Raw genomic sequence first — 55,691 nt, forward strand, 5'->3', positions numbered from 1 at the left:
AAGGCGAGGGCCTGATGGAGATCGACGGCGAAAAACGCGTCGTGCGGCGCAATGACGTCATCTTCATCGCCCCCGGTACCTGGCATGGCATTGCGAATACCGGGCTTGGGCAACTCACCTTCATCGTCGTCACCACCCCGGTCAGCGATGATTGACCCATGAACCTGCCGCATCCGAATTCTTCCCCGCATCCATCGGCCGGAGCCCGTCGCATGACCTATCCGTTTGAAATGCCTGCCAGTGACGGACTCGACCGGATTTCGATGCTGCTCGGCGGGTCATGGCAGCAGGGCGAGGGCGCGGCGCAGGAGGTCTTCGACAAGTTCCGCCTGACGCCCTTTGCGCTTTTGCCGGCCAGCGGGCCCGATCAGATCACCGAGATGATCGGCCTGGCCGAGCACAGCTTTCGTGCCGACCGGCTGACGCCCCATGACCGGGGCCGCATTCTCGACGCGGTCGCGGCGCTGCTCGAGATGCGGCGCGACGAATTCCAGGATGTCATGCAGCTCGAGACCGGCTATACCGATGCCGATTGCCGCACCGAGATCCAGCGCACCGTCGAGACCCTGCGCCTTTCCGCCGAAGAGGCGCGGCGGCTGTCGGGCGAGGTAATCCCGGTCGCCGGTGCCGCCGGGCAGGGCAACCGACTGGCCTTCACGCTGCGCGTGCCCCTGGGCGTGGTGCTTGCCGTCACGCCCTTCAATGCGCCGCTCAACACCGTGACCCACAAGATCGCCCCGGCACTTGGCGCGGGCAATACGGTGGTGCTGAAACCGGCAAGCCAGACCCCGCGCACGGCCTGCATGCTGGCGCAGGCCTTCCTGGATGCCGGCTTGCCTCCGGGCTATCTGCAGGTCTTCCACGGGGGCGCCGCGGCGGTCGAACAGGCCCTCGCCGATGATCGCGTGCGCTATATCGCCTTTACCGGCTCGACCGAGGTCGGGCGCCTGATCCAGGCCCGGGCCGGTCTGCGCCGCACCCAGATGGAACTTGGCTCGATCGCCTTCACCCTGCTTGCCGGGGATGCCGATCTGGACGACGCCCTGAGCAAGGTCGCGGCGGCGGGTTATCGCAAGGCCGGTCAGGTCTGTACCTCGGTCCAGATCCTGCTGGTCGATGCCGCAATCGCCGATCAGGTCGAAAGCCGTCTTGCCGGCATCGTCGCGGAGCTGACCCATGGCGACCCCGCCATGCCGGGCTGCAGCACCGGTCCCCTGATTTCCCTGGGCGATGCCCTGCGCGTCGAAAGCTGGATCGCCGAGGCCATTTCGGGCGGCGCGCGGCTTCTCGCCGGCGGCCGGCGCGATGGCGCCGTGATTGCGCCCACGCTTCTTGCCGATGTCACGCCCGCGATGAATGTCGGCTGCCGCGAGATCTTCGGCCCCGTCGTCTGCATCGAGCGTTTCACCGATTTCGATGCCGCGCTCGAACGGGTGAACGCGACGCCCTATGGGCTGGCCACGGGCATCTTTACCCGCAATCTCGACCTCGCCTTCGCCGCCCTGCGCCGCCTGCAGGTTGGCGGGGTCCATGTCAACCAGACCTCTTCGGCGCGGCTCGACATGATGCCCTATGGCGGCTCGAAGGAGAGCGGATTCGGTCGCGAAGGGCCGCGTCACGCCATGATGGAAATGACCGAGGAACGGGTGGTCAGCTTTACCCTTTAGGGCCCTATTCCGGCACTTCGGGCCCGATCCAGGTCACGCCGCGCCAGTGGCCCTTCCGAACCTCGTCTCGGATCAGGGCAAGCAATTCATCATGCACGGCCTGAACGGGCGGGGATATGGTCTCGGGGCGCGGCGCGTAAAGGAAATTGATGCGCGTCATGGAAACCTTGTCGAAGGGCAGGCAACGCCATTGCGATGACAGCGCCGGCCCATGCACGTTCACCGCGGCCATCGGCTTCACCGTCGCCCCCATGCCGCGCAGCAGGCTTTGCATCAGAATGCTGAGCGAATCGATTTCGGCCATCGGGGCACAGGTCAGGTTCAGGCGTTCGAATTCCAGATCGACCCGGCGACGCAAGCCATGCTGCGGGCTGGGCAGGATCAGCGGCACTTCCAGCAGGTCGCGGATCGTGACCGCGCTCTGGCTGGCCGGGAACAGGTTGCGCTCGACCGGATAGACCAGGAAAAGCTCCTCGCGCAGGAATTCGGTCGCGTCCCAGTTCGGCACGGCCGAAGGGGTGAAGAGCACGGTCAGGTCCAGGTCCCCGGCCATGGCCAGCGCCCGCAAGTTGCCGCTGAGCCCCTCGACGAGGTTCAGGACGATGCCCGGAAAGCGCCGGTTCAGCCTTTCGACCAGTTGCACTCCGATCTGCGCGCTGGTCGTGGGCGGCAGACCCAGCGTGACCCGGCCCGAGATCTGTGTCTCGGCCTCGCGGGTCAGCAGCAGGGCCTGTTCGATCTGACGCAGGATGAACTTCGCGTGGCGGTGCAGGGTCAGCCCCTTGGGCGTGGGCGTGACACCCCGGCTCGAGCGCAGGAATAGGGGCGCGCCAACCTCGTATTCGAGCCGCGAGATCTGCTGGCTCAGGGCGGGTTGGGCGATGTTGAGCTGGCGCGAAGCCTGCGAGAAACCACCACAATCCACGATCGCCACGAAATATTTCAGCTGCTTGACGTCCATCCCTGTCCCCTGCCCCCTCTCCGTTTTCGGCTAGGAGAGGCCAGCGGGCAAGTCTTTATTCCGGCGAGGGAAAGTTACGCTCACAGCCAGAGCACTTTCTTGCGATAGGGCATGTCGCACAGCAGCGCCTGGGCCGGGCCCTCATGGAAAACCTGGCCGTTCTCCAGCGCAAAGACCCGATCTGCCAAGGCCAGGACAAGGTCGAGATTGTGCTCGACGATGACGATCGGCACGTCCTGGCGCAACCGGTCGAAGACGCGGAACAGGTCCTCGACCACCGCAGGGGCGAGCCCCTCGAACGGTTCGTCGAGCAGCAGCAGGCTGACATTGCCGGAAAGCGCGCGGGCCACGGCCAGCATCTGCTGCTCGCCCCCCGAAAGGTAATCTGCATGGGAATTGATCCGCTCGGCGAGGCGAGGGAAGAAATCGAAGATCTTCTCTTCGCTCCAGACCGTGCCGGTTTCGCCATCCGTCGCCCGACCGAGCCGGCCAAGGGCAAGATTGTCGCGCACCGTCATCCCGGCGAAGACCCCGCGGCCCTGGGGCACATAACCCACCCCTGCTCGCGCCATTTCCCATGCGGATATCCCCGTGACATCCTGCCCGCGCAAAGACAGCCGTCCCTCGGTCGGTTTCACGATCCCGGCGATGGTCTTGAGAAAGGTCGACTTGCCCGCCCCGTTGCGGCCCAGCAGCGCCACGATCTCGCCCTGACGCGCCTCGATCGAGGCGCCGTTCAGGATATGGCTTTTGCCGTAGAAGGTATGCAGCCCCTCGGCCCGCAGGACGATTTTGCCAGCGGCATCGCGGTTCTGGCTGCGCCCGGTCACGGCGGGCGTGCCGGTTCCGGTATAGATTTCCTGCACCTTGGCATTGGCGCGGATCTCGGCGGGGCTGCCATTGATGAGCACCTCGCCCTCGTTCATCACCGTGACCTCCTGGCAGAAGGACAGGACACGGTCGATGTCATGTTCGACGATCAGCACGGGGATATGGCGCGCCATGGCGACGATCAGCCGCCCGACCCGCTCGCGCTCGGCCGCGGCAAGCCCGGCGAGAGGCTCGTCGAGCAGGATGACGCGGGGTTTCGAGGCCAGCGCGATGCCCAGATCGACCAGCCGCTGCCCGCCATAGGACAGATCGCCCGCCCGAACATCTTCGATGCCTTCAAGACCCAGGAAGCGGATCAGGGCGGCGGTATCCTGTTCGACCTCGGCCAGGCTGCGGGCATTGCGCCACAGCCCGTAGCGCGCCGGATGCTTGGCCTGTCCCGAAAGTCGCAGGTTCTCGCCAATGCTGAGCCCGTCGAACAGCGAGGTGATCTGGAAGGATCTTGACAACCCGGCATGGCAGATCTGCTGCGGCGCAAGGCCCTGGATCTCACGTCCCATCAGGCGCACCGTGCCGCTCTTGGGCCGGAAGCGGCCCGAGATCAGGTTGAACAAGGTGGTCTTGCCCGCGCCGTTCGGCCCGATCAGGACATGGATCTCGCCGGGTCTGACCTTGAGCGAGGCCCCCTGCACCGCCTTGATGCCGCCAAAATTGATCGAGACATCCTTGACCGCAAGGATCTCGCCTATGGAGGGGGTGGGGCGCAGGGTCTCGGGCAGGTCGAGCCCTTCGTGAATGCGTCGGCGACTCATCGCGGCGCTTTCCTCTGGCAAGGGACGCCATATGCGCCAAAGCTTTCCGCCAAGGCCCACCAGCCCGCCCGGCAGATACATCACGAAGCCCACGAAGATGAGCCCGAACCAGAACATCCAGTCCGGCGTCGCGATCGAGATCATTTCGCGGAACAACAGGAAGAACAGGACACCGACGATGGGTCCAAGGATATGGGCATGCATTCCGCCGATCACGACCATGGCCATCAGCTCGCCAGACATCTCGATCGAACTGCTCTCGGCCGTGACGATGTAATGCAGAAAACCCGACAGCGCCCCGCCGAGCCCCGTCACCGCTGCCGAGACGACATAGGCAATCAGCTTGTAGCGTTGGACGTTGTACCCCTGGAACTCGGCCCGCAGGGTATTTTCGCGGATGGCCTGCAGCACCGTGCCGAAGGGCGAATGCACCAGGCGCAGCATGACGTAAAGCACGCCAAAACCGCTCAGCGCGACCACGGCGTAATAGACCGCGTTATCGGCAAGGTCCAGCGGCCCTATCCCGCCGCGGCTAAAGCCGCCCAACCCGTCCTCGCCCCCGGTCAGGGCGGTCCAGCGAAAGGCCACGGTGAAGGTCAGTGCCGTGAAGGCCAATGTCAGAAGCGAGAAATAGACCCCCCGGCGCCGCAGGATCAGCGCCCCAACCACCAGCGAGAGCAAGGCCGTGACAAGGATCGAGCCGAGCAGCGGCAGGATGAAGTGGCCGGGCAGGAAAGTCTTCTGGATCAGCGCCGCGGCATAGGCCCCGATCCCGAACCAGGCGGCATGGCCGAAGCTCACAAGGCCGGTATAGCCCATCAGCAGGTTCAGCCCCAGCACCGCGATGCCAAGCGCGACGACCATTGTCGCGGCCGTCATCGTCAGCCCGATCAGCGGCAGGACGAAGGGCAAGAGCACCAGCCCGATACCGGCGATCAGCAGGGTCTTCCAATTCGATGACATTCAGGATCACCCTTCGAATTTCGCCATCCGCTCGCCCAGCAACCCGCGTGGACGCGTAAGCAGGACGACGAACATCAGGATATACATCGAGGCCTCCGAGGCCGCGGGCAGGTATTGGACCGTGACCGAGCGCACGACCCCGACCAGGATCGCGGCCAGCACCACCCCCCAGAACGAACCAAGCCCGCCAATCGTCACGACGATGAATGCGATGGTCAGGATCTCGGCCCCCATGGCGGGATGCACCGTGGTGATCGGGGCGAAAAGCGCGCCGCCCACCGCGGCCAGTCCGACCCCGATCATCACGACCGCCGTCATGTAGGGCTGCAGCCTGATCCCCAGGGCCGCAACCATGTCGGGATTCTGGATCCCTGCCCGCACCACGCGGCCAAAGGAACTGCGGTTGAGCAGAAGCCAGATCAGCGTCAGAAGCGCCAGCACCACCCCCAGCATGATCAGCCGATACTTGGAGAAGAGCAGCGGCCCCAGCACGACGCCGCCACGCAGATCCGAGGGCATGGTCTGGGACAAAGGTGCAGCCCCCCAGATCATGCGGATCGCCTGCTCGGCCACCATGGCAAGGCCGAAGGTGACGAGCAGGCTCAGGATCGGGTCCTCGCGGTAGAAGCGGCGCAGGATGAAACGCTCGAACAGGATGCCCAGAAGCGCGACCAGAATGGGCGAGGCAATGACCGCCGGCAGAAAGCCAAGATGCGGGCTCAGCGTCACCGCCAGATAGGCACCCAGCGCGTAAAACCCGCCATGCGCGAGGTTCACGATGCCGCCGACCGAGAAGATCAGCGAAAGGCCAAGCGCGATCAACAGATAGTAGCCGGCGAGAACCAGCCCGTTCACCACCTGCTCGAACAGAAAGAAGATCTCCATACTTGCCCCTGCGGTTTCGGCCCGCCCCGCTTGTGCGAGGCGGGAAAGGTCATGGCTGGCTCAAAGCTTGCAAGCGCCCGAATCCGCGGGATAGATCGTTGTCAGATCCTCCCCGTCGGGAGGAACGGCCGCACCCAGTTGCAGCATGTCATAGACCGAATTGTAGCTGCCCTCGTCCTTGACCGAGAAGGAATAGGCCTCCTGCACAAGCTGGTGGTCGAACTTGCGGAAATAGGCCGGGCGGTGCTTCAGGATGTCGAATTTCGCCTCGCTCTCGAGATAGTCGATCAGCTTTTCATTGTCGGTGCCGCCGACTTCCTTGATCGACTGCTCGAGGATCTTCGCGGTGATATATTCGATCCAGGCGTGGTTCTCGGGGATCTGGTCGTTGAAGGCAGCCTTGTAGTCGGCCACGAATTTCTTCGTGCCTTCGGTGTCGATCGTGTCGAACCAGACCGTCGGCCAGACGCCACCGAAACTGCCCATTCCGGCCGCCCAGGCATCGGCGGTGTTCAGGTTGAAGCCGACGGTCGGATAGGCCAGACCGAATTCGGCATATTGCTTCAGGAAGTTCGTGACCTGGTTGCCGCCCAGGTTCAGGCAGACGATGTCGGGATTCGCCTGCCGGATCTTGAGGATATTGGCCGAGAAATCCGTGGCGTCTGTCGGCACCAGCTCCTCGCCCACCAGATCGGCCTTGTTGTCGGCGAAGAAGGCCTTGGCCGCTTTCAGCAGATCATGGCCAAAGACATAGTCCGAGGTGATGGTGAAGAACTTCTTGCCCTCGACCATGCCGTCCTGCTTGAGCGCCGTGCCGACCGCATTGACCATCACCGCGTTCGGAATATCGGTGCAGAACATGTAGCGGCTGCAGCGATCGGCCCTGAGCACGTCAGAGCGCGGCCCGGTCGCAATGAAGAGCTTCTTGTTGCGGGCCGCGACCTCGGAGATCGCCAGGGCCGAGGCCGAGGAAATCTCGCCCACCAGGACATCGACCTTGTCGCGTTCGATCATGCGTTGCGCCTTGGTGGCGGCGGTTTCGGGATTGATCGAATCTTCGGCGATCACGGTGATCTGGCGGCCATTGATCCCGCCCGAGGCATTGATCTGATCGACCCCCAGCTTGAAGCCATTGATCGCATATTGCCCCAATGTGCCCAGAAAGCCGGTCAGGGGCACGAGATGGCCGATGACGATCGGCGCCTCCTGCGCGCGCAAGAGCGATGGCAGCGCCACCGTGCCCAGCATCGCGGTGCCGACCCCCGCACCGGCCCTGAGAATGTCGCGTCTTGTGCTCAGGTTCTTTCCGCAGTCGCTCATGATCGCTTCCTCCCCGAAGCTGCCCTGTGGCCAGGGCGGTTGTTGCCGGCGCTTTGCCGCGCCTCCTCCGGCGGGCAGGGCCAGACCCTTGGTAAGCGGCGGCGCTCAGGCCGCCCGGTAGCTTGTCTCGCGCATGATCGGCTGGGCTGAAAAACGGTCGAGCCAGGCGGCAAGTCCCGCACGCCTCGCGCGCCAATCATGTCCGGGATGGCGAAAATCCAGGTATTCCAGCGCAGCCGCCATGCCGATCGCACCGATATGGGGGGCACCCAATTGGCGCTCGCGGCTTTCGGCATGATCGAGCGCCGCGTCTATTCTTGCGAATTGCGCCGCGATCCAGTCCGTCCAGCGCAAGTGCTGGGGGCGCTGGACCAATTCGTAGCGCAGCAGCACAGCGGCCTCCATCACGCCATCGGCAAGGGCCTCAAGCGTCAGGATGTCCCAGACATCCGCAGTTTCCGCGACATAGAGGCTCGGCCCCTCGCCGCGTCGGTCGAGATAGCGGCAGATCACCCGGCTGTCGTAAAGCGCGCCTTCCGGCGTCAGCATCACCGGGATCTTGGCCAGGGGGTTGCGCGCGCCCAGATCGTCATTGCGTGCGGCCGGATCGACCGGCACTTGTTCCAGCCGCAATTTCACCCCGCGTTCCAGCGCCGCCATGCGCACCTTGCGCGCAAAGGGCGAGGCCGGGGTTTGCAGCAGCACCAGCATGTCAGACCAGCCCGCCATTCGGCTGGACGATCTGCCCGGAGATCCAGCTGGCCTTGTCAGACGCCAGAAAGGCGATCGTTGCCGCGACCTCTTCGGGGCGGCCGACGCGGTTGAAGGGCGACATCGCGGCCGAGCGCGCCACCGCCGCCTCGTCCTTTCCGGCGCGGAACAGGTCGGTGTCGATCGGGCCGGGCGCAACGCCATTCACCCGCACGCCCCGCGGCGCCAATTCGCGCGCGGCCGAACGCAACAGCGACTCGACCGCCGCCTTCGAGGCGGAATAGGGCCCGAGCCCCGGCGCGGCATGTCGCACCAGCGAGGTGGTCAGGGCGATGATAGAGCCGTCATCCGCGACATGCCTTGCCGCTGCCTGCAGGACGTTGAAGGCGCCGATGATGTTCGTCTCGACCAGATCGCGCATCCGTTCGGGGGGAAAGCTGGCCAAGGGGCCTGGCGGTACATTGATGCCCGCGCTGGCCACGACGCAGGAAATGGGGCCGAGCGTCGCCTGCGCCTCCTGAAAGGCCAGTTCGACCGAAGCCGCATCGCGCAGATCCGCGCGAATGCCGCCGGATTCGGCGCTGCTGGCATAGGTGAAAGCCACGTTCCAGCCATCAGCCCTGAGCGCGTCGACACTTGCCGCGCCAATGCCGCGCGACCCTCCGAAAACCAGCGCTGTCTTTTCTGTCATCGGCTGCCTCCCCTGCCCGGCCCCGCCGTCATTCCCGCGACGAGTCACCAGGGCCCTGATAAGCCTTGAGCCTAGCCAGCAGATGCGGCAGCACGCCAATAGGGTTTCACGCCCCCGCCATAACGAGAACGTATAGCGGGCGATTTCCGCGGTATCTTCGCCGGGGCAATCGTTTTTCCCGATGCGCCCATGCCGAAAGCGAATTGGCCCGTCCGCCCGGCCCGTTGCTAGGCTTGCCCCCTGCATCCGGAGGAGAATCCCATGAAAAACGTCATCATCTCGGCGCTGGCGCTTGGAGTCCTTGGCGCGGCGGCCTCGGCCCAGGATCAGGCCCAGGATCAGCCGCTGACGATCGCCGTCTTCACCAAGAACAACACCAATCCCGCTTACGAGGCCGCCCGGCTTGCCGCCGATCAGGTTGCGCAGGAAGCCGGAGCGACCACCGTCCATTATGTTCCCGAAAAGCCCGACGACATCGACCAGCAGCGTGCGTTGATCGACAAGATGCTGGCCGGGGATCATCCCGACCTCGTGCTGTTCGTTCCGGTCCATGACACCAAGATGGAGCCGGATCTGCACCGGATCACCTCGGCCGGGCTGCCGGTCGTGACCTTCGTCAACCGCATCAAGGGCGACGTCATCGCCCATGTCGGATCTGACGATGTTGCGGTGGGCAAGGCGGCGGCGGACAGGCTGTTTGCGGAAATCGGCGACAAGGGCAAGATCCTTGCCGTGGCGGGCACCCCTGCCGCCGTCACCTCGCGCCAGCGCGTCGAGGGGCTGGAAGCGGCCCTAGCCGAGCATCCCGAGATCGAATTGCTCGAGACGCTGGCCGGAATGTATCAAAGAGAGCCCGCGCATGATGAAACGCTTGCCGCGCTTGCAAGGCACCCCGAGGTCGACGCGATCTGGACGGCCAATGATGTCATGGCCTATGGCGTCATCCAGGCATTGAAGGAAAGCGGCCGCAGCGCCGAGGTTTCCGGGACGAACGGCCTCGACGAAGCGATCGCGATGATAAAGGCAGGCGAGATGGTCGCCTCGGTCGATTTCAGTTCTTTCAAGATGGCCTGCATCGCCGCGCGCGCCGGCCTTCTTGCACTGGACGAAAAGCCCGTGCCCGCGGATATCAAGATCCCCGTTTCCGTGATCACCGCCGAAAACGCTGCCGAGTTCGACATTCCGCTGGCCCAACGCAAATGCCCGAGCTGGCAGGAGATCGTCGGGGATTGACGCCTGGAGACGGCCCTTTCGTGGCAGGACACGAAAGGGTTTTCCCCATTCCCCGGAAAGCGAGCCGCATTGTCCCCCAAGGCCATGACAAGCCGGAAACGGGCGGCTGCCGAACTTGTCGGCATCCGGCGCCGTGCGAGTTTTTGGACAGCTGTATTAAAATCTGGACAGGTGTTTATCGTCGTTGTACCTTCTCCCGAGGGGGAGAGACACGATGAAAAAATCAGCCTTGGCTCAGACAACGACAAACCTTGTCGTGACGGCGGCGGAAAAGCTTTTTTCCGAGCGTGGCTTCGCGGCAGTGTCGATGCGCGAAATCGCGCGTGAGGCCGGGGTCGTCGTCTCGAGCGTGATTTATCACTATCCCGACAAGATCGCCTTGCTGGCCGCGATCTATGATCGCCACACGCGCCCGATAAACGCGCGCCGTCGTGAACTGCTGGGAGAGGCGCGCCGGATTCCCGCCCGCGAGGATCGGCTCCGCGCAGAGTTGCGCGCCTATCTGCTGCCGGCGTTTTCCTCCTCCGAAGATGCGACCTCGGGCGGGGCAAGCTTCACCCGGCTGCGCGCCATCCTGTCGGCGGAAGGCGATCCGCAGGTCCGCGAGGTGATCGCCGGGGCATTCGACGAGACGACTCGGGAGTTCATCGCGGCCTTTGCCGAATGCCTCCCGGGCGCCTCGCAGGAAGACATTGTCTGGCGGGCGCATTTCCTGCTGGGCTCGCTTTACTACACCCTTATCAACCCGGATCGCATCGACCGCCTTTCCGACGGTCGGGCATCGGGACGGGATCACGAAACCGCCATTCGCATGATCGTGGAAACGGCTCATGCGGGGTTGATGGCGCTTTCTCCGACACGGGAGCGACCGGAGAAAGTCACCTGAACGCATAGAGGAATACGGGAGGAGAACATGAGAACGAAATTTTTGGCAACCGCGGCCGTTCTGGCCTGCGGAATGGGAACGGCTGTCCATGCGCAAGAGCGTGTGTCGATCGCAACGGGCGGCACATCTGGCCTGTTCTACATCATCGGGGCAGGGATCGCCGATCAGATCAACGCCCATATGCCCGACACGACGGCCCGGGCCGAAGTGACCGGGGCTTCGGTCGAAAACATCCGCCGCGTCGCCGCTGACCAGATGACATTCGGCCTGTCATCGGCCTCGACCCTGTTCGACGCGACCAAGGGCGAAGGCCCGTTCAAGGATGGCGTCCAGAACGTTTCCGGGATGGCCTATCTTTACCCGGCAGTTCTGCAGGTTGCGACCGTGAAAAGCACCGGGATCGATGATTTCGGCGATCTTGCGGGCAAGCGGATCAATCTCGGACCGCCGGGCTCGAACTCGGCGGTGCTCGGTCAGCGCATCATGGAGGCCCATGGCGTGTTCGACCCGAACAAGGTGCAGTTCCTGTCCTATAGCGAGGGCGTGGCGGCCCTGACCAACGGGACGATCGATGCAACGGTCGTTCTGGCCGGTGCGCCGACCGCCGCCCTGATCGACCTGGACGCTCAGAAGGACATGGTGCTGCTGAGCCTCGACAAGGAGGCGGCCGAAAGCCTGACCAGGGAATATCCTTACTATCAGACCTACGAGATCGCGCCCGGCACCTATTCCGACATTTCCGAGCCCGTCACCGCGATCAACGATCCGGCGACGCTCTTTACCAAGGCGGATGCAGATCCGGCGAAGATCCAGGGGCTCATGTCGGCGATCTTCGACCACCTGGACGAACTGGCCCAGGTTCACCCGCAGGCAAAGGCCATCACGCTTGAGGCGGCCCCCGAGATGGCGGTCCCGCTGCATCCGGGCGCGCAAGCCTATTTCGCTTCGAAATAGGCCGGGTCAGCGACATGCCGGGAATTACTCAGCTGCGATTGCGCCTGCAAAGACATGGCGCAATCAGCCTGCCCGAAGCCACGATCGTCTCGCTTTGCTTCGCCGCGCTCGCCGTGGCAGTGACGGCGCTGGTGATCTGGGGCGCGTATTTTGGCCTGATCACCGCCCTCATCCTGCGCTCGGGCTTCTTCTCACTTGCCGCCGCGGCCGGGCTGATGGCGGCAGGCTTGCAGATCGGGCGCTGGCCCGTCCGCATCCTGTTCTACCTTCTTGCCGCATTGGCGCTTGTTCCGGGATGGCACCTTCAGGCCTCATATGCCGACATCATCATGCGCGGCGCGATGGCGGTTCCCGCGGACCTGTGGGTGTTCTGCGGCCTTCTGGCGGGTCTGCTCGTTCTGGTGCAGCGTACGGTCGGCTGGGCCCTGGTCATCCTGATGATTGCGGCCCTCGGTTATGCCTGGTTTGGCGATCTCATCCCCGGCCAATATGGCCACGGGGGCTATGACTTGCGCCGCCTGACATCGACGCTGATGCTCTCGACCGAGGGTATTTACGGCGTGCCGATGGGCGTTGCGGTCGAATACATCTTCCTGTTCGCCTTGCTGGGCGGGCTGCTGATGAAGATCGGCACGGGCGAGGTCTTCGTCGACCTCGCGCGCGGCCTGACCGGCCGGATGCAGGGCGGCCCCGGCCTTTCGGCTGCGCTGTCCTCGGCAATGCTGGGCACGATCAACGGCAGTGCCGTCGCCAATGTCGTGACGACCGGAACCTTTACCATCCCGCTGATGAAGCGGGTCGGATACTCGCCCAACCTCGCCGGGGCGATCGAGGCGGCAGCCTCTTCCGCGGGTCAGATCCTGCCCCCGGTCATGGGCGCCGCTGCCTTCCTGATGGCCGAGATCATCGGCGTACCCTATGCGACCGTGGCGCTCGCGGCGCTCATCCCGGGCCTGCTATATGTGCTCGCGCTGATGGTGGCGGTCTGGCTCGAGGCCGGCAGGCTCGGCCTGAAGCGGGACAGCGAGGCGGGACTGGGTCTGCTCAAGGTCACGCTGCTGCAACGGGGATACCTGCTCTTCCCGCTTGCGATCCTGATCGCGACCATGGCCGCGGGCCAAAGCCCGACCAGGTCCGCCGTCATCGCGCTTCTGGCCGCGCTTGTCATCTCGCCCTGGCGCAAGGCGACACGCGTCGGTCCATTGGCACTGGTCGAAGTCTGTGTCGAAACCCTGCGGGCCACGATGCCAATCATCGCCGCAGTCGGGGCGGCCGGCGTGGTCATCGGCGTCCTGAACCTGAGCGGTCTCGGGCTCATGCTGTCCGGGCTGATCGTCGATCTTGGCGGCCACAGCATCTTCTGGCTGCTGCTTCTGACGGCGCTCGTATCCTTCGTGCTGGGCATGGGCTTGCCGACTTCGGCTGCCTACCTGCTGCTGGCCGTGCTGGTGGCACCCGCGATGACGCGGCTCGGCATCGAGCCGATCGTGGCGCATATGTTCATCTTCTACTACGGGCTCGTTTCGGCCATCACGCCGCCCGTGGCACTGGCGGCCTATGCCGCGGCCTCGATTTCCGGAGGCGATGCTAACCGCACCGCGTTCGAGGCCGACCGCCTGGGCTTCGTCAAGCTTCTCGTCCCGTTCCTTTTCGTCAGCATGCCCGGCCTGCTGATGATCGGCAGCGGCGCTCAGATCGCGGCATCTGCCCTGCTTGCCGTGCTGGGAACGGTGGGCCTGACGATCGCCTTCGCGGGATGGTTCCTGCGCCCGATGACCGCGCTGGAGAGGATCATCCTCGCCATTTGCTCACTTTTGCTGCTTTGGCCCAGCCCCGTGCTGAGCGTGGATCTGCTCAGCCTTCAAATGCGTGGCCTGGGGCTTCTCGGTCTTGCCGTGATCGCCCTTCGGCTCGTGACGTCACGCGCATCCCTTGGCAGCACTGACAGGAAAACAATCTGATGTTGGACCAGAATCTTCCGTTTCATCCCAATCCCTCCAAGCCCACCATCACGCTGCCCAGGGGGGCCTGCGACGCGCATTGTCACGTCTTCGGCCCTGCCGCCCGCTTTCCCTTTGCGACCGAGCGGACCTATACTCCGGTCGATGCGGCATGGGAGACGCTGCAGGATCTGCACCGCCTGCTGGGACTCGAGCGCACCGTGCTGGTCCAGGCCAGCTGCCATGGCAAGGACAATTCCGCGATGCTGGACGCGATCGCGCGCAGCGATGGCAGCTGCCGCGGCGTTGCTATGGTCGATCGCGGCATCACCGATGCCGAACTGGACAAGCTGCATGAGGGCGGCGTGCGCGGTATCCGCTTCAATTTCGTGACCCATCTGGGACAGGATGCCGATCTTGACGCCGTGCGCGGGCTTGCGGCTCGGATCGCACCGCTTGGCTGGCACGCCGTCCTGCATTTCGACGCGGACAGGCTGGACAGGCTGGCCCCGGTTCTGCGCGAATTGCCCATTCCCATGGTCATTGACCATATGGGACGCCTGGACGCCTCGCGCGGGATCGAGCAGCCGGGTTTCGATCTCCTGACCGAACTGATGCAGGATGATCGCTTCGTCGTGAAAGTCTGCGGCGCCGAGCGGATCACCAGGACGGGGCCGCCCTATGCGGATGCGGTCGTGATTGCCCAGGCCCTGGTCCGCGCCTTTCCGGATCGCGTTCTGTGGGGGACGGATTGGCCCCATCCCAATATTCGCAAGGACATGCCGGACGACGGCAAGCTTGTCGATCTTCTGGGCGAGATCGCGCCCGAAGCGCATCTGCTGGAAAAGCTCTTGGTCGAGAACCCGACGCGACTTTACTGGGCGCCGTGATCCTGCCCAATGCCGTGATGCCGGGATTCGAGATCTCGGTGAGGTGATGGTGGGCTGATCATCCCGATGGGCGCGGGTTCCGGAAACACCCCAGCCGGCAGCGCCCAAGCCGTCGGCCAGGCGCAGCCCGCGTTCTGGCCGTCGCAAGCCCCGCGCCGTCTCATCCCGCGGCCTGGACGAAATCATGGCTGAGGGGGGCGGAATTGCCTCAAGCGGGCAATCGACAAGGGCAATGCAAAGATCACCCCGGTTGGCCCAGCTCACTGGCGCGGCACCTGCACAGGGCCGCGCGTCAGGCGATCTGGAAGCCGTACCGCAGCGGGTCGTCGCTGTCCACGAGGATGGTGTTATGACCGATGATCCGCGCCCAGCCGCTGATGCCGGGCAGGATGCCGGGATAAGGACCGACCATGACCTCGCGTTCGACCTTGCCCTCGAAGACGGTTCCGATCAGGCTCTTGTTGCGGAAATTCGCGCCCAAGGCCAGCCGGCCCTTGCCATGCAGCTGCGCCATCCGGGCCGAGGTGCCGGTCCCTCCGGGCGAACGGTCTATGGCCTTGTCACCATAGAACACCGCATCACGCCCGTCGCAATCCGCGCCATCCGGCCCGTCGCACCAGACGACGTGATGCACGCCCCGGATGCGATCATCCTGCGGATGGACCGGATCGCAGATCCCCGCCAGCGCGGCCCGCAGGGCGCGGCTGTGACCGACGATCTCGGCCGCGCCCATGCCTTCGAGGCCCGGCCAGTTGGGCTGCGGCTCGACCACGGCATAGAAATTGCCGCCATAGGCGATGTCGACGACCATCCCACCCATACCGGGAACGTCCACGCGAACATCCGCTTCGTGCAGGTAGCTCGCGACATTGAAGAGCCGCACCGAAGTGACGCGGTCGCCTTCAAGTTCATAGGTGACGTCCACCCGTCCGGCCGGCGTCTCGATGGCAAGGCGGCCGGGCTCGCGCGGCGTGACCAGCCCTTCCTCGATGGCGACGGTGGCGAGCCCGATCGTGCCCGCCCCGCACATTGGCAGGCAGCCCGAAACCTCGATGAACAGCGCCGCGATGTCGCAATCCTCGCGGAACGGGGGATAAAGGATCACACCCGACATGATGTCATGGCCGCGGGGCTCGAACATGAGCGCCTGGCGCACCCAGTCATGTTCGCGCAGGAAAAGGTCGCGCCGCTCGAAGATCGGCAGATGCGGCAGGACCGGCCCGCCGCCCGCGACGACCCGGACCGGGTTGCCGCAGGCATGGGCGTCGATGCAGAAGAAGCGCTTACGCATGCTAGCGGACCCGCGCTTCCAGCGCCCCGCGCGACATGCGGTCGAGCAGCAGCGCGACGGCGACGATGGCGAGCCCGGCGCGCAGGCCCAGACCCATCTCCATCCGGGTCAGGCCGCGCGTTACCTCGGCCCCAAGGCCCCCTGCCCCGACCAGCCCCGCCAGCACCACCATCGCGAGCGAAAGCAGGATGCACTGGTTCAGCCCGACCAGCAGCGTCGGACGGGCGGCGGGAAGCTCGATCTTGAACAGGATCGTGCCGGGTTTGGCACCGATCGCCTCGCCGAGTTCCTTGAGATCGGCGGGCACGCCGCGGAAGGCCAGCGTGGTCAGCCGCAGCATGGGCGGCACGCCATAGACGATGGTCGCGATGATCGCGGGCACCCGTCCCAGGCTGAAGATCATCACCGCCGGGATCAGGTAGACCCAGGGCGGCACCGTCTGCATCACGTCGAGGACCGGGCGCAGCGCGGCCTCGACCGCGGGGCGCCGGGCGGCGAGGATGCCCAGCGGAAAGGCGATGACGACGGCGATCAGCACGGCGACGACGACCAGCGCGATGGTCTCCATCGAGGCCTTCCACAGCCCCATCCCCCAGCAGAAGCCAAGGCAGCAGGCGGCGAGAACCGCGACCCGCGCCCCAGCCGTCAGGAAGGCAAGGACGACCACCACCGGGATCAGGACAAAGGCTGGCGGCAGCAGAAGCGCGGCCTCGATGCCACCCAGCACCGCCTCGATGACCCGCGCAATGGCGGCGAAAAGCGGGTGGAAATTGCTGTTCAGCCAATCGACCAGCGGCGCGAGCAGCGCGCCCGGAGAGAATTGCGTCATTTGCGGTCTCCTGCGAAGCTTTGGGTCACCCGGTCTAGCAGCATGGTCAGGATCACGATGGCGATCGAGGCATTGATCGAGGTCGCGATGTCCAGCGTCCGGATCGCGCCATAGATCGTCTCGCCCAGGCCCCCCGAGCCGACGATGCCCGCGATGACCACCATGCCGAAGGCCATCATCAGGCTCTGGTTGATGCCGGCCATGATCGAGGGCAGCGCAAAGGGCAGCCGGATCTTCACGAACATCTGCAAGGGCGTCACGCCAGAGGCATCGCCCAGCTCAAGGAACTCGTTCGGGGTGTGGCGGATGCCCAGCGAAGTCAGGCGGATCGCCGGCGGGATCGCCACGATGACTGTCGCGACCAGTGCCGTCGCCGGGCCGAAACCCAGAAGCGCGATCGAGGGCAAGAGGTAGATATAGGGTGGCATGGTCTGGATCAGGTCGAGCACCGGGACCAGCGCCCGGTCCAGGCGCGGCATCAGCCCGGCCAGCACCCCGACCGGCAGGCCGATTGCCAGCGCGATGACGCTGGCGGCAGCGACCAGCGCCAGGGTCTCCATGGTTTCGGGCCAAAGCGACATCGCCCAGCAGCCGATCAGCGCAAGGGCGGTGACGGCGGCGGCCAGGGCACCGAGCCTGCGCCAGGCGACCAGGGCAGCGAGCGCCGCGACGACGTAGAAGGGCGGCAGCATCAGCAGCCAGAGCAGACCGTCAAAGAGCCCCTCGAGCAGGGCGCGCGCACCGTCGAACAGGAAGGCCGCATGGTCCGACAGCCAGAACAGCGCGTCGTCGACCGTGGTGTCGAAGGCAGAGATGAAATCCTCCATTCCCGCCCCCTCAGGCCGCCGCCTGGCGTTCGGGTTCGCCCCGCATGCCCAGAAGCAGGTTGCGGATCGTCACGATGCCCAAGAGCTTGCCACCCTCGACCACTGCGACGGCGTCGCTGCCGGAACTGGTGACCTGCCCGATCAGCGCGTCGATATCGGAATCGGGTGCGCAGCGCGGCAGGGTCTCGACCGGGCCGCGCCACTCGGCTGCGGGGATCATCACCGAATGCGCCTTGACCAGATGCAGCCGCGAGATGCCGGCGACGAAATCCGCGACATATTGATCGGCCGGGTTCATCACGATCTCTTCGGCGGTGCCGGTCTGGATGATGACGCCGTCCTTCATGATCGCGATGCGGTCGCCGATGCGGATCGCCTCGTCGAGATCATGGGTGATGAAAACCGCCGACTTGCCGAGCTCCTTGGTGAGCTGGCGGAACTCGTCCTGCAATTGCCGCCGGATCAGCGGGTCCAGCGCCGAGAAGGGCTCGTCCATCAGGATGATCTCGGGGTCCGAGGCCAGCGCCCTCGCAAGGCCGACGCGCTGCTGCATGCCGCCGGAAAGCTCGGACGGGAAGCGCGCCTTCCAATCCGCAAGGCCGACCTTTTCAAGCGCTGCCGAGGCTGCGCGGTTGCGTTCCTCGCGGGGGATGCCCTGGACCTCGAGGCCGAAGGCCGCGTTCTCGAGCACGTTGCGATGGGGCAGCAGGGCCACGCTTTGGAACACCATGCCGATATGGCGGGCGCGGGTCTCGCGCAGGGTCGCCGCGTTCATCGTCGCGATGTCGCGGCCCTTGACCAGCACCTTGCCGAGGCTCGGCTCGATCAGCCGGTTCAGGAGGCGGATAAGTGTCGACTTGCCGCTGCCCGACAACCCCATGATGCAGAAGATCTCGCCGCGACGGACCTGAAGGCTGGCATCCGAGACCCCGACGACGCAATTGTAGTCGCGCAGCACCTCGGGCTTGCCCAGCCCCTTTTCCGCGATCGCGCGGATCGCATCCGCGCTGCGCTTTCCGAACACCTTCCACACAGACTGGCAGTCGATCAGGATGTCGGCATTGGCATTCTGGGTCTTTTCCATGGCTTCCCTGTTGTCTTGCTTGTTGTCGGGGGACGGCGCCGGGCGCCGTCCCCGCCCGTTCAATAGGACTTGATGTTTTCCCAGCGCCCGATCAGGTCGGCATGGGCCGCGATCCAGTCGGCGATGGCCTCGTCCATGGTCTTTCCGTCATTCACCGCCGAATTGATCGCGGTGATGTCGGCCAGCGGCACATAGACGCTCGCCATGGCCTCGCGGGCCTCGGGATATTCCTCGGAGAAGCCCTTCTGGCCGATCCAGTAATAGCCCTGCGGCGGGGGGAAGACGCCCTTGGGATCGGCGAGGTATTTCACATCGTATTTCTGCACCATCCACGAGGGTTCCCAGATGGTGACCGCGATCCATTCCTGCCGCTCGGTCGCGGATTTCAGCGCGGCGGTCATCGCCGCGCTGCTGCCCTCGACCAGTTGCAGGTCAAGCCCGTATTGCTTGACCGCCTCGGCTGCATCGCGCATCAGGCCGGCGCCCGGCTCGATGCCGACGATCTTGCCGCCGAATTTTTCGGCATTCTCGTTCAGCTGCTCGAGAGAATCGATCGGCACGTATTTCGGCACCGCGATGCCTTGGTAGAGCCCGTGCGAGACCGGAGAGATCTTCTCGAGCCGGTTCTTGTTGCGCTGCCAGTAATCCTGGGCGACGTAATCGGTCTGCGAGGCCAGGATCTGCACGTCGCCCTTGGCGAGCGCGGCATAGGCGATGCCCCATTCCGAGAAGGGCGTGACCTCGACGGTATAGCCCTTGTCCTCGAGCACCTTCCTGGTGATGCCGGTGATCGGGGTCAGGTCCTCCCAGGACAGGGTGCCCATCCTGATGACCTTGTCCTGGGCCGCCGCCGGCAGGGCAAGGCCGAGCGCCACGGCCCCTGCGAGGATGGTCCCCAAAATTCTGCGCATGTCAGTCCTCCGCTGTCGTCTGGCCGGCGGGCAGCCGACAGCCGGCGCCGCGCGCTGCGCGACGGGCCGAGAACGTGCCCGGATCGGCGATTTCACTTGTCGGGGCAGGCTTTGCTTGTTCGGTCCGGGGGCCCCATGGCCCGGTTGACAGGATTTATCCCCTGCCGGGGCCCCTGACGGCAAACGAGAATTTGCTTAGGTCAGGCATTAGAAAATCTGCGTCAGCGCCCGCGTGGCATCAGACGGCCTCATCCCGCAAAGTGTCAAGCACATGCGCGACGAACCCCGCGACGCAGGGGCGCTTGAGGGATTTCTTCTTGCAGGTCAAGAAGTTGCCCCGCCCGGCGGTGATCGGCGCGGGATGGGCGAAGACCAGCTCGCCCCGCGCGATGGGGGCGCGGACCATGTGATGCCAGCCCAGCATCACGCCCTCGCCCTCAAGGACAGCTTCCATCAACAGGCCCACCTTGTTCGTCGAGAGCGTCGAGGGCGCCTTGGCCCATTCGGCGCCCTGCGCCCGGAACCATTCGGCCCAACCGAGCGGCTGCCAGCCGATGGCATCCGCGCTCCAGTGCCGGTCGTGCAGATGCAGCAGGTTGACCCGGTTCAGGTCGTCGGGCGTGTCGAAGGGGCCGTGCTCGGCCAGGTAGGCGGGGGTGCAGACCGGCTGGGCGACCTCCTGGAACAGAAAATGCAGCTCTTCGCCGACCTCGTAGCGCTCGCTGCCGCAGAGGAAGGCGATATCGACCTCGGAATAGTTGCGCAGCGTGCCGTCCTCGTCCGAGGCGAGCACGGTGAAGCCGATCTCGGGATGGCTCGCGCGGAAGCGGTCGATCACCGGCTTCAGCCAGAAGCTTGCCATGCCATTGGTGGCCGAAAGCGTGACCGTCTGCGGCCCCTCGTCACCCGAGATGGCCGAGACCCCGGCGCTGATCGTGTCGAGCCCGGCGGTGACCGCCGCTTGCAGGCTCGCGCCCTCGGGGGTCAACTCCAGCGCATTGTGACGGCGCACGAACAGGGCCACGTCCAGCGCGCGTTCAAGCAGGCGGATCTGCTGGCTGACCGCCCCTTGGGTGACGTTCAGCTCCTTCGCGGCCAGGGTGAAGCTCAGATGCTTCGCGGCCACTTCGAAAGTCGCGAAAGAGCCCAGCGATGGCAGGTAGCGGCGCTTGACCGGCGGCATGAGGCGTCCTCCTGGTGGAGGGCTCATTCTAGCCGGGCCAGCCATTCTTTCCAGCGCATATAGGCATTTGCGCCCCAGCTGTCGAAGGGATGGGGCGGCAGGGCCGAGGGTTCCTCCTCGGCACCGAAATGGCGGGTGATGGCGCTTTCGCGCCCGCAGGCCAGTTCCGCCGCGCCGATGCCGGTCAGCGTCCCCCGCGCCGTGCCCAGCCCGTTCTGGACGCAGGCGGCGAAGAGGCCCGGCTCCAGCTCGCGCAGGACCGAGACGGCATTGCGCGACAGGCACAGGTGCCCCGACCAGGCATGTTCGAAGCGGATGCCGCGCAGCATCGGGAAGCGCGCGTCGAATTTGCGGCGCATGGCGCGGGCGGCGCGGGCGAGGTCGGCGGCGCTGGTCTGCATCTCGGGGCGGTAATAGCCGCCCTGGCGGATGACGATGCGGTGGCCGCCCTGCCCCGGCCCGATGCGGCGCACGGTCGTGCCCATCGGGTCGGCGGGCGTCGTGCCCCAGCATTCCTGCCCGCCAAGGGCGCGGATCGCCTCGGGGGGCAGCTCCTCGGTCATGCAGGCGTTCAGCATGACATGCATGAGCCGGCCGCGCTTGAAGCCGAAGCTTTCCAGATGGCCGTTATTGCTCAGGATGACCTTTGCCGCAGTGACCGATCCGGCCTCCGTGGTGAGCCGCCAGCGCTGGCCCTGTGTCTCGATCCGCAGCACCGGCGAGCGCTCGAAGATGCGCAGGCCCTGCCCTTCCAGCCCGGCGGCCAGCCCCCGGACATAGCCTGCGGGCTGCAGCATCGCGGTGCCCGGCGTGAAAAGGCCGGTGCGGTAGTAATCCGAGCCGGTGATCTCTTTCATCTGCCGCGCGTCCAGCAGCTCATGCGCCTCGCCCATCGCGGCAAGATGCGCGGCATAGCTGAGATTGGCCGCGATTCCGGGTTCCGAGGCCGCGGCATTGATCTTGCCGCTGCGTTGAAAACAGCCCTCGGGAATCGCATAGTCGCGCACCGCCGCGCCGGCGAAGTCGATCGCCTGGCGATTGAGCGCGGTCAGCTGCCGGTCCCTGCCATCGTCCCCGGCATAGTCGCTCGAGGTCAGCTCATGCGGCAGGTCGATCATGAAGCCCGAGTTCCGCCCGGTCCCCCCCTCGCTGACCCGCGCCGCATCGAGGAGGACGATGTCAAGCGCAGGATCGATCTGCTTCAGCCGCCGCGCGGCCGAGAGCCCGGCGAAGCCCGCCCCGACGATCGCCACGTCGCAGCCGGTGGTTCCCTCGAGCCGCGCGCGGGGCGCGACCGGGGGCAGGATCGCGCTCCAGCCGGCGGGGCCGTTGAAGACCGGCAGGCGAATGGCCGCATGCACCGCCATGATCAGTCCAGCGCCGTATCCGCGTGATCGGACAGGTCCAGCCAGATCGTCTTGAGCTGGGTATACTGGTCATGGGCATGGATGCCATTGTCGCGCCCGCCGAAGCCCGACTGCTTGTAACCGCCGAAGGGGGTGGTGATGTCGCCCTCGCCGAAGCTGTTCACGGTCACCGTCCCGGCCCGCAGCATCCGCGCGCCGCGCAGCGCCCGCTTGCCATTGGCGGTGAAGATCGACGCCGCAAGTCCATATTTCGTGTCATTGGCGACCGCGATCGCCTCTTCGAATCTCGCCACCTCGATGACGGTCAGGATCGGGCCGAAGATCTCTTCCCGAGCCAGCCGGTCGTCGCGATCCGTGACCTCGACCACGGTCGGCGCGACATGGGTGCCGCCATGGCTTTCGCCGCCAAGGACGATCCGGCCCGACTTGACGGCCTGCGCGAGATATCCCGAGACCTTCTCGAAATGCGCCTGCGAGACCAGCGCCCCGACCCGGACCGAGGGATCCAGCGGATCGCCGGAATTCCATTCCCGCGCATGGGCCGCGACGCGTTCCAGCAGCTTCGGCTTGATCGCCTTCTGGACGATCAGCCGCGAGGCGGCCGAGCAGTTCTCGCCCATGTTCCAGAAGGCGCCATTGACGACATGGGCCGCGACCGCGTCCAGATCCTCGGCATCGTCGAGCACGATGCAGGGATTCTTGCCGCCCAGTTCCAGCACCACCTCCTTGAGATTGCTGTCTGCGGAATAATGCAGGAAGCGCCGCCCCGTCGCGGTCGAGCCGGTGAAGCTGACCATGTCGACATCGGGGTGACGGCCCAGCGGCTCGCCGACCTCCGAGCCCGAGCCGGTCACCACGTTCAGGACGCCGCGGGGAAGGCCTGCCTCGACGGCTAGTTCGGCCACCCGCAAGGTCGTCAGGGTGGTCTCGGCGGCGGGCTTCACCACCACCGTGCAGCCGGCGGCAAGGGCCGGTCCGATCTTCCAGGCCAGCATCAGCAGCGGGAAGTTCCAGGGCAGCACCAGACCGACGACGCCGACCGGCTCGCGCAGGATCATGGCGATATGGTCGTCCGAGGCTGGCGCGACCTGGTCGTAGATCTTGTCGATCAGCTCGGCATGCCATTTCAGGACATGCACCGTCTCGGGGACATCGACGGTCTCGCAATCAAAGATGGTCTTGCCGCTGTCGAGGCTTTCCATCACCGCAAGCTCGCGGGAGTTGCGCTCGATCAGCTTGGCAAGGCGCAACAGCACCTCCTTGCGCGCGGCGGGATGCAGGCGCGACCAGCGCCCGTCATCAAAGGACTCGCGGGCCTTCGAGACGGCCAGGTCGACATCCTCGGCCCCGCAGGCGGCGATCTCGGCCAGCGCCGCGCCGGTCGCCGGGTTCACCGTGGTGAAGCTTTTCCCCGAGATCGCGGGCCGGAAGCTGCCGTCGATGAAGGCGTTTTGCGGCAGTTCGAGCGTGGCCGCGATGGCCTTGTATTCCGCGGTCGTCAACAAATCGCCCATGTCAATTCCCCTCCGTGATGGCCGCGACGCTGGTCTTCAGCACACCGATCACCTGTTCCAGCGCGCGTTTCTCGTCCTTGTTCAGCCCCTTCAGGGGCGGGCGCATCGGTCCGGCACTGACGCCCGTGACCTCGACCCCGTGCTTGACGCATTGGATGAACTTGCCGCCCTGTTCGAGGACCCGCATCAAGGGCAGCATGGCCGACATGATCCGGCGGCCCTTGTCGAAATCGCCGCGGATGGCGCAGGCCTCGTAAAGCGCGACATGCTCGCGCGGCAGGAAGTTCGAGCCCGCGCAGATCCAGCTGCGCGCGCCCCAGGCGAAGAATTCCAGCGCCTGGTCGTCCATGCCGCAGGACATCTGGATATGGGGATAGTCGCGCGCCAGCAGGTGGACGCGGTTGATGTCGCCCGAGCTTTCCTTGATGCCGATGACATTGCGCGACCGGCCCACCCGGTCGAGGAAGTCGCGCCCCATCTCGACGCCCATCCGGCCGGGGTAGTTGTAAAGGATCACCGGCAGGTCGGCGGCGCGGTCGATGGCCAGCGCGTTCAGCGCGTTCTCGCGCTCGGTCGGGACGGAATAGGGCGGCGTCCCGAGCAGGATCGCATCCGCGCCCATCTCGCGCGCGCCCTTGGCCAGCGCCAGGGAATCCTCGGTCCGCATCGCCCCGGTGCCGATGATGACCGGCAGCCGCCCGGCCACGCGCTCGACGGTGAAACGGGCCAGCGCAAGGCGTTCGTCGACGCTCTGGGCATAGTTCTCGCCGGTCGAGCCCCCCGAGATCAGCCCGTGCACGCCGGCGCTGACAAGGGTCTCGATCAGCGCCGCGAGGCTGTCGAGGTCAAAGGACCCGTCCGCGTGCAATGGCGTGATCAGTGGCGTGTAGATGCCTTCCAGCACCATCCGGGCAGTCATGTCGGGGGCCTCCCTTGCTTGGCCTTTTCCTTTGCTTTCCGCCGCTTTTGGTAAGGCCATCGGCTGACTTGCCGCAAAGGAGAATGTTCAGCGGTTGGGCATTAGCAGAACTGGGTCAGACTGCCTTTGTCCCCGGTTCTGGCTCGCGGGAATTTCGCGCCGGCCCGCCGCGCCCAGATTGCCGCAGAAGCGCCTGAGCACGGGTTTTCTGCTGGCCAACCCCTTCACGCTTTCGGCCTCTGCGACCATTGTCGATGTCCTGCGCCCAGCCCGCGCAGGAACTTGACGTCGGACGCTGGAGCCGACTTTCTGGCCGACCTGCGTCTCATGCCGGGCCTTGCTGCGCCTGCGCTACACGGACGCGACCATCAGCGCGATCGCGCAGGCCTGCGGCTGTTGCGACGCCCTGCATTCGTGTTCTTTAAGCGAATTGGGGAATTCCTTGCCGGACTCGTCCCAGCCGGGGCGAAAACGCACATGACGCGCGCCAATGCCTTCAACATGGCCGGTCACAAAAGCTGGACCGAACAACGCCCCGACAGCTGGCCGCGCGAATATGTTGTCGTCATCGTCGGGCCTGGCGGGAATGGGCCCGGCGCGGCATATTCCTTTGCCAAGCGGCATGGAAGCAGCGACACGCGGCGCACCGAAACGCGCCGATCACCGAAGCGGTTGATCCAAAGCCGGATGGCCTTCCTCCGGCCCGGGTGTCGCGGGATGACAGGCCCGTCATGACGGGGCGGGCATGGTCACACGTCGATCGCGACGCCGCCTATGGGACGCGAGCAACAGGCCAGAACATAGCCGTTCTCGATATCCTCCTCCGAGATCCCGCCGCTATGGACCATTTGGACCTGGCCCGAGAGCTTGCGCACCTTGCATGTGCCGCAGACGCCGAACGTGCAGCCGAAGGGAATGACGATGCCCGAGGCCCTGGCGACGGCAAGGATGGTGTCGGTCTCGTGGCAGGCCTTGCTGACCTGCGATCGGGTGAAGGCGATGCTGGCCTCGGCACGCGCGTCGGGCACGAGGTCGTCATGGACGATCGCGTCCGCCTGGGTCTCGACCGGTGTCCCAAAGCTTTCCTGATGATAGCGCCCCATGTCGTATCCCAGCGAGATCAGCATCTCGCGCACGGCATCCATGAAGGGTTCGGGACCGCAGCAATAGACTTCGCGCTCGAGATAGTCGCTGGCGATCAGCCCGATCATCAGCTGGTTCAGCCGGCCGCGAAGCCCCGTCCAGACGCGGTAGGGATCGTCCTGCTCGACGATGAAGTAGAGCTTGATCGAGGGGACGCGGGCCGCCATCTGCTCAAGCTGCTGGCGACCGATGATCTCGGAGGGGCTTTTCGCGCAATTGACGAACACCACGTCGATATCGGTCCCGCGGTCGAACAGGTAGCTGGTCATGGACAGCGACGGCGTGACGCCGGACCCGGCCGAGATGAACAGGTATTTCTTCTTCTCGCGGCGCGGCATGGTGAAGATGCCCAGCGGGCCGCTGGCCCTGATCCGCATCCCCGGCTTCAGATGGTCCAGCATCCAGCGCGTGCCAAGGCTGCCCGCCTGGGCCTTGACCGTGACCGAGATGGTCAGCGGCCGCGAGGGCGAGGAGGAGATCGTGTAGGTCCGCCAGACGTTTCCCCCGGGCACGGGCAGCTCCAGCGTCAGGAACTGTCCGGGCTCGTATTTGAAGAGGGCCCCGCCGGGTGAGACGAAGCTGATCGTCGCCACGTCGGCCGCCTCGGGAACGACCGAGCAGCATTCCAATTCTTCGCTGTCCTGCCAGATCAGGGCTTCGCCGGACACGATCAGTTCGCTTGCCTCCGACATGGCTTATTCCGCCGCGATCGCGCGAGGGCCGGTGATCTCGCGGATCAGCGTCGCGGAATACCAGTCGCTGAACTGGATCAGGCCGCCTTCGTGGATCTCGGAATAGGGGCCGGGCTGGTAGGCCGGGGTCAGGATGCCACGCTGGTTGTTCTCGACCACCTCGCGATCCTCGTCATTGGTCGCGATCCAGACCTCGGTCAGGCGCTTGAGATCATAGTCCTGCCCCTCGACGGCGTCCTTGTGGACCAGCCATTTCGTGCAAACCTCGGTCTCGGTCGGGCTGAGCGGGGTGACACGGAACAGGATGCTGTGATCCGACAGGAAATGGTTCCAGGTCGCCGGGTACATGAATTTCAGAAGCGCGCCGGCATCCTTGAACGGGATCGAGGAATTCGGCCGCGTGACAGCGGCCTTGCCGTCCATCGTGTAGCTTTCGGCGGTCTCAAGCAGCGGCGTCCGCACGAAGCGCCATTCCCCATGCTCGGCGATCCTGTAGGCCGATGGCGCGCCGACCGCCTCGCAGCGGGAGACATGCTTGTCCAGCGCCGTGGCCAGCTCGCTGCCATCGCCCATGTTGCCGATGGCGCGCGGGTCCTCGGGGAAGGTCCGGCACAGCGATGGGTGATTGCCCGCGCAGTGATAGCATTCGCGGTTGTTTTCCCAGACCAGCTTCCAGTTGCCCTTCTCGATGATCGTGCTTTCATGGGCGATCTTCGAGTTCTCGAGGTCATGCGGCGCAAGGTAGCGGGCGGTCTCGGCGGCCAGGGTTTCGAAATCCGGCGCCTCATCCGCGAGGCAGATATAGACCATGCCCGAGGCGTTGCGGCAATGGACCTGTTTCAGCCCGTGCTGCGAGGGATCGAATTCCGGACCCATGTCGCGTGCCCAGAGCAATTTTCCGTCCAGGTCATAGGTCCATTGATGATAGGGACAGACCAGCTTGGGATTTTTGCCCTTCTTCGTCTTGCACAGGACCGAGCCGCGATGCCGGCAGGAATTGTGGAAGGCGCGGATCTCGCGGTCATTGCCGCGAACGATCACGACCGAATAGACCCCGACCTCATGCACCACGTAATCGCCGGGCTTGGGGATCTCGCAGGAGGGGATCGCAAACAGCCAGCTGCGATACCAGATCTTGTCCATATCGACCTGGAAGACCCCGGGATCGCCATAGAATTCCTGCGCCAGGGAATGGGCGGGCTTGCGACGCATCAGCATCGAAAGAACGTCGGAGTCTTGCGGCATGGGTATCTCCTTTGCGGTCCGAAGGGCCGGATGTCCCTAGGAATGAAAACGGGCCGCGCCTGGCGCGTGGCCTTGGTCAGCAGGGTGTTTGCCGCAAGCTTGCCATGATCGCCTGATGACGGCGGCAGCGCGACGTGCCTGCTGTGCTGGTCATCTGCGCCATGGCGGGGTCTCCTGTGATGCGGCGGGCTCTGCCGGGACAATCGGACCTGGGCTGTCCGTTGACAACGGCACAAAAATTCATTCTGGATTAGTTGAATTAACCCATGGTGTCCCTTGCGTAGACCTTATGACCTTGCCTCGATCACTGCCCTGCTGTCCTTTGAGGCCGCGGGCCGGCATCTGAGCTTCAAGCTTGCGGCAAAAGAGACTAATGTCACCCCGGCCGCGGTCAGCCATCAGATCAAGGCCTTGGAGCAGGATCTTGGCTGCGCGATGTTCATCCGTCGGCATCGCGGGGTCGAGCTCACCGAGAAGGGAGCCTTCCTGTTGATCACCCTGCAGCGGGCCTTGGAGACGATTTCGGATTCGGTCACCCAATTGCGCGAAAGCACGGACAAGGTCGATGTGACCATCCGCGCCACGACCGCCGTCAGCTCGCTTTGGCTGACGCCCAAGATCGGCGCCTTCTGGAAGGTTTATCCCGACATTTCTGTCTCGCAGATCATCAGTGACGTTCCGGGCAGCGCCGGGAAATATGATCTGAGCATCCGCTATGCCATGCCGCAGCAGGATGACGAGGAATGGCGACCGCTTTTCCAGGACCGGATCCTGGCATTGGGAAGCGAGGCGTTCCGCCAGCAGCATGACATTCGCCATGCATCCGATTTGATGAACGTGCCGCTGATCCATATGCGCAGCGAGGAAAATGACTGGACCGGATGGTCGGACTGGTTCCGGGCCTTGGGTCTGGCCGCTGCGAAAGGGCGCAGCATGCACGTCAACAATCACATGATTGCCCTTCAGGCGGCGCAGGACGACGTCGGTGCGGTGCTGGGATGGGAGCGGCTGCTGGGCGACAGGCTTGGGCAGATGGGCCTCGTCAGGCTTGTCCCGGAAAGCCTGCCCTCACCCGCCGGTTTCCACCTGACGATCCATTCCCGCGCCTCGGCAAAGGCGCGCCTGTTCGCCGACTGGCTTACCAAGGCATAGCTGTTCGCGGGGCAATTCACGGATCAGGGCTTCTCGGCCGACATCTGCCGCGCTGCAGTGGGATTGGGCGAAGTCTTTACGCCCCCGTCTGCAATCGCATGACCGACCGCGGCTGGGCCCTCGCTGCGCCCGCGCCACGAAACCAGCCACCTGGCTGTATCGGTCTGCCACTTCTGCCGATTTCGACAGATGGATTGAATCGCGGAAAGACCTGATGCTGTTGCGCATTGGGCTTCGACGGTGCATGTCATGGGCGACCTCGCCGCGATCTGTGCTTTCCCACCACCTCCGCTCGCCGAAGTGGCGGCCGCGAGCCCAACCCAGGCGCTGAACTCGCTGTTGCTTCGCCAGGAAAGGTAACCGGAATGCTCCGAAAACTACTGACATATCGGGCCATGGTGAAAGGAAAGAATGTCGGGCTTTGGCGAAAGCTGTGCAAGCCGAGCCCCGAGGAGTGGACCGCATACCTCAAGGCTCATGGCGGTTTTCACCGGTTCGGCGAGAATTGCTATATTCTGCCGGATTCCATCTTCACCGATCCTGCCTTGACCTCGATTGGCAAGAATGTCTGGATCGTCGGCGCCTGGCTTTCCGGGCATGACGGCAGCGCCATCATGATGAATCACGCATATGGGGCAAAGCTCGACGCCGTAGGTCCGGTGATCATCCATGACGACGTTTTCATCGGTCGGGGGGCAACGATCCTTCCCGGCGTCACGATCGGACCGCGCGCAATCGTCGGCGCCGGCGCGGTGGTGAGCAGCGATGTCCCGCCGAATTCAGTTGTCGGGGGCAATCCCGCTCGGCGCATCCGTTCGCTGGACGAGCATTTCGAGCGTGTGCAGATGCGAACCGACAGCTATCCATGGAAGGCGTTGATCGAGCAGCGCCAGAGCGGCCATGATCCGGCCCTGGAGCCGGAGCTGCTGCGCCAAAGGATCGCGTATTTTTTTCCGCTCGATTCAGGTGACGACCTGCCGGCGACCGGCGACACCTCGGAGACCTGAAACCCGAGGCTAGCTCGACAGTTCGGGAGCGAGGCTTCCGGGGAGCGCCCGGATTTCAGGATCATCGCGACCTATCCATGCCGCCGTTGGGTGTGGATGCTGTAACGGCCTGTCGCGCGTGGCGGTCGGCGGCGGCACCAGATCATGTCCGGATCGAACCAGATCGACAGGGAGCCGCTGCTTGCGTGCTTCGTTGCGGATTGGCCAGTTCCTGGTCTTGCATCTCGGCGGGGTGGAACTGCTCAGACAGGCCGGCCGCAAAAGCGCCGTGCGGAAAGGGCGAGGCCCGGCAGTCGTTTTCTGCCCAGCCGAAGCAGGGGGGCCTCGATCAAGGGCGATCCAGCCATTCCTGCGGCAGATCGCGCAGGGCCGCCGCGATGGCCTGTCTGGCCTCGTCGCAGACCGGGAGGATCGGTCGTGGAGGCAAAACGTGGCACAGGTCCAGTTGCGCGGCGACTTCATGGACCACCCGATAACTGGTGTACCGGCGAAACCGGTCCCATATTGGCTGCAAGGCGGCATCGACGCGGCGGGCCTCGTCGACATCGCCGCGCCGGGCGGCGCGGACGATCTGCAGGCAAGGCCCAGGAAGCGTGCCGCCAAGGACGCTGTACCACGCGTCTGCCCCAGAAATCATGGCCTCGGCACAGCACCCGTCGCCACTATAGCCGATCGACAGACCGTCGCCGAAAGCTGCACGTTGCGCCGCGAGATGTGGCGCGACCTCATCGGGTTTCGAAGTCGGGTTCTTGATCGCCAACACGCCCGGAAGCTGCGCCAGGCGCTTCACCAGATCGGTTGAGAACCGGAAATGCGTGGTGCCGGGATTGTCATAGATGCAGATCGGCAATCCGCCATGTGCGGCGATCTGTGAAAAATGCTCGAAGACCTCGTTCTCGCTCAGCGGCAGGTAGGACATGGCCGAGAGCAGGCCGGCAGAGGCACCGGCGGCCTTGGCATCCTGCGCAAGGCCTGTCGCCTCGTCGGTGCGAAAGGCGCCGATGCCGACGATGAGCGGGGTGGTGTCACCGACCTCGGCAAGTGCGGCCTCGATGGCGCGGCGGCGCTCGGTCCGGCTCAGATAGGGATAGCTTCCGGTGCTGCCCAGAAGCCCGATCGAGTCGACTCCGGCATCGGACAGCCGCCGCACGAGCCGCGCGACCGACCGGGTATCGACACGCCCATTAGGGTCGGCCGGTGTGATGGGAAAGGCCGACAGGCCCTTGAAGATGGTCAAGATCGTCTCCGTTGGTTTTCGCGCCATGGACGGCGCCGCCGCCCCTCGACAATCGAACTCGACAGGCGGCTTAAGGGCCGCCAGATCATCTTTATAGATGCTCGGGGCGACATTTTTTTCCGAGTTCATCCCCCTCTCTTCGGCACCGATCCGACCGTTCATGCTGGGCCCTGACTGCGTAACATGACTGTACAATGAGCTTCGGTTCCTGCCACCCCCTTGGGACAAAAACGGGTGTCGGAAAGAAGTGCTCGGCGAGCTGACCCGCTCACTGCGAATGCGCCCCGGGGTGAGCAGAAGGACGGCGCTGCGTGGCCGGCTCAGGTGGTGTGAACGGGCTTCGTGAACAGGATCCATTCGCTTGCATCGACCTTCCAATCGTCTTTGACGACTGGTCGGCGGGCGACCTGCCGGTAGCCCTTCGCCGTATAAAGACGGAGCGCGTCCTCATGCGTGTCTTCGGTAATCAGACTGATGCTGCCAAGGCCAGCGGCGGCGGCAATCGCTTCGGCATGCGCGAGCAATGCGCTACCCAAACCCTTGCCGCGGAAATCCTCGTAGGTGGCCAGGACGTTGAGGTACCACGAGCCCGGTGCCAGCGCCTCCAGTTCCAGCAGCGGCACGAAAATCGGCGGCGTGTCCGGGTCGATCGGACCCGGGGTTCCTTCGGCGGCATAGCCGAGCAGGCAGGCGGCGACCGTGCCGTCGACCTCGGCAAGCCACGCATTGCGGAAGGAGAAGTTCCCGGTCTCGCGCGCCGCGCGCTCCTCTCCGAACGCCCAAGGATCACCCTCTGGGCCGACGCTCTTTCGCCAGAAATGCAGGGGCAGGTCGTCCGCCGCCATGTTGATGAAACGCACCAGATGCGCGGCATCCGATGCCCTGGCGTTGCGGATCTCCATGCCCGTTCCCTATCCCTGCCTGCGCCTTTCGCGCGCCACAGTCTTTGACGATTTCACGTCGGCCCGCCAGTCCCTTCGGTGATCGCCCCCCTGCTCCGATGGTCTGGCTTGCGCGCCGCGCGAGGCCCGCCTACCAAGAGCCTCGACCCACGACGCGCCTCACGAGGACAGACATGAGCGACACGGTTTTCCGCTTTCCCGAACCGGGCCCAGAGCCCATCACCACCGACCTCGAGGGCTGGACCAAGGTCGAGGGCAACCCGACCATGCGCTACTGGGTGCAGCACAGCTCGCTTGATGGCAGCATGATTTCGGGCACGTGGGAGGCGACGACTGGCACCTGGCATGCAACCTATCAGTTCTATGAGTTTGTCCACCTGATCGAGGGCCGCATCACCATCACCCCCGACGGTGGCGCCCCCGTCAAGCTGACGCCCGGCGACGCCTTCGTGGTCGAACCGACCTTCAAGGGCACATGGACCATCGAGGAACCGGTGCGCAAGCACTTCGCCATCAAGCTGAAGTAAGCCACGCCGATGCGACGGACGCTCTCGGGAGACGACCCATGATCGCTGCGGATCTGATCCTGACCAATGCCCGCGTCCTGACCATGGACCGGGACCAGCCCCGGGCCGAGGCCGTGGCCCTTGCCGGCGCGCGCATCCTCGCGGTGGGCAGCGCGGCCGATATCGCGGCGCTGGCCGGGCCGGAAACGCGGATCATCGACGCGGGCGGGCGGACAGTCCTGCCCGGCTTTTTCGAAGGGCATGTGCATGTGGGGCTTGGCGGGGCCGACCTGACGCATCTGCATATCGGTCATCTGCACGGGGCCGAGGCGGTCGGCGCGGCCTTTCGCGGCTTTGCCGCCGCGAATCCCGACCTGCCGCTGCTCATGGCACAGGAGGCGCATTACGGCATTCTCGACAGGCCTGCCACGCGTCACGACCTCGACGCGATGATCGCGGATCGTCCCATCGCGATGATGTCGCCCGACCTGCACACGGTCTGGGCCAATACCGCCGCGCTGAGGGCCGCAGGTCTGCTGCACGGTGCCGAGATGCCGCATGGCCACGAGGTCGTCATGGGCGAGGACGGCCTTGCCACGGGCGAGCTGCGCGAATTCGAGGCCTTCGGCCCATTGATCGCCTTCGCGGGCGAAGGTCGCATCAACCTTGGCATTGCCACCGGCGAAGAGCCCGATCCCCGGCCGACAGAGGCCGAGCGCGATGCCGACAAGGCGCTGCTTCTCAAAGGCATGATGCATTGCGCCGCGCATGGCGTGACCAGCCTCGTGAACATGGACGGCAACCGCTACACGCTGGAACTGCTCGCCGAGATGCGGGCCGAGGGCACGCTGCCCCTGCGGGTGAAGGTGCCGTTCCATTTCAAGCCGCACATGGGGCTGGACGCGCTCGACCGTGCCTCGGCCATGGCTGCGGAGTTCGACGATGACTGGATCAGTTCCGGCTTCGTCAAGATGTTCATGGACGGGGTGATCGACAGCCGCACCGCCTATATGCTGCAGGACTATCCGGACCAGCCCGGCCACCGCTCCGAGCCGCTCTTCCCGCCCGCGCGCTTCGCCGAGATCGCGACCGAGATTGACCGACGCGGCCTGCAGATCGCCGTTCATGCCATCGGCGACGGCGCGGTCCGGACGGTGATTGACGGCTATCAGGCGGCCCAAGCTGCCAACGGTCCCCGCGACAGCCGTCATCGCATCGAGCATATCGAGCTGATCGACCCCGCCGATGTTCCCCGACTGGGGACGCTCGGCATCACCGCCAGCCTGCAGCCGCCCCATGTTCCGGGGGCGATGGATTTCCCGCTGCAGCCGACGCTGTCGCGGATCGGTGCCGCGCGTTTGGCGGATGCCTACCAGTGCCGCAGCTTGGCCGACGCGGGTGCCCCCGTCGCCTTCTCCAGCGACTGGCCCGTGGCCGATGTCTCGGTCCTGCGCGGAATTTCCGCGGCCTTGACGCGCGAGCCCTATGACGGCGCCCGGAACGAGCGGCTGTCCCTGACCGAGGTCCTGCACGCTTACACGGCGGCCGGTGCCTGGGCGGCGCATCGTGACCACGTGACGGGAACCCTGCGCCTCGGGCTCGCCGCCGACCTCGTGCTTCTGGGCGGGGATATCGACGCCACGGACCCGACCGGGATCCCCGATCTGGGCGTGATCCTGACGATCTGCGGCGGCCGCATCATCCACGACGCCGGAAGGCTGGACTGAAGCACGCAGGGATTGGCGCCACATTCGAAAAAGCGGCTGCGAAGCATGCCGCCTATTGGCCAGGCGCGAGCAGCCGCCGTGGGCCGCGACTGAGGATGCAGGCTACTCCGCAAGCAGCGGCGATCAGACTGCCTATTCCCTGTCTTTGTCGCGTTCTGTCAGACTGCACGGCGGGCCGCGCGACAGCCGATTTGGCTTTTATCCGTTTGTAATCCGATACGGACATGGTCCGCGCTGATCAAAAATGGGCAATCGTGGTATCATCGTGAAGGCGGCGAGCGCAGAGGGCTGCGCCGGCTCAGGTTTTGCGATTCGAGAATCCATTTCTACCGCCAAGTTGTCAGTAGCGGGAGGAAGCCATGACAACATTCACCCTGAACGGCGTCGAGCGGGAGTTCGGCGAGAGTGAGGCAATGCCCCTGTTGTGGGCGATCCGCGACATTGCTGGTCTCACCGGAACGAAATACGGCTGCGGCGTCGGGCTGTGCGGTGCCTGTACCGTGCATGTCGACGGCAAGGCGGTCCGCTCTTGCCAGACCACCCTCGGAGAGGTAGCCGGCAAGCGGGTTACCACGATCGAGGGTCTGGACCCCGCAGGCAATCACCCGGTTCAGGTCGCCTGGCGCGATCGGAACGTCCCGCAATGCGGCTTCTGCCAGACTGGCCAGATCATGCATGCCGCTGCCTTCCTGAACGAAACGCCGAAACCGACGGACGACGAGATCCTGACGGCGATGTCCGGCAATGTCTGCCGTTGTGGCTGCTACCAGCGGATCGTCGAGGCCGTTCGCCTCGCCAGCACGGGAGCCTGAGCCATGCTGAAATATATCCAGCCCCATCTGGCAAATGCGCAGGAATGCGTGCATCTGGCCAAGGTCACCCGCCGCGGGTTTCTGGGGACCGCCGGAAGCTTCGCGATTGCGGCCTATGCCGTCCCGGCCCGCGCCTTCGACACCTATGCGGTCGGCGGTTCGGACATGCCCCATGGCATCATCGAAAACCCGCTCATCTTCGTCTCGATCGACGCGGACGGCACCGTCACCCTTGTCGCCCATCGTTCCGAAATGGGCACTGGCAGTCGGACCTCATTGCCCATGGTCATCGCCGACGAGATGGAGGCCGATTGGGCACGGGTGAAAATCGTGCAGGCTCCGGGAGACGAGCCGACCTACGGCAATCAGGACACGGACGGCTCCCGCTCGATGCGCCACCATATCCAGGTTGCGCGCAAGATCGGAGGATCGGTTCGCACCATGCTGCAACGGGCTGCGGCCGAGCAATGGGGCGTCGAGCCGACGGCGGTCAAGGTCGAGATGCATGAAGTGACAGGCCCCGGCGGCCAAAGCGTCGGCTTCGGCGATCTGGCCGCCAAGGCGATGGCGCAGCCCGTCCCGCCCCATTCCGAGATCACCTATAAGACCGAGGATCAGTTCCGCTACATCGGCAAGGGTCAGGTGCAGATCACCGACCTTCACGACATCACCACCGGGGCCGCGATCTACGGTGCCGACGTGATCCTTCCCGGGATGAAATTCGCCGTGATCGCCCGACCGCCCGTGCTGGGCGGGAAGGCCGTTTCCTACGATGCGACCGAGGCGCTTGCCCTGCCGGGGGTCGAGAGCGTTCACGAGCTGCCCTATGCGTCGATGCCCCCGAAATTTGCCCCGCTTGGCGGGATCGCCGTGGTGGCAAGCAATACCTGGGCGGCGCTTGATGGTCGCGAGCGGCTGAAGATCACGTGGGAGGCAGGGCCGCATGGCGGCTACAGTTCGCCCGCCTATATGGCCGAGATGATCGCCACATCCGAGCAGGCCGGAACGGTCGCACGCGATCAGGGGGATTTCGATGCGGCCCTCGCCAGCGCGGCGAAGACCTTCACCGGAACCTATACGCAGGACCACATCGCGCATATCCCGATGGAGCCCCCGGCAGCGATCGCGCATTATACCGCGGAGGGATTGGAGATCTGGGCCCCGGTCCAGAGCCCCTATGCCACGCGCGTGGATGCGGCGGCTGCGCTGGGGCTTGATCCTGCGAAGGTGAAAGTGAATGTCACGCTTCTCGGCGGCGGGTTCGGACGGAAATCGAAAGCCGATTTCGTCACCGAGGCGGCGCTGCTCTCAAAGGCGGTCGGCGCGCCGGTCCGGGTCCAGTGGACGCGCGAGGACGATGTGAAGCATTCATTCTACCACACGACCTCTGCCGAGCGGATCGATGTGGCGATGGACGCGGCCGGGAAAGTCACCGGCTGGCGGCATCGCTCGGTGGCGCCTTCGATCCTGTCCACCTTTGCGCCGGATGAAGGCAATGTCATGCCGCTCGAGCAGGGAATGGGGATGAGCGACCTGCCTTTCAGCGTCGAAAACATTCGCTGCGAAAGCGGCAAGGCCTTGGCGCATACCCGCATCGGCTGGTTCCGTTCGGTGTCGAACATCCCACATGCCTGGGCGATCGGGTCTTGCGTGGGCGAGCTCGCGGCGCAACTCGGCAAGGATCAAAGGGCGATGTGGCTTGAACTGATCGGCGCGCCGCGGATCCTTGATGCCAAGGCGGCTGGCCTGCCGGATGACTTCTGGAACTACGGCGAGCCGATGTCCGAATTCCCGATCGATACCGGGCGGCTCATCAATGTCCTGAACATCGCCGCTGACGGCATCGGCTACGGAAAGGATCTGCCTGAAGGCGAGGGCATCGGCCTAGCCGTCCATAGAAGCTTCGTCTCCTATGTCGCCTGTGCTGCGCGGGTGAAGGTCGTCGATAGCAAGATTACCGTTCCCGAGATGCACATGGCGATCGATTGCGGTTTTGCGGCAAACCCCGAACGGATCCGCAGCCAGTTGGAAGGCGCGGCGGTGATGGGCATGACGGTGGCGCTAAATTCTGGCATCACGTTCGAGAAAGGTGCGGTCGAGCAGTCGAACTACTACGATTACGATGTCGTGCGCGCGGACAATTTCCCCGTCGTCGTCACCCATATCGTGTCGCATCCCTTCTCGGTCCATGCAACCGGAGTGGGCGAACCGGGCGTGCCGCCGGTCCCCCCCGCAATCGCGAATGGACTCTTTGCCGCGACCGGCGAGCGGCGTCGACATTTGCCGATGGGAATCGACGCCTGAAGCCAGGAATATGTGGACCTGGAGCAGCGCCTCCCTGCGCGGGATCCGTTGCGCCAGATCCATTAAGTGGTGAATGACGCGCTCGCCAGTCGCAACGGTGAATTCGAACGGCTTTGCCATGGGCAGCCGTCCCTCGATCGCCCACTGATCCGGGCCTGATTGCTGCGGATCCTGCTTTCGATCCGCTCCGAGCGGCGGCTGATGAACAGGTGCATTATAAGCTGCTGTTCTGCTGGTTTGTCGGCCTCGGGACCTAAGGTTTTCACCAAAGACCGCGACCGATTGTTGACGACCGAGATTTCGCGCAAGGTGATGGCCGCAATCCTGGCGCATCGCGACATGGCACCGCTTTCGTCGGATGGGCATTTCTCGGTCGCCGGTCCGCTCATCAAGAAAGCCAGCGATGGTGTGGATGGCCCCACCATCGGCTTCGATCCTGCCAAGAATGTCTTTCAGGTTCCCAGAGTGGACGCGTAAGGCGCGATTCTCTGCCGGCTTCAGTTGCGAAGGTTGCAGGTCATGGCGTTAATCTCGCGGTTGGAGCCCTGCCTCGTCGACAACGTCGATCGGCTGCTCGAGGCGGCCCGTGATGTGCCCGCTGCGGCAGTTCCTGCGCTTGACGTGCTCGCCGGGCAGTTGCGTGACACACAGGCGCGAATTGAGAAAATCACTGTGCGGATCGGCAAGATTCAGGGCGAAGACCAGCTGGCCCGGATCAGCGCGAGACGGGGGCGTCGAAAGGTTGCGTCAGATCGGGCAACGGACTGGCTCGACCGGATGATCGTCCGCAAGCCCCTGAAGGTCGTGGCGCCGGCATCGGACCGGCAAGGCTTTGAGATGGTGGGGCGCAGTGTGAGGTGATGGCACAGTAACGGAAACACAGCTGAACGGGACACCCTGTTCGGACCGGAGCGCCTCAGAGCGCGTGCCATTGATCGGGACCCGATCGCCGGCGGACGTCATCAGGGCGCGCAGCTGTAAGCTCGCTGGATCTTGGACGCCGTTTAGATGGCCGCCACCGACCAGATGCCGGATCAAACAATGCTCTTCAATGGCAAACGGGGGGTCGATGAAGAACTCCACCAGCAGGACAAGGCGATCTCCGAAGAAGACGACGATCCTGTAGACCCGTCAGTTACCAGCGTGCGCACGAGAAATGGTCGGCTTCATTTGGGCCATCGCACGCGCCGTGACGTCGGTACTGGGCGCCACCAGGCAGAAGGCAGCATAGAAAGGACCAGCTCCTTCGGCCCGCTGATCCGCAAAGAGTTGAGACGGGTGGTCAAAGCGCACAGTCGTCAGCCAGGGCCGGCAGGCGACCGTCCAACCCATCTTCCCGCGATAGAGGCGGCTGTGGCGCACCAGGACCCCCTGCAGGCGTTATCGGGCCTTGCCGGTGACGCGCATCGCTGCCGCGCAGTCGCATATGGCCTCATGCGCCGCATTCGGAACCCAGACCGCGGTCATCTCGCCCGCCCGGTGCGGCTTCGCCAGTATGACGGCATCACGGCGGTCCGTCTTCACGCGGTCACCAGCCATCACGGGGTTCAGCGACGGCGCGACGACCTGGCGATGAAGGTCATAGCCGCATCGGCCGGCTTCATCGCAGAAGTGGAACTTGCCGCCGCCGACAACCGGTTTCTCTGCAAGCTTTCGAACGTGCTCGGCGCGGTGCGGCATCGGCCAGGCACGACGGTCAAATCATGGCTGCATTGTCGAAGGCTGTCGAGCCACCCTGATCGTCCGGTCGAGCCGTTCCTGCCGCGCGCTTTACCGCGCCCATTCACCCTTGCGGAAGACCGGCACACGGGTGCCATCGGCGCGGATCCCGTCGATATCGGTATCCGGCCCGCCGATCATCCAGTCGACATGGATCATCGAGCTGTTGCCGCCCTGCGCCGCGATCTGCTCGGGCGACAGCGCGGCGCCCTCGAGGAAGCACTTGGAATAGCATTGCCCCATCGCGATATGGCAGGCCGCATTCTCATCGAACAGCGTGTTGTAGAAAAGCAGTCCCGTCTGCGAGATCGGCGAACTGAAAGGAACCAGCGCGACCTCGCCCAGGCGGCGGGCGCCCTCGTCGCTGTCGATCATGTTCAGAAGCACGGTCTCGCCCTTGCTCGAACGCGCCTCGACGGCGCGGCCGGCCTCGAAGCGCATCTCGATGTCCTCGATCAGCGCGCCGTTATAGGACAGGGGCTTGGTTGCGCGCACGGTGCCGCTGACGCGATGGGCATGCGGCGTGGTGAACACCTCTTCGGTCGGGATATTCGGGTTGCAGGCCACGCCGTTCTGCGCGACCGAGGCCCCGCCATGCCATTCATGGCCATCGGCCAGCCCGACCATCAGGTCGGTGCCCGGACCCGAGAAATGCAGCGCGTCGAAGCGTTCGTCGTTCAGCCAGGCCGAGCGCGCCCGCAAGGCGGCGTTATGCGCCGCCCAGGCCGCGACCGGATCGTCATTCGTCACGCGCGAGGCCGCGAAAATCGCCTCGGCCAGCTTCAGCACGGCCTCGTCTTCGGGCAGGTCGGGAAAGACCTGCCGGGCCCAGCCGACAGTCGGATAAGCGGCAATGGTCCAGTTGATCGCGAAATTCGCGATCTTCTCGAGCGCGGGCTTGTAGGCCAGCGAATTGGCCTTGTTGGCGCGTGAGACCTTGGCCGGATCTTCGGCGGCAAGCGCCATCGGATCGGCGCCGGCGATCGCCATGCGCGCCGCGCCGCCCTCGAAAGCCTGCGCCATGCCGCGGTAAAGCCAGTCCGGCGCACGCTCGAAGCTGGCATCCTGACCATGCCGGAAGCGGGCGCGGGATATGTCATCATCCGACAGAACCGGCGTCACCAGACCGGCGCCCGCGCGATAGGCGCTCGCCGCGATCTCGCGGACCAGGGGCAGCGCCTCGACCGGTGCGGTCAGCACCAGATCCTGGCCCGGCTGCAGATTGAGGCCGACCCGCACCGCAACATCGGCAAGCCGGGCAAGAAGGACGGGATCGGGGGCGCGGGCGGTCATGGTGGCTCCTTGGGCAGGCTGCCCGTCATGGCGGGCTGACTTGGCAACCTGCCGATAACCACGGCAAGATCAAGAGAAACGTCATGCGGCCTTCGACCGAACGCGTTTCTCGGCGGCCCGTGCCGTTCGCTATGCCAGCCGGTCCAGAACGAAGTCTGCCCGCCCTTCGACGCCGATCTTCGGCAAGGTGATCGGCGCATAACCGAGGCGGCGATAGGCGGCGACCAAGCGGTGGTATTCCGCGACGGCCTCGCCTAGGTCGTGCTGACGTTCATCGTCCGTCGCGTAGATTTCCGGCCAGGGCGGGGTCAGAAAGACATTCCCGTGGAATCGCCCGGTGCCGCGCAAGACTTCCGATGCCGGAGTCCCCGCCGCATGTTCGAGCGCCACGGCGGCGTCGATCAGGCCGCGGTCGAAGAAGACCCAGCCCTTCGCGTCCTTGAGCCGTTCCCGGTCTGCGAGCGCCAGAGCGATGGCCCGCCGCGCGAAGGCCTCAGGATCGATCCATGGCAGCGCCCTGCCCTTGCCGCGCAGTTCTTCCGCGACGATCCTGCGACCCGGCTCGGAAACCGTGGCGTAACCCCGCCGTCCAAGCGCTGCCAGAAGCGTCGATTTCCCACCGCCCGAGCAGCCCGACAGGATGACATGCCTGTTCGCGCCCTCGGGCGGCATCACATACTGCGTCATGCGCGCGCCTCGGGTGCCCCGGAGCGTTCAAATGCGGCGCCCCTCGTGAGCACCGGCAATCGCGCACATGGCCTCCGGGCATCGACCATCCTTCGCCCCTTACGCCCCGATCAATTGCCAGAACCCATATTTGCGCCCGTGCTTCTGCCTGAGCCTGTCCACGAATTGCGGATGGGTCGCAAACCGACCGTAGTCTTCGATGGCGGGCTCGCTGGACTTGCATTCCGCAAGATGGCGGGCGGCGTAGCGGTAGCGCTTCGACTTTCCGCGATCGAGCGTGTCCTCGATCATGGCCCGTCGCATCAGCGTGGCGGCAAGGGGATGATGGGCCTCGAGCGCTTCGGACGCACTCGTCAGCAACTCGTAGAAATCCCCGTCCAACGCGTCGGCCCGCGCCAGCACGAGGCGCGCGGCGCGATCATGCGCGGGCCATCTGATCAGGAAATACAGGGCCGCGGCCAGGTCGGGATGGGCCTCGGCCAGGTTCAGCGCCTTCTCCTCGGCCTCGATATCGTCGAAATCGGGAAGCAGCTTGAGGTATTTGCGCAGGCTCTGGCCGTCGAGGACCTCTTCGAATGCCCGCCATAGATGCGCCTTCAACTCGTCCCCCCTGCCCTCCCGCTCGAGACATTCGGCATGGATCTCGTCGAGTTCGTCGCGGAAGTTCCGGCCCTTGTCGGCCAGCCGCGCCTGCGAGACGATATCAGCAGCCTCATCGACCCGACCGGCATCGAGCAGGCGCCGCGCGACATCCGGCGCGATGGTTCCGTAGGTCAGCTGCTCGGCGGAATAGCGCGCCATATAGGCATCGACATCGCCCTGCGCATCCGCGATATCCGCCAGGATGACCGATGCGGTCGCGGCACGGCTGCGACGCACGCTCTCTTCGGGGTTGGTGGCGCGGCCGTAGCCGCGAAAGCGCTGCAGTTCCGATACGGTCGGCGGCGAGGCCTGCCAGGCCGTCGTGATCTTCTTCAGATGTTCAAGCCCGGAATGGCCAAGATTTCCCGCCAGAGCCGGGATGATGTCATCGAACTCACCATGGCCGGCATCGCTGACGGCATCGAGGATCCGCTCGGCCAGCGCATCGGGCGACATGGTGAATTTAGGCGACAGTCGCGCGATGACCTGGACGGCCTCATGCAGGACATCGCCGATCGCGCCATTGCTGTCATCGGTGCGGGCGTGGATCGACGGGGCCAATTGCAGAAGGGCCCAGAGCAGTTCGAAGGCCTCGTTCGCGTCATGCGGGGCGACGGTGTTCTCGATCATCGCAAGAAGGCCGTGCAGGTCCTTCACCAGGGCCTTCTGGCCCCGCCAATTGACGAAGCTGCTTGAGCGGCGCAGCGAGGCGAAACGCTTGCGGATATCCGCCGCCACATCCTTGGGACCCTGCGCGGCGCTGAGTTCCATCCGGGCCCGCCGCTGCAGCGCAGCACTGCCCTGCACCAGGTCCATCACCAGGGCGGCGAGCCGTTCCGCCCCCAGCTTTTCGAGATTGTCGCGGTTGAGGGTCTTCTTGGACATGGGGGAAAGGTCGGTTTTGAGGTGCTGAACTTGCTGCTATCTTTCAGAGCGGGCCCTGCGGATCAAATGGAAAGCCCCGCGGGCAGCAAACATTGCGCCTTCCGGCGCAACCCTGCGGCATTCGACGCACATTTGTTCCTGAAATGTTCCAAGCGTTTTCACGTGGCGGCAGCGTGAGGACCTTCTGCAAGCTCCTGACCCGAAGGCCGGACGCGATGCGGCAGCAGTTCCGTGACGATGTGGAAACCGGTGAGGATCTGGTAGAGGAGACCGCGAACATTCCCCCGTTCGCTGCGATCTGGCCGGATGGGCTTGTCACGAAACTTCAGCGTTCGTTTGGATCTGGCGAGCATCGCATTGTGGATCGGTTGGGCAATTCCTCACTCAGTTACAAACGCGACCGCTTTCCAGTTCATTTCCCATGCCATCTGGCTCCATGCCCGGTTCGATCTGAGCCAACGCGAAGCGTAAAGGTGCTGCCGTGATCCTCAGCGGTCAAGATGAGGATGCCGTTTGCGCCACTTCGCAACTGTCTTGGGATTGACGCCCAGATCCCGGCTGAGAGTCGCGAGCGAAGCCTGCGATCGAAGGGCCTGCCCGCGGGTTTTAGGCTGGCCCCTGGGCAAGCTGACATTCGCTTCCGGCGCAGCCTTCTTATTACGGGCCCCCGCCCCGGGCTTTGGCAATCCGCCATGTCAAGCGTGCCAGTATGCGATCCGATTACCTCTTACGGCTCTTGATCATCAGCGGCCCTGACGATCCGTTCCCGAGGGCAGTTGTTCTGTTCAGATCGCGGATCAACGAAGCTGATCTCGTGGCGGTCCAAAAGTGCAAAGGCATCGCTTTCGACATCGGCCTTGGCCCCGATCCTTCACGTGCCATAGCGGATGCGTTGATCCGCCGTGTAGCCCCGCATCGAATGGATGGGGCTTCGTAGGATGGGCTGCAGCCTGAAACCCTGCCACGCCTCGCAGGCATCTGCGCATTCACCGCGTCCCGTTCCCTGCCTTCAAGATCCGGGATCGAGGGTGCCGTGATGTTTCTTGGCCGACATATCCCGCCCTTCGCCGTGATGTCTGGAAAAATCTCGGGCCAGTTCGGCCAACGTCAATTCCGCGAAGCGATCCAGCAGCAGGGGCTCGGCTTCGGCAAAGATCCCTTCCAGCGCTACATTGATCGCCTGTTCGACCGGGCAATGGGGGCGTCGCTCCGGTTTGCGATGGCAAATATCGGAGGCTCGCCCAGGGCGTCGTGCAGCCTGCGCAGACCGACGTTGTAAAGCGAGGCCGAATTGCGCCATCCGTCTGCATGTCCTCTCTCGGCCGTCACGATCCCGCATCCCTGAGAAGGCCCATTCTGCGACGCACCACGACCGGATTTGTGCCCAGGCACTGTGCCAGCGCCTTGGATGTCATAGGCCCGTTTTGCTGGACCATGTGCAGCACTGCGTGAAGAACCAGGGAAACTCGGCTGCCTCGTTTGATGTAATGATTGCTGTTGCGATTTGATTTCGAGGTCAAGCGATCCTCTTGCCCTGCCGCGGGAGGCACTGCGGGATCACGGCCCGTTTCATCTTCCGCAATCGCGATCGGGATGTTGACAGCTGTCAACTCAGTGCGAGGGTGGACGAAACGGATGTTTTCGACCAGACGATTGGCGGAGAGAGAGAATGCCAAATTCGCGTTCTCGCAGGCCGGAGTTATGAGGACGGCGGCGCGGCCATCACGCGCGACCCCGTCGTGATGCGGATGGTTGCCGGCATGGATCATTGCCATCCCTGAAACACCCCGACACTTGAAGTTGACAGCTGTCAACTCTGGGGCTGCGCTTTGTTCGATTGCAACAAAGCCCGGATCATGGCAGCCGGTGACACCTCGCCGCTGATTGACTTATCGCCCAGTACCCGCAGATATGCCCCCGGACGCCTGATCGTGGACACGCGTTCAAGAATGAAGGCAATCGCAATCGCGGCGGCGGGTTCCCCCATCTTCTGCCGAGTGGTGTCCCAGCTTTGCGTGTCGATTCCGAGCATGGGTCGAACAAAACTGGCGGCGTTCAGGAAATCTCGCCATGTCCGGATTGGTGTGGGGCTGAACTGGGTCAACTCTGGCACTGCCTTCAAGACTATTTTCAAGGGGAGATCATCTTTTGGCCTTCCCGATATTTTTGCCGCCTCATCCTCTGTGCAGCGTTCAGATTCTTGAAGATATGGTTCTGAATTCTGAATGTGCCGCTCATTTTGGGTGTCATCGCCGCTCGTTTTCTTTGCTCGAGAGGGAAGGAATTGGCCGATAGCCGTCAGCAGTGCGTTGACGCGGACGGCCAGTTCCTCGAGCTCGGGCAGCTCGAGTTTCCGGCGCAATTGGCGATGCAAATCGGCCAGTCGCTCGGCAAGGCCCATGGTTCCGGAAACCGTACTATCGGCGGCATGGGTCATGAGCTTTGCGACGTCGCGCAGCTGAACGGTGATCTTTTGCCGAATGGCCTGGCTCTGAATCCTGGCCTCGCGAGCATCCTCGGCGGCCTTGCTGACTTCGCTCCAGCGGATGAGCAGGGGGCGAAGGTCAAAGCCGAAGGCGATCCGGGCGTGGCCCGTGGAAGCCCGGGTCGCGTAGCGCTTGCCGTTCGGGCTGTCGTGCCGCAGGATCAGCCCGGCACCGACCAAAGCCGCCAGATGACGTCGCAGCGTGCTTTCCGGCATGCCATGGACCCGCCCCGAAAGCGACCGGTTCGAGGGAAAGACGATCAGCGCGTCATCATCCGTCAACAGTTTCGCAGGATGAAACGAGAGAAGCGCTGCCAGAACGGCCAGGTCGCGGTCGCTGATACCGAAGGCCTTTCGCGCCTCGGTGAGCTCGCGCAGCACAAGCCATTTGTCCGGCGTTTCGCATGGGGCAGGGGCCTCGGCAAGCTCTTGCCGTTGCAGATGGGCAGCCGTCACCGCCCGCCGCCCAAAGGGCGTCGTGGAAATATGCCTCATTTTCGTAATCACTAGGCAATAAGGTCTCGCCCGCAGGGAAACATGCGGTTGACATCTGTCAACTTTTGCCGCTATCTTCGAGGTGCTAGATCGAGAGAACGGCCCTTCGGGATTTTCCTGGGGGGCTTTTCTTTTGCCTTGTCGTGCCTCCTTGTTGTTACTGCTCGGTTTTATTCCCCTTCATCCGCGGGCTTCTCGGAAAGCCAGTCACGGTGGATTGATTTGAGGTTGCGGATGAGCCATTGGGCAAACTCCGCGCTGTCACCCTCCAATTCGATCACGGTCTTCTTCGCGGCCTGCCGCGCGCGTCCCAGCGGATTGCCCGCATCGTCCCGCAGGATCTCGGACTGCACCTTGGTTCTTGGTGCCGCCAGCGCTGCGAGAACAGCGGCAAAACGCGCATCCGAATTCGGGCCGACGGCAGCCGCGACCAGATCGGCCGATGAATGTCCCCGGGCTTTCTGAGCCAGGCTCAGCCAGCGATCCCGACCCGCCAAGGGCGCGGCACCGATTGCGTGGATCAAGGGATCGGGCAGGGCCTCGATCACCGTCAACATGCGCGAGATCACGGTCTTGTCGATGGAAAGTGCATCGCAGATGATCTTGCGATCAAAGCCGGCCTTGGCCATTTGCGCCGCGAAGTTGGCTTTCTCGATAAAGCTCAGATCCTTGCGCGCCGAGTTTTCCTGTCCCTGGGCGACGATGACCTCTTGATCGTTCAGCGTGCGCACCATGGCCTTGACCGGCATGTTAAGCGCCCGCATCGCCTGAACCCGCCTGCGGCCAAAGACGACCTCATAGCGCTCCTCGTGGTTCGGGGAATGCCGCAGCAGAACCGGAACCTGCTGGCCATATTCCCGGATCGAGTCCTGCAGCACCTCGATGCCGGCAGGGTCTTCGTCCAGGCGGTCGTGCAGGCCCGCGTGATCGATCAGGTCGGGCGCGACCTCGATGATCGCGCGGCTTTTCAGCTCGCTGATGGATTTTGAGACGGCCCCGATGGCGCCGCGCTCAAGCCGGGGCGCCGTCTGGCCCGGTTCGCTTCGTTCCGGGGCGCTCATCAGGTTCTTCAAAAGATCCTTGCGTGCCATCATGCCCCCTCGCGGCCCCAGGCCGCCTGAATTAGTCCCTCGATCTCGCCGTTCACCGCGTTCAGGCTTTCGATCGCGCGCTCGTAGGTCGCGCGGGTGAACTGGGTCTTCTCGACCTCGTAAAGCGTCTGCTTGGTGATACCGGCATCCGAGATGGCGGTCGATTTCAGCACCGGATGGTTCAGAACATGTTCGCCGAACATGGAGCGCATAAAGCTAACCATCTGATTTTGCGGGCCATCCCCAGGTTCGTAGCGGGTGATGACATAACGCATCCAGTCGTAATCCATGCTGCCGCCCGCATCCGCGACCACGCCAAGCAGGTTCGAGGTCATCAGCAGGAACTGGCACATCGACATGACGTCGAGCATCTGCGGATGCACAGTCACCAGAATGGCCGTGGCTGCCGAAAGCGCCGACATGGTCAGGAACCCCAATTGAGGCGGGCAATCGATGACCACGACGTCATAGTCACTTTCGACCTCGGCCAGAACGTCGCCGATCCTGGTAAAGAAGAAATTACCCGAGCGTTCGCGCAACGCCATGGGCGTTGCATGTTCGAATTCCATCAGGTCGAGATTGCCGGGGATCAGGTCGAGATTGGTGAAATAGGTCTTCTGAATGACCGAGCGCAGCGGCACCGGGCCGTCATAGCGGATCGCATCATAGATCGTCCCGCCGTCGAGCAGGTCGAATTCGGGCTGTACGCCGTGCAGGGCGGAAAAGCTGGCCTGTGGGTCAAGGTCGATCCCCAGCACGCGATAGCCGTCCAGCGCCAGTTTCTGCGCAAGATGGGCCGCAGTGGTGGTCTTGCCGCTGCCGCCCTTGAAATTGATCACCGTGATGACCTGAAGATGGTCGCTCTCACGCCGGCCGGGCAAGTAGGTTCCCGGAGATTTCGCCCCTTTTTCAAGAAGCCGGCGAAGCGCCAGGATGTCGGCGGGGCTGTAATAGCGACGCCCCCCGGCCCGTGTTTCGGGCGAGGGGCCCTTGCCTTCAAGATCGAGCTTTCGCAGATACGCATCCTTGACGCCAAGCAGGTCGGCCACCTCGCCCGAAGTGAACTTGCGCAGCTCGCGCCGCGCATCGGGCGGAAACAGCTGTTCCCGATGGGCCTGCAGTCGCTGCGACAGGCCCTCTGCATGCGCGCCCACAAGCTTGTCGATCCGCGTCTTCGGCCGCATATTGTTCATTGGCCTGTCCTCGTTTCGTAAGTTTGGCCGCGTCGCCTGCTCGGTAGTTACGCTTTCGGCCGTCTTATTCTGTTTGTGGCGTAATTGATGCGCGCAGAATTTGATTCTGGCAAGAGATTTTCGCAACGTTGGCAATGCCCTGACGGACGCTTCTCAACCGAAGCCCGCTGACGCTGGTTGCGACAAGTAGGGAAAACCCCTATATCGTAAAGAGAAATCGCAAGACGGATTACCTTCCATGTCGGAATCAACGATCAGCATCAAGGGGCAGACCACCCTGCCGAAAGCCGTGCGCCAGGCGCTGGATCTCGGCCCGGGGGACAGGTTGCGCTATGTGATCCTGGACGATGGCCAGGTGCGGATCATGCGGAGGCGGCCGGTCGTCGATCTGGCTGGCCTGCTGCATCGGAAGGGGCAAGGGCCCGTTTCGCTCGAAGACATGGACGCGGCCATCTCCGAGGCGGCGCGCCGGGGATGATCGGCATTGATACCAATGTGCTCATCCGGTTTCTTGTTCAGGACGACCCGGTCCAGGCGGCGCAGGCCAGCGGCCTTTTTGCCAGCCTGACCGAGGCCGAGCCGGGTTTTCTGTCGCGCGAAGTCATGGTCGAAATGGTTTGGGTGCTCGAGCGCGCCTATCGGCTGGCGCGAAAGGACATCGCCGATGCGGTGGACGGCTTGCTAGCCGCGCATGAGATCATTGTCGAAAGCGCCGATCGTGTCGGGCTTGCGAATGAACGCTACCGGCTTGGTGGCGCGGGTTTTTCAGATCACCTGATTGCCCTGACATCGCGGGAGGCTGGCTGCGACCGCATCTACAGCTTTGACCGCAAGGCGATTTCATCGGCCGGCATGACCGCGCTGGTGGCGCAGGCCTAACCCAGCAAGTCGGCCGCCGGGTTTTCGGCGATATCGACATCAGCATAATAGCTTTGCGCCTGCTGCACCGAGCGGTGCAGCGAAAGTTGCATGGCGGCGGCCAGGGGCGTGCCATCCAGCGCGGCCTGGGTCAGAAAGCCTGCGCGCAGCCCGTGCGGGCTGGCAAAATCATGCGGATATCCGGCCAGCACCAGGCGATGGCGCAGCAATTCGCGCAACCCGTCGGCGCTGAGCCGACGGTTCAGCACCCGGTCGGCCTGGCTCACCGGGCGAAACAGCGGGCCCTCGGCAATGCGCGCCACCGCGATCCAGCGCATCACGGCGCGGGCGGCGCGACCTTTTAGCGGCAGGCGCGGCGCGCGATCGGGCCCGCTGGTCTTGGTCGTCAGCAGGCGCAGGCGCAGCAGCCCGCTGTCGCGAAACTCCCGATCATCGACATCGTCGCGGTTCAGCGCCACGATCTCCGAGCGCCGTCGCCCGCCCGAGGCCCAGCCCAGCATCAGGCAGGCGCGGTCGCGCATACCGCGATGCGAGTGATCGCAGGTCGCCAGCATCGCCTCGAGCACCTCGCGGGTGATCGGATTGCCGGACTTGCGTGCCCTCGGTCGCGCTGTCGCCCGCCGCGCGCGGCCTCGGGCCTGGGCGACAAGAGGCGTCTCAAAAGGCGAAGTCAGCCCCTTCATACGGTGGAACGCCCGCCAGGAGGCGATTCGCCGATCCAGCGTCGCCGCTGCGGGGCAGGCGAGGGAGCGCCGCAGCCCGGCGGCGATAAGGGCCTCTGCGGTCTGCCGTGCCGGACCCTGGGCGTCGTACAGATCCTGCGCGTGATCGAGCAGGAAACGCAGTGCGACCTCTTCGCGCTCTGGCCAGTCCAGAGCCTTTTCGAAGCTGGCGCGCTTCCATGCCGCGATATAGGCCAGGTCGCGTTCCCAAGCGCGCAGCGTGTTTTCCGGCGTGCCGCGCCGGTAAAGCTCGAGCAGCGCCGCCGCATCTTCGGGGGCGAGGGCAGGGGGAATGATCAACTCCATGCGGGATATTCTGGCGCGATCCGGGGTATGACTCAAGACTCGTGATAATGCGAACTTATCGGGGGTGAGGCGACGATGCGCCCATCCTCCGTGTAATCCGCATAACGAGGTAATTTGGCGGGATGAGCGTGATAAGACCCTCGTTCATTGGGTCATTGGAGGCGTCACGTTCACGGTGTGCTCGGGCAAGCGGGGCAGATTCCGGGCCAGGCTGTTGCGCTACAGATGATTGGGTCATTCAAGATCATACGCGCCCAAGCTCGGACGATGCCGCTGGGGTGCTGAGGCCCGACGCTTTGCCTCGGCTCGCTGTCGATCTTTCACAGCGGCTTGACGCGCTCGAAGCGTCAGATGGCCGAGTTATGGGACAAGATCAAGAGGTCAGAGATTGCCCGCACTCCTTTGCCGAGAACCAGGATCTGCGTGACGAGATTGCGCGGCTGGAGAACTTGCCGCCGCGACTCCCGTTCAAACCCTCCGGCATGGAGAAGGCCACCGAAAAGGAAGCCCGCAAGAGCAGCGGTGCAGGGCGGCGGCGTGGCGAGATGCGCGACAAGGGCCACGTCACCCGCGAGGAGGTCCTGGCGGTGGATGTGCCCTCGGGATCGCGCTTCAAGGGCCATGAGACCATCCTGGTTCGGGACCTGGCGATCTCTGTGGACCTCATTCCGCTATCGGCGGGAGCGCTGGCTGACGCCGGAAGGCAAGCGGGTCATCGCCCCCTTGCCGGAGGGGCTTCTGGGGGAATTTGGCGCCAACCTGCGCCGGTTCTGTCTGGCGCTGCATGCCCAGGGCCAGGTGACGACGGAACGGATGACCTCGATCCTGAACGGGATCGGAATGGACATCTCCAAGCGTCAGGTGGTGCGCATCCTGACCACGGGCCTCGATGGTTTCGTGGCGGAGGATCGGGAAATCCTGCGCACAGGCCTGGCGGCGGCGCCCTATATCAGTGTCGATGACACCGGGGCCCGCCATGCCCATCGCGACGGGATCACCACCCAGATAGGCGGCGCGCGGTTCAGCGTGGTCCGCGCGGGTCACTCAAGGTTGCGACTGACCTTCCTCTCTCTCTCTCCAGCGCGCGGCGCCCGAAGTTTACATGATCAAACGATTTGGCACTCGATGCCAATGCAAGGTGGCGCCGGATATCATCTGCAGGCTTGCTGGCCACCCGAGACATTCGCCTCGCAGATGGCGTGTTATGATCACTTGTTGAGGCTGCGCCTTGACGTTTTCGACTGCACGCTGATGCGCGAGATCACTGAGGCCGCGATCTGGGGTGCCGTTCGTCATCACGGGCCGATGGGCAACACGGTGGTCGTGTCCGACGACGCGGGACAGTTCCGCATTCCCAGCCATGCCCAGTGCTGGGTGCATGCTGAGCGGCGGCTGCTAAAGCTGATGCGAAAAACACTTGGAGCAGACGCGTAAGCTGGAGGCGATAGGGGACGAGATCTGGGCCTCGACCACGATCTGAAGCTCTGCAAGCAGAAGCCCTCCGTGGTGGATGGACCGTCCTAGCTCAACGTTTCGACGACATCTTCGGGCAACGCACGCGTTAGAACGAGTTGGGTCAGTTGCTGGCCCGCCTGCTCAGGCGAAAGAGCGAATTGTTGAAGGTGCTTGAGCGCCCCCAGATCCCGCTCCACACCAATGCCACCAAAAACGACCTGCGCGCCTGTGTCACCAAGCTCCGGATCTCAGGCGGCAAGATGAGCGCCGAAAGCAGCCAGGCAAGCGACATCATGCTCGTGCCGATGAGGACCTGCCAAAAACTCGGCATTTCCTTCTTCGCATATATCGGCTCCCGCTTCGGCCTCAACGGGAACGCCGAGTGCATCCCGCCGCTGGCCCGATCTGGTAAGCGCGCAACCGACGTAAACTCATACCGCCCCGGAAGCTGCCGCAGTTATCGTCAAGGCCGGAAGCAGGCTGCCTGCAGATCCGGTCACCCATCACGCTAACAGAGATCCGCGTGTTTCCGGCGATGGGCGAGGCAAGAGGCCTTATCGGGTTTGCCTGTCCGCTTCGGCTCGATGATGCGCGGAAGCGCGTAGACCATCATGCACCAAGATTGAATCTGGACCATCATAGCAGGTATGCCGATTCGGCGGCGAAGGCTTGTGCCTGCTGGCCTCCACCTTCAGATTGCGCCTTATGAAACAGGAACCCATTCGCCCGACCGATGACGAGGCCCGCGCTTTGGCGCGGCGTCTTCTTGCCAATATGCGCCATGCCAATCTGGGCACGCTAGATCCCGAGACGGGCACGCCGCTGGTTACCCGGATTGCCGTTCAGATCGACGAAAGTGGCGTGCCTGTCGCTCTGCTGTCGGGCTTGGCCGCGCATACCCGGGCCTTGCTTGCCGATCCGCGTGCGGGGCTGCTTGTCACCGACGACGAGGCCGCCAAGGGCGATGTCATGACCCATGCCCGCCTGTCCGTCCTTGCACAGGCCGAGCAGGTGCCGACCACGGCCGAGATGCGGGCCGCATGGCTGGCGCAGGACCCCAAGGCCAAGGTCTATATCGACCTGCCGGATTTCCGCTTCTGGCGGCTTCTCCCGCAATCAGGTCTGCTGAATGGCGGCTTTGGCCGTGCCTTCAAGCTGTCGCCGGCGGATATGCTGCGCGCCTGAGGCAATGGACAAGGCCCACCCGGGGCGGATGGGCCTTGCCGTGTCGTCAGAAGCTGCGCGACAGCGACAGCTTGAAGTTCCGGCCCGGAGCCGGGCCACCCAGCCAGCTTGCGGGCGTGTAATCGGTATCGGTCACGTTATCGACGCCCATATGGACCTCGATCCCCTCGGCGATGCCCGATTGCGGGGACCACGAGGCGAAGACGTCATGCACGCCATAGCCCGCGCGGTGTTCCCCATCGGGCTTGTCGCGACCTGCGGCCAAAGTGCTGCGCGCGCCAAGGCGCCAGGCCTCGTTCGCGTTCCAGACCGCTTGCAGCATCACGCGATTGTTCTGCAGGTTGTCCTGATCGACGCCCTCGGTTACGGTCACGGCCGCGCCCAGTTCCCAATCATTGAGCAGATAGCTGGCCTCAAGCTCGCCGCCGCGCAGATAGGCGCGCTCGACATTGGTGTAATAGGCCATCGGCCCCGCACCCGCGCGGATGATCATGTCGTCGATATGGTTGCGATAGAGCGTCAGTTTCATCACCGCCTGATCGCCCTCGGCCAGAATCGAGCTGCCGGTGTACGAGGTCCCGATCTCGATGTTCTTGCCCTTTTCATCCTTGAGATCCGGGTTCGGGTTGGTGACCATCGAGCCGTCGTAAAGCTCGTCCACGGTCGGGATGCGGTTCACGAAGGCGACCGAGCCAAAGACCGACCAGGCATCGTTCAGGCGATAGATTGCGGCGATCTGCGGCTCGACCGCCTCAAATTCGCGATCCTCGGCGTCAAAGCTGACACTGTCCTTGGGCTCGGTGCGCTGTCTTTCATAGCGCAGACCGGAATTCACCGTCAGCTTGTCCCAGGTGATTTCGGACAGTGCGAAAACCGACCAGCCATTGGTATAGCCCTCGGGATGGGACGAGGACGGCACGCTGGACGAGCGGTCCTGCTTCCAGATCTCGGCCCCGGTGGTCAGGAAATGCTCGTAGCCCGCGCCCGAAATGTCGGCGGTATTGTCGAGCTTGAATTTCCACAGGCGGTAATCGCGCTTGCCAAGGAAGGCGGTCATGATCGGCTCGGCGGGGTCGTCACCCTGCTGCACGTCCTTCATGGTATTTGTGTAGGATAGCGTCGCGGTCATGTCGATGTAGCGGTTTTCGGCAGGGTTCCAGCCCCAGACCAGCCGCGCGGTCTGGTCGCGTGTGGTGATGTCGCCCACACCCCAGGAGAAGCCCGGATAATACAGGTCCTTCTGCGCGCCGTGCATCTGATCGAAGTCCTGATTGTCGCCCTTGGCCTCAAGATGCTGGTAGGAGAAGGCGACATATTGGTCGCCGAAGGTCTTCTTGGCCTTCAAGAGCAGGTTCGGGGTGTTCGAATCCGAGCGGATCGTGGTGTTGCCCTCGGAATCCTTGGTGTCGCCCAGCTTGCGCCAGGCAAAGGCCGCCACGCCCTCGAAATCCGCGACCGGACGCCAGCCAAGGGCAAGGCTGCCCAGCACCGAATCCGGGTTCGAGGCAATACCGATCTTTGCCCGCCCGCCGAATTTCTTGCCGTCCTCGATCAGGTCCGAGGCCTCGATCGTCTCCATCGCGATGACGCCGCCAAGCGCGCCCGCGCCGTATAGCGTGGAAGATCCGGGGCCGCGCAGCACCTCAACCTGACGCAGGAAGTCCGGTTCGACGAACAGCGCGCCCTGGCGGTAGGATTCGTAGTATTTTTCCTCGCCATCGATCAGCTGAACGATCCCGGCCTCGCCGCCGGCCAAGCCGTTTGCGCCAAAGCCTCGAATGTTGAAGCCCTGCCCAAAGAAGCTGCCCGAGCCGGTCCCGGCCACGCCCGGAACCGTGTCCAGCACTTCGCCGATATGGATCGGCGCGATGTCGTCGAACTCTTTTTCGCCCACGACCGATACGGATTGCGGCACTTCGGAGGCTACCTTGGGCGTCCCGGCGCGCAGGACCAGCGGGTCAAGCAGGGTGGCAGCGGGTGCGGTCGTGTCCTGCGCATAAGCCGGCAGGCCAAGGCAAAGCGCGGTCAGGCAAGTGGTGCCAGCCAAGAAGGCGGCACGAATGGAATGGTGTGACATCATGTCCCCGAGTCGATTTTTCGTAATTTTGGGCTGGCGCGGGGCTGGCATCTTGCATCGGAGTAAAATTCATGAGTAAAATTGTCAATAATTCAAAGTGCCTCAAGCCGGACTGCCAGGGGACATCATTCCAAGAAGGCTCGCATGACCGATCATTCCCCCGCCGCCCTGCGCCAGATCATCGCCGAGGATACTGGCCGCCCCGTTGACCTTGCCGCCAAGCTTGGCCTGCCCGAGGCGCAACTGGTCGCAGCCCAGGTCGGCCATGGCGCGCTGCGCATCGACCCCACACTGGGTCGACTGATCCCCGCGATCCAGTCCTTGGGTGAGGTCATGGCCCTGACCCGCAACCGCTCCTGCGTGATCGAGAAGGTCGGGACCTATAATGATTTCCACGATGGCGATCATGCCGCCATGACGCTGGACGCGGAAATCGACATGCGCTTTTTCCCGCGCCACTGGGTCCATGCCTTTGCCGTGGAAAAGCAGACTGATGCGGGCGTGAAGCGCTCGATTCAGGTCTTTGACGCGGCGGGTGATGCGGTGCACAAGGTTCACCTGCGCGAGGTGTCTGACCTGGATGGATGGGCAGCATTGAAGCGCGAGCTGGCCGTAGGGGATCAATCCGACAGCGCCGCATTTGCCGCGCGCGAACCGGTCGAACCGGCCAACGCCCCGCTTGACCGCGTCGATGCGCTGCGCCGCGAATGGGCCGAGATGACCGACACGCATCAGTTCAACACGCTGATCCGCCGGCTCAAGATGAACCGCCTTGGGGCCAATCGCGTGGCCGGCGCACCGTTTGCGCGGCCCTTGGCCGTTGCGGCGGTTCCGGCGCTGCTGGAACGCGCCCATGCAGATGGCGTCGGCGTGATGTTCTTTGTCGGCAACATGGGCTGCATCGAGATCCATTCGGGCCGGATCGAGTCGCTTAAGCCGATGGGGCCGTGGCTGAACGTGCTGGACCCGCGTTTCAACCTGCATCTGCGCGGTGACCATGTCGCCGAGGTCTGGGCGGTCAACAAGCCGACCAGGCGCGGCCCGGCCATCTCGGTCGAGGCGTTCGATGCGGAAGGCGCGCTGATCTTCCAATGCTTCGGGCTGCGTCCCGAAAAGGGCGGCGATGCCGCCCAATGGGCGGCGCTGGTCGAGGGTCTTCCAGCCCTGGCCGAGGCTGCGGA

Annotated in this window: 52 protein-coding genes and 2 pseudogenes (1 of these 54 running past the window's edge); 21 read left to right on the forward strand and 33 right to left on the reverse strand. The window is 64.3% G+C overall.

Features of this window, described 5'->3' with window-relative positions; all coding sequences use genetic code 11:
• Positions 1 to 155, forward strand: partial view of a cupin domain-containing protein gene (locus RGQ15_RS19900; protein WP_311162571.1) — the 3' portion only. The gene continues 211 nt to the left of window position 1, outside the view; 155 of the gene's 366 nt are visible here — the last part of the coding sequence; the start codon falls outside the window, past its left edge; its stop codon occupies positions 153 to 155.
• A gap of 57 nt (positions 156 to 212) precedes the next feature.
• The gene (locus tag RGQ15_RS19905) at positions 213 to 1,667 is read left to right on the forward strand and encodes an aldehyde dehydrogenase family protein (RefSeq protein WP_311162573.1); all 1,455 of its coding nucleotides are present in this window, start codon (positions 213 to 215) and stop codon (positions 1,665 to 1,667) included.
• 4 nt (positions 1,668 to 1,671) lie between these two features.
• Here the strand turns inward: RGQ15_RS19905 and RGQ15_RS19910 are convergent, their stop codons facing one another.
• The 6 genes from RGQ15_RS19910 to RGQ15_RS19935 all read right to left on the reverse strand — a co-directional run bounded on the left by RGQ15_RS19910 (position 1,672) and on the right by RGQ15_RS19935 (position 8,841).
• Entirely contained in the window at positions 1,672 to 2,628 is a 957-nt protein-coding gene (locus tag RGQ15_RS19910) for a LysR substrate-binding domain-containing protein (protein ID WP_311162575.1), read from the reverse strand.
• An 80-nt stretch (positions 2,629 to 2,708) separates the two neighbouring features.
• Complete coding sequence (locus tag RGQ15_RS19915) at positions 2,709 to 5,234, reverse strand: branched-chain amino acid ABC transporter ATP-binding protein/permease (RefSeq protein ID WP_311162577.1); 2,526 nt, start codon at positions 5,232 to 5,234, stop codon at positions 2,709 to 2,711.
• 6 nt (positions 5,235 to 5,240) lie between these two features.
• The gene (locus RGQ15_RS19920) at positions 5,241 to 6,119 is read right to left on the reverse strand and encodes a branched-chain amino acid ABC transporter permease (protein WP_311162579.1); all 879 of its coding nucleotides are present in this window, start codon (positions 6,117 to 6,119) and stop codon (positions 5,241 to 5,243) included.
• A gap of 60 nt (positions 6,120 to 6,179) precedes the next feature.
• Positions 6,180 to 7,439: an ABC transporter substrate-binding protein gene (locus RGQ15_RS19925; RefSeq protein ID WP_311162580.1), complete on the reverse strand. Its 1,260-nt coding sequence runs from the start codon at positions 7,437 to 7,439 to the stop codon at positions 6,180 to 6,182.
• Positions 7,440 to 7,544: 105 nt separating this feature from the next.
• Positions 7,545 to 8,168 carry a glutathione S-transferase family protein gene (locus RGQ15_RS19930; RefSeq protein WP_311162582.1) on the reverse strand — a complete coding sequence of 208 codons (624 nt, stop codon included), beginning with the start codon at positions 8,166 to 8,168 and terminating at the stop codon, positions 7,545 to 7,547.
• Complete coding sequence (locus tag RGQ15_RS19935) at positions 8,152 to 8,841, reverse strand: SDR family NAD(P)-dependent oxidoreductase (protein WP_311162583.1); 690 nt, start codon at positions 8,839 to 8,841, stop codon at positions 8,152 to 8,154. Before RGQ15_RS19935 ends, RGQ15_RS19930 begins: the two co-directional genes overlap by 17 nt.
• Before the next feature lie 261 nt (positions 8,842 to 9,102).
• Between RGQ15_RS19935 and RGQ15_RS19940 the strand changes: the two genes are divergently transcribed.
• The 5 genes from RGQ15_RS19940 to RGQ15_RS19960 all read left to right on the forward strand — a co-directional run bounded on the left by RGQ15_RS19940 (position 9,103) and on the right by RGQ15_RS19960 (position 14,744).
• Positions 9,103 to 10,074: a sugar ABC transporter substrate-binding protein gene (locus RGQ15_RS19940; protein WP_311162584.1), complete on the forward strand. Its 972-nt coding sequence runs from the start codon at positions 9,103 to 9,105 to the stop codon at positions 10,072 to 10,074.
• 214 nt (positions 10,075 to 10,288) lie between these two features.
• A complete protein-coding gene (locus RGQ15_RS19945; protein ID WP_311162585.1) occupies positions 10,289 to 10,960 on the forward strand; it encodes a TetR/AcrR family transcriptional regulator in 672 nt (223 codons plus the stop codon).
• Positions 10,961 to 10,987: 27 nt separating this feature from the next.
• Positions 10,988 to 11,914: a TAXI family TRAP transporter solute-binding subunit gene (locus RGQ15_RS19950; RefSeq protein ID WP_311162586.1), complete on the forward strand. Its 927-nt coding sequence runs from the start codon at positions 10,988 to 10,990 to the stop codon at positions 11,912 to 11,914.
• 14 nt (positions 11,915 to 11,928) lie between these two features.
• A complete protein-coding gene (locus RGQ15_RS19955; protein ID WP_311162587.1) occupies positions 11,929 to 13,875 on the forward strand; it encodes a TRAP transporter permease in 1,947 nt (648 codons plus the stop codon).
• Positions 13,875 to 14,744, forward strand: a complete 870-nt coding sequence (locus RGQ15_RS19960) for an amidohydrolase family protein (RefSeq protein ID WP_311162588.1) — start codon at positions 13,875 to 13,877, stop codon at positions 14,742 to 14,744. The genes RGQ15_RS19955 and RGQ15_RS19960 overlap by 1 nt, the downstream gene beginning before the upstream one ends.
• Before the next feature lie 292 nt (positions 14,745 to 15,036).
• Here RGQ15_RS19960 and RGQ15_RS19965 read toward each other — a convergent pair whose 3' ends face one another.
• From RGQ15_RS19965 to RGQ15_RS20020, 12 genes are all read right to left on the reverse strand, one after another.
• The gene (locus RGQ15_RS19965) at positions 15,037 to 16,035 is read right to left on the reverse strand and encodes a 4-hydroxyproline epimerase (protein WP_311162589.1); all 999 of its coding nucleotides are present in this window, start codon (positions 16,033 to 16,035) and stop codon (positions 15,037 to 15,039) included.
• Between the two features lies 1 nt (position 16,036).
• Positions 16,037 to 16,864 (reverse strand): ABC transporter permease, encoded by an 828-nt coding sequence (locus RGQ15_RS19970; RefSeq protein WP_311162590.1) that lies wholly within the window; start codon positions 16,862 to 16,864, stop codon positions 16,037 to 16,039.
• Complete coding sequence (locus tag RGQ15_RS19975; protein ID WP_311162592.1) at positions 16,861 to 17,691, reverse strand: ABC transporter permease; 831 nt, start codon at positions 17,689 to 17,691, stop codon at positions 16,861 to 16,863. The genes RGQ15_RS19970 and RGQ15_RS19975 overlap by 4 nt, the downstream gene beginning before the upstream one ends.
• A gap of 10 nt (positions 17,692 to 17,701) precedes the next feature.
• Positions 17,702 to 18,775 carry a quaternary amine ABC transporter ATP-binding protein gene (locus RGQ15_RS19980; RefSeq protein WP_311162593.1) on the reverse strand — a complete coding sequence of 358 codons (1,074 nt, stop codon included), beginning with the start codon at positions 18,773 to 18,775 and terminating at the stop codon, positions 17,702 to 17,704.
• 59 nt (positions 18,776 to 18,834) lie between these two features.
• Positions 18,835 to 19,686, reverse strand: a complete 852-nt coding sequence (locus RGQ15_RS19985) for a glycine betaine ABC transporter substrate-binding protein (protein WP_311162594.1) — start codon at positions 19,684 to 19,686, stop codon at positions 18,835 to 18,837.
• 238 nt (positions 19,687 to 19,924) lie between these two features.
• Complete coding sequence (locus tag RGQ15_RS19990; RefSeq protein ID WP_311162596.1) at positions 19,925 to 20,869, reverse strand: LysR substrate-binding domain-containing protein; 945 nt, start codon at positions 20,867 to 20,869, stop codon at positions 19,925 to 19,927.
• A gap of 23 nt (positions 20,870 to 20,892) precedes the next feature.
• Positions 20,893 to 22,236: an NAD(P)/FAD-dependent oxidoreductase gene (locus RGQ15_RS19995; protein ID WP_311162597.1), complete on the reverse strand. Its 1,344-nt coding sequence runs from the start codon at positions 22,234 to 22,236 to the stop codon at positions 20,893 to 20,895.
• Between the two features lie 2 nt (positions 22,237 to 22,238).
• Positions 22,239 to 23,750, reverse strand: a complete 1,512-nt coding sequence (locus RGQ15_RS20000; RefSeq protein WP_311162598.1) for an aldehyde dehydrogenase — start codon at positions 23,748 to 23,750, stop codon at positions 22,239 to 22,241.
• A 1-nt stretch (position 23,751) separates the two neighbouring features.
• Positions 23,752 to 24,669 carry a dihydrodipicolinate synthase family protein gene (locus RGQ15_RS20005; protein ID WP_409201359.1) on the reverse strand — a complete coding sequence of 306 codons (918 nt, stop codon included), beginning with the start codon at positions 24,667 to 24,669 and terminating at the stop codon, positions 23,752 to 23,754.
• Positions 24,670 to 25,020: 351 nt separating this feature from the next.
• Complete coding sequence (locus tag RGQ15_RS20010) at positions 25,021 to 25,293, reverse strand: hypothetical protein (RefSeq protein ID WP_311162600.1); 273 nt, start codon at positions 25,291 to 25,293, stop codon at positions 25,021 to 25,023.
• A gap of 125 nt (positions 25,294 to 25,418) precedes the next feature.
• Entirely contained in the window at positions 25,419 to 26,504 is a 1,086-nt protein-coding gene (locus RGQ15_RS20015; RefSeq protein ID WP_311162602.1) for a hybrid-cluster NAD(P)-dependent oxidoreductase, read from the reverse strand.
• Positions 26,505 to 26,507: 3 nt separating this feature from the next.
• On the reverse strand, positions 26,508 to 27,749 hold the full coding sequence (locus RGQ15_RS20020; protein WP_311162603.1) for an aromatic ring-hydroxylating oxygenase subunit alpha: 1,242 nt from the start codon (positions 27,747 to 27,749) through the stop codon (positions 26,508 to 26,510).
• Between the two features lie 276 nt (positions 27,750 to 28,025).
• Here RGQ15_RS20020 and RGQ15_RS20025 point away from each other — a divergent pair, with 276 nt between their 5' ends.
• Entirely contained in the window at positions 28,026 to 28,901 is an 876-nt protein-coding gene (locus tag RGQ15_RS20025; RefSeq protein ID WP_311162604.1) for a LysR substrate-binding domain-containing protein, read from the forward strand.
• Positions 28,902 to 29,128: 227 nt separating this feature from the next.
• Entirely contained in the window at positions 29,129 to 29,908 is a 780-nt protein-coding gene (locus tag RGQ15_RS20030) for an acyltransferase (RefSeq protein WP_311162605.1), read from the forward strand.
• A gap of 328 nt (positions 29,909 to 30,236) precedes the next feature.
• Here RGQ15_RS20030 and RGQ15_RS20035 read toward each other — a convergent pair whose 3' ends face one another.
• On the reverse strand, positions 30,237 to 31,145 hold the full coding sequence (locus tag RGQ15_RS20035) for a dihydrodipicolinate synthase family protein (protein WP_311162606.1): 909 nt from the start codon (positions 31,143 to 31,145) through the stop codon (positions 30,237 to 30,239).
• 320 nt (positions 31,146 to 31,465) lie between these two features.
• Positions 31,466 to 32,047, reverse strand: coding sequence for a GNAT family N-acetyltransferase (locus RGQ15_RS20040; RefSeq protein WP_311162607.1), 582 nt, complete (start codon positions 32,045 to 32,047; stop codon positions 31,466 to 31,468).
• Between the two features lie 173 nt (positions 32,048 to 32,220).
• On the opposite strand from RGQ15_RS20040, the gene RGQ15_RS20045 reads away from it, so the two are divergent.
• From RGQ15_RS20045 to RGQ15_RS20070, 6 genes and pseudogenes are all read left to right on the forward strand, one after another.
• Positions 32,221 to 32,574, forward strand: a complete 354-nt coding sequence (locus RGQ15_RS20045; protein WP_311162608.1) for a cupin domain-containing protein — start codon at positions 32,221 to 32,223, stop codon at positions 32,572 to 32,574.
• 38 nt (positions 32,575 to 32,612) lie between these two features.
• The gene (locus RGQ15_RS20050; protein ID WP_311162609.1) at positions 32,613 to 34,280 is read left to right on the forward strand and encodes an amidohydrolase; all 1,668 of its coding nucleotides are present in this window, start codon (positions 32,613 to 32,615) and stop codon (positions 34,278 to 34,280) included.
• Positions 34,281 to 34,639: 359 nt separating this feature from the next.
• The gene (locus RGQ15_RS20055; RefSeq protein ID WP_311162610.1) at positions 34,640 to 35,092 is read left to right on the forward strand and encodes a (2Fe-2S)-binding protein; all 453 of its coding nucleotides are present in this window, start codon (positions 34,640 to 34,642) and stop codon (positions 35,090 to 35,092) included.
• Between the two features lie 3 nt (positions 35,093 to 35,095).
• Complete coding sequence (locus tag RGQ15_RS20060; RefSeq protein ID WP_311162611.1) at positions 35,096 to 37,396, forward strand: xanthine dehydrogenase family protein molybdopterin-binding subunit; 2,301 nt, start codon at positions 35,096 to 35,098, stop codon at positions 37,394 to 37,396.
• 12 nt (positions 37,397 to 37,408) lie between these two features.
• Positions 37,409 to 37,789: pseudogene (locus RGQ15_RS20065) on the forward strand (transposase); the annotation flags it as partial.
• Positions 37,790 to 37,915: 126 nt separating this feature from the next.
• Positions 37,916 to 38,257: a hypothetical protein gene (locus RGQ15_RS20070; protein ID WP_311162612.1), complete on the forward strand. Its 342-nt coding sequence runs from the start codon at positions 37,916 to 37,918 to the stop codon at positions 38,255 to 38,257.
• A gap of 519 nt (positions 38,258 to 38,776) precedes the next feature.
• Here RGQ15_RS20070 and RGQ15_RS20075 read toward each other — a convergent pair.
• The 10 genes and pseudogenes from RGQ15_RS20075 to repA all read right to left on the reverse strand — a co-directional run bounded on the left by RGQ15_RS20075 (position 38,777) and on the right by repA (position 47,877).
• Positions 38,777 to 39,076 carry a hypothetical protein gene (locus RGQ15_RS20075; protein ID WP_409201360.1) on the reverse strand — a complete coding sequence of 100 codons (300 nt, stop codon included), beginning with the start codon at positions 39,074 to 39,076 and terminating at the stop codon, positions 38,777 to 38,779.
• 90 nt (positions 39,077 to 39,166) lie between these two features.
• Positions 39,167 to 40,408 (reverse strand): aminopeptidase, encoded by a 1,242-nt coding sequence (locus RGQ15_RS20080; protein ID WP_311162613.1) that lies wholly within the window; start codon positions 40,406 to 40,408, stop codon positions 39,167 to 39,169.
• Positions 40,409 to 40,537: 129 nt separating this feature from the next.
• Positions 40,538 to 41,095: an AAA family ATPase gene (locus RGQ15_RS20085; RefSeq protein WP_311162614.1), complete on the reverse strand. Its 558-nt coding sequence runs from the start codon at positions 41,093 to 41,095 to the stop codon at positions 40,538 to 40,540.
• A gap of 99 nt (positions 41,096 to 41,194) precedes the next feature.
• Positions 41,195 to 42,622 carry a DUF6880 family protein gene (locus RGQ15_RS20090; protein WP_311162615.1) on the reverse strand — a complete coding sequence of 476 codons (1,428 nt, stop codon included), beginning with the start codon at positions 42,620 to 42,622 and terminating at the stop codon, positions 41,195 to 41,197.
• A 509-nt stretch (positions 42,623 to 43,131) separates the two neighbouring features.
• Positions 43,132 to 43,248: pseudogene (locus RGQ15_RS22450) on the reverse strand (IS481 family transposase); the annotation flags it as partial.
• Between the two features lie 383 nt (positions 43,249 to 43,631).
• Positions 43,632 to 43,922, reverse strand: coding sequence for a hypothetical protein (locus RGQ15_RS20100; protein WP_311162617.1), 291 nt, complete (start codon positions 43,920 to 43,922; stop codon positions 43,632 to 43,634).
• 25 nt (positions 43,923 to 43,947) lie between these two features.
• On the reverse strand, positions 43,948 to 44,391 hold the full coding sequence (locus RGQ15_RS20105; protein WP_311162619.1) for a hypothetical protein: 444 nt from the start codon (positions 44,389 to 44,391) through the stop codon (positions 43,948 to 43,950).
• 41 nt (positions 44,392 to 44,432) lie between these two features.
• Positions 44,433 to 45,602, reverse strand: coding sequence for a plasmid replication protein RepC (repC, locus tag RGQ15_RS20110; RefSeq protein ID WP_311162621.1), 1,170 nt, complete (start codon positions 45,600 to 45,602; stop codon positions 44,433 to 44,435).
• A 170-nt stretch (positions 45,603 to 45,772) separates the two neighbouring features.
• Positions 45,773 to 46,693: a plasmid partitioning protein RepB gene (gene repB, locus RGQ15_RS20115; RefSeq protein WP_311162623.1), complete on the reverse strand. Its 921-nt coding sequence runs from the start codon at positions 46,691 to 46,693 to the stop codon at positions 45,773 to 45,775.
• Positions 46,693 to 47,877 carry a plasmid partitioning protein RepA gene (gene repA, locus RGQ15_RS20120; protein ID WP_311162639.1) on the reverse strand — a complete coding sequence of 395 codons (1,185 nt, stop codon included), beginning with the start codon at positions 47,875 to 47,877 and terminating at the stop codon, positions 46,693 to 46,695. The genes repB and repA overlap by 1 nt, the downstream gene beginning before the upstream one ends.
• A 247-nt stretch (positions 47,878 to 48,124) precedes the next feature.
• On the opposite strand from repA, the gene RGQ15_RS20125 reads away from it, so the two are divergent.
• Both RGQ15_RS20125 and RGQ15_RS20130 read left to right on the forward strand, forming a co-directional pair.
• Positions 48,125 to 48,364 carry an AbrB/MazE/SpoVT family DNA-binding domain-containing protein gene (locus RGQ15_RS20125; RefSeq protein WP_311162624.1) on the forward strand — a complete coding sequence of 80 codons (240 nt, stop codon included), beginning with the start codon at positions 48,125 to 48,127 and terminating at the stop codon, positions 48,362 to 48,364.
• The gene (locus RGQ15_RS20130) at positions 48,361 to 48,765 is read left to right on the forward strand and encodes a PIN domain-containing protein (protein WP_311162625.1); all 405 of its coding nucleotides are present in this window, start codon (positions 48,361 to 48,363) and stop codon (positions 48,763 to 48,765) included. The genes RGQ15_RS20125 and RGQ15_RS20130 overlap by 4 nt, the downstream gene beginning before the upstream one ends.
• On the opposite strand, the gene RGQ15_RS20135 is transcribed toward RGQ15_RS20130, so the two are convergent.
• Together RGQ15_RS20135 and RGQ15_RS20140 are read right to left on the reverse strand one after the other, a co-directional pair.
• On the reverse strand, positions 48,762 to 49,793 hold the full coding sequence (locus RGQ15_RS20135; RefSeq protein WP_311162626.1) for a tyrosine-type recombinase/integrase: 1,032 nt from the start codon (positions 49,791 to 49,793) through the stop codon (positions 48,762 to 48,764). The genes RGQ15_RS20130 and RGQ15_RS20135 overlap by 4 nt on opposite strands.
• Before the next feature lie 347 nt (positions 49,794 to 50,140).
• Positions 50,141 to 50,416, reverse strand: coding sequence for a hypothetical protein (locus tag RGQ15_RS20140; protein WP_311162627.1), 276 nt, complete (start codon positions 50,414 to 50,416; stop codon positions 50,141 to 50,143).
• A 190-nt stretch (positions 50,417 to 50,606) separates the two neighbouring features.
• Here RGQ15_RS20140 and RGQ15_RS20145 point away from each other — a divergent pair, with 190 nt between their 5' ends.
• The 3 genes from RGQ15_RS20145 to RGQ15_RS20155 all read left to right on the forward strand — a co-directional run bounded on the left by RGQ15_RS20145 (position 50,607) and on the right by RGQ15_RS20155 (position 52,433).
• The gene (locus tag RGQ15_RS20145; RefSeq protein WP_311162628.1) at positions 50,607 to 51,227 is read left to right on the forward strand and encodes a hypothetical protein; all 621 of its coding nucleotides are present in this window, start codon (positions 50,607 to 50,609) and stop codon (positions 51,225 to 51,227) included.
• A 146-nt stretch (positions 51,228 to 51,373) separates the two neighbouring features.
• Positions 51,374 to 51,760 (forward strand): hypothetical protein, encoded by a 387-nt coding sequence (locus RGQ15_RS20150; protein WP_311162629.1) that lies wholly within the window; start codon positions 51,374 to 51,376, stop codon positions 51,758 to 51,760.
• Between the two features lie 193 nt (positions 51,761 to 51,953).
• Positions 51,954 to 52,433, forward strand: coding sequence for a HugZ family pyridoxamine 5'-phosphate oxidase (locus RGQ15_RS20155; protein WP_311162630.1), 480 nt, complete (start codon positions 51,954 to 51,956; stop codon positions 52,431 to 52,433).
• 46 nt (positions 52,434 to 52,479) lie between these two features.
• On the opposite strand, the gene RGQ15_RS20160 is transcribed toward RGQ15_RS20155, so the two are convergent.
• Positions 52,480 to 54,510, reverse strand: coding sequence for a TonB-dependent receptor domain-containing protein (locus tag RGQ15_RS20160; protein ID WP_311162632.1), 2,031 nt, complete (start codon positions 54,508 to 54,510; stop codon positions 52,480 to 52,482).
• A gap of 144 nt (positions 54,511 to 54,654) precedes the next feature.
• Here RGQ15_RS20160 and RGQ15_RS20165 point away from each other — a divergent pair.
• Positions 54,655 to 55,691, forward strand: a 1,037-nt coding sequence (locus RGQ15_RS20165) for a hemin-degrading factor (protein WP_311162633.1), incomplete at its 3' end; no start/stop codon positions are given.

Origin of the sequence: Paracoccus sp. MBLB3053 (assembly GCF_031822435.1) — a bacterium.
Taxonomy (GTDB): domain Bacteria; phylum Pseudomonadota; class Alphaproteobacteria; order Rhodobacterales; family Rhodobacteraceae; genus Paracoccus; species Paracoccus aurantius.

Coding starts and splice junctions, on each gene's coding strand:
- RGQ15_RS20050 (WP_311162609.1), top strand. CDS start 32,613: ATGATCGCTGCGGATCTGATCCTGACCAATGCCCGCGTCCTGACCATG.
- RGQ15_RS20040 (WP_311162607.1), bottom strand. CDS start 32,047: ATGGAGATCCGCAACGCCAGGGCATCGGATGCCGCGCATCTGGTGCGT.
- RGQ15_RS19960 (WP_311162588.1), top strand. CDS start 13,875: ATGTTGGACCAGAATCTTCCGTTTCATCCCAATCCCTCCAAGCCCACC.
- repB (WP_311162623.1), bottom strand. CDS start 46,693: ATGGCACGCAAGGATCTTTTGAAGAACCTGATGAGCGCCCCGGAACGA.
- RGQ15_RS19920 (WP_311162579.1), bottom strand. CDS start 6,119: ATGGAGATCTTCTTTCTGTTCGAGCAGGTGGTGAACGGGCTGGTTCTC.
- RGQ15_RS20100 (WP_311162617.1), bottom strand. CDS start 43,922: ATGGCGCAATTCGGCCTCGCTTTACAACGTCGGTCTGCGCAGGCTGCA.
- RGQ15_RS19910 (WP_311162575.1), bottom strand. CDS start 2,628: ATGGACGTCAAGCAGCTGAAATATTTCGTGGCGATCGTGGATTGTGGT.
- RGQ15_RS20155 (WP_311162630.1), top strand. CDS start 51,954: ATGAAACAGGAACCCATTCGCCCGACCGATGACGAGGCCCGCGCTTTG.
- RGQ15_RS20060 (WP_311162611.1), top strand. CDS start 35,096: ATGCTGAAATATATCCAGCCCCATCTGGCAAATGCGCAGGAATGCGTG.
- RGQ15_RS19905 (WP_311162573.1), top strand. CDS start 213: ATGACCTATCCGTTTGAAATGCCTGCCAGTGACGGACTCGACCGGATT.
- RGQ15_RS20010 (WP_311162600.1), bottom strand. CDS start 25,293: ATGCCGCTTGGCAAAGGAATATGCCGCGCCGGGCCCATTCCCGCCAGG.
- RGQ15_RS19935 (WP_311162583.1), bottom strand. CDS start 8,841: ATGACAGAAAAGACAGCGCTGGTTTTCGGAGGGTCGCGCGGCATTGGC.
- RGQ15_RS20055 (WP_311162610.1), top strand. CDS start 34,640: ATGACAACATTCACCCTGAACGGCGTCGAGCGGGAGTTCGGCGAGAGT.
- RGQ15_RS20070 (WP_311162612.1), top strand. CDS start 37,916: ATGGCGTTAATCTCGCGGTTGGAGCCCTGCCTCGTCGACAACGTCGAT.
- RGQ15_RS19965 (WP_311162589.1), bottom strand. CDS start 16,035: ATGCGTAAGCGCTTCTTCTGCATCGACGCCCATGCCTGCGGCAACCCG.
- RGQ15_RS19930 (WP_311162582.1), bottom strand. CDS start 8,168: ATGGCGGGCTGGTCTGACATGCTGGTGCTGCTGCAAACCCCGGCCTCG.
- RGQ15_RS20075 (WP_409201360.1), bottom strand. CDS start 39,076: ATGCCGCACCGCGCCGAGCACGTTCGAAAGCTTGCAGAGAAACCGGTT.
- RGQ15_RS19990 (WP_311162596.1), bottom strand. CDS start 20,869: ATGCCGCCGGTCAAGCGCCGCTACCTGCCATCGCTGGGCTCTTTCGCG.
- RGQ15_RS20020 (WP_311162603.1), bottom strand. CDS start 27,749: ATGCCGCAAGACTCCGACGTTCTTTCGATGCTGATGCGTCGCAAGCCC.
- repC (WP_311162621.1), bottom strand. CDS start 45,602: ATGAGGCATATTTCCACGACGCCCTTTGGGCGGCGGGCGGTGACGGCT.
- RGQ15_RS20000 (WP_311162598.1), bottom strand. CDS start 23,750: ATGGGCGATTTGTTGACGACCGCGGAATACAAGGCCATCGCGGCCACG.
- RGQ15_RS20160 (WP_311162632.1), bottom strand. CDS start 54,510: ATGTCACACCATTCCATTCGTGCCGCCTTCTTGGCTGGCACCACTTGC.
- RGQ15_RS19985 (WP_311162594.1), bottom strand. CDS start 19,686: ATGCGCAGAATTTTGGGGACCATCCTCGCAGGGGCCGTGGCGCTCGGC.
- RGQ15_RS20105 (WP_311162619.1), bottom strand. CDS start 44,391: ATGATCCATGCCGGCAACCATCCGCATCACGACGGGGTCGCGCGTGAT.
- RGQ15_RS19975 (WP_311162592.1), bottom strand. CDS start 17,691: ATGGAGGATTTCATCTCTGCCTTCGACACCACGGTCGACGACGCGCTG.
- RGQ15_RS20145 (WP_311162628.1), top strand. CDS start 50,607: ATGACCTCGATCCTGAACGGGATCGGAATGGACATCTCCAAGCGTCAG.
- repA (WP_311162639.1), bottom strand. CDS start 47,877: ATGCGGCCGAAGACGCGGATCGACAAGCTTGTGGGCGCGCATGCAGAG.
- RGQ15_RS20005 (WP_409201359.1), bottom strand. CDS start 24,669: ATGACTGCCCGGATGGTGCTGGAAGGCATCTACACGCCACTGATCACG.
- RGQ15_RS20015 (WP_311162602.1), bottom strand. CDS start 26,504: ATGTCGGAGGCAAGCGAACTGATCGTGTCCGGCGAAGCCCTGATCTGG.
- RGQ15_RS19915 (WP_311162577.1), bottom strand. CDS start 5,234: ATGTCATCGAATTGGAAGACCCTGCTGATCGCCGGTATCGGGCTGGTG.
- RGQ15_RS19940 (WP_311162584.1), top strand. CDS start 9,103: ATGAAAAACGTCATCATCTCGGCGCTGGCGCTTGGAGTCCTTGGCGCG.
- RGQ15_RS20140 (WP_311162627.1), bottom strand. CDS start 50,416: ATGGCCCTTGAAGCGCGATCCCGAGGGCACATCCACCGCCAGGACCTC.
- RGQ15_RS20080 (WP_311162613.1), bottom strand. CDS start 40,408: ATGACCGCCCGCGCCCCCGATCCCGTCCTTCTTGCCCGGCTTGCCGAT.
- RGQ15_RS19945 (WP_311162585.1), top strand. CDS start 10,289: ATGAAAAAATCAGCCTTGGCTCAGACAACGACAAACCTTGTCGTGACG.
- RGQ15_RS19950 (WP_311162586.1), top strand. CDS start 10,988: ATGAGAACGAAATTTTTGGCAACCGCGGCCGTTCTGGCCTGCGGAATG.
- RGQ15_RS20045 (WP_311162608.1), top strand. CDS start 32,221: ATGAGCGACACGGTTTTCCGCTTTCCCGAACCGGGCCCAGAGCCCATC.
- RGQ15_RS19955 (WP_311162587.1), top strand. CDS start 11,929: ATGCCGGGAATTACTCAGCTGCGATTGCGCCTGCAAAGACATGGCGCA.
- RGQ15_RS20085 (WP_311162614.1), bottom strand. CDS start 41,095: ATGACGCAGTATGTGATGCCGCCCGAGGGCGCGAACAGGCATGTCATC.
- RGQ15_RS19980 (WP_311162593.1), bottom strand. CDS start 18,775: ATGGAAAAGACCCAGAATGCCAATGCCGACATCCTGATCGACTGCCAG.
- RGQ15_RS20090 (WP_311162615.1), bottom strand. CDS start 42,622: ATGTCCAAGAAGACCCTCAACCGCGACAATCTCGAAAAGCTGGGGGCG.
- RGQ15_RS20125 (WP_311162624.1), top strand. CDS start 48,125: ATGTCGGAATCAACGATCAGCATCAAGGGGCAGACCACCCTGCCGAAA.
- RGQ15_RS19970 (WP_311162590.1), bottom strand. CDS start 16,864: ATGACGCAATTCTCTCCGGGCGCGCTGCTCGCGCCGCTGGTCGATTGG.
- RGQ15_RS19925 (WP_311162580.1), bottom strand. CDS start 7,439: ATGAGCGACTGCGGAAAGAACCTGAGCACAAGACGCGACATTCTCAGG.
- RGQ15_RS20130 (WP_311162625.1), top strand. CDS start 48,361: ATGATCGGCATTGATACCAATGTGCTCATCCGGTTTCTTGTTCAGGAC.
- RGQ15_RS20135 (WP_311162626.1), bottom strand. CDS start 49,793: ATGGAGTTGATCATTCCCCCTGCCCTCGCCCCCGAAGATGCGGCGGCG.
- RGQ15_RS19995 (WP_311162597.1), bottom strand. CDS start 22,236: ATGGCGGTGCATGCGGCCATTCGCCTGCCGGTCTTCAACGGCCCCGCC.